This is a genomic window from Streptomyces sp. 71268 (assembly GCF_029392895.1).
Classification (GTDB): Bacteria; Actinomycetota; Actinomycetes; order Streptomycetales; family Streptomycetaceae; genus Streptomyces.
In genome coordinates this window covers 1,046,617-1,103,433 of the sequence record NZ_CP114200.1, presented here as the reverse complement: position 1 = coordinate 1,103,433, position 56,817 = coordinate 1,046,617, and the positions used below count along the sequence as shown (strand labels likewise).

Annotated in this window: 53 protein-coding genes and 7 tRNA genes (2 of these 60 cut by a window edge); 43 read left to right on the top strand and 17 right to left on the bottom strand. The window is 72.7% G+C overall.

Annotated features, from left to right (window positions below; all coding sequences use genetic code 11):
* Together cobA and OYE22_RS04140 are read left to right on the top strand one after the other, a co-directional pair.
* On the top strand, positions 1-331 hold the final stretch of the coding sequence (gene cobA, locus OYE22_RS04145) for a uroporphyrinogen-III C-methyltransferase (RefSeq protein ID WP_277319132.1). Its footprint begins 947 nt before the window's first position; only the last 331 of its 1,278 coding nucleotides appear in the window; its start codon lies beyond the left edge, outside the window; it ends in the stop codon at positions 329-331.
* A gap of 94 nt (positions 332-425) precedes the next feature.
* Positions 426-1,244, top strand: coding sequence for an RNA methyltransferase (locus OYE22_RS04140; protein WP_277319131.1), 819 nt, complete (start codon positions 426-428; stop codon positions 1,242-1,244).
* A 144-nt stretch (positions 1,245-1,388) separates the two neighbouring features.
* Here the strand turns inward: OYE22_RS04140 and OYE22_RS04135 are convergent, their stop codons facing one another.
* Entirely contained in the window at positions 1,389-2,960 is a 1,572-nt protein-coding gene (locus tag OYE22_RS04135) for a serine/threonine protein kinase (protein WP_277319130.1), read from the bottom strand.
* Positions 2,961-3,719: 759 nt separating this feature from the next.
* On the opposite strand from OYE22_RS04135, the gene OYE22_RS04130 reads away from it, so the two are divergent.
* From OYE22_RS04130 to OYE22_RS04120, 3 genes are all read left to right on the top strand, one after another.
* Entirely contained in the window at positions 3,720-3,926 is a 207-nt protein-coding gene (locus OYE22_RS04130; protein WP_277319129.1) for a hypothetical protein, read from the top strand.
* A gap of 427 nt (positions 3,927-4,353) precedes the next feature.
* Positions 4,354-5,412, top strand: a complete 1,059-nt coding sequence (locus OYE22_RS04125) for a phosphotransferase (protein ID WP_277323974.1) — start codon at positions 4,354-4,356, stop codon at positions 5,410-5,412.
* Positions 5,413-5,565: 153 nt separating this feature from the next.
* A complete protein-coding gene (locus OYE22_RS04120) occupies positions 5,566-5,850 on the top strand; it encodes a zf-TFIIB domain-containing protein (RefSeq protein ID WP_277319128.1) in 285 nt (94 codons plus the stop codon).
* Positions 5,851-5,977: 127 nt separating this feature from the next.
* Here the strand turns inward: OYE22_RS04120 and OYE22_RS04115 are convergent.
* From OYE22_RS04115 to OYE22_RS04095, 5 genes are all read right to left on the bottom strand, one after another.
* Positions 5,978-6,049 (bottom strand) — tRNA-Val (locus OYE22_RS04115).
* A 19-nt stretch (positions 6,050-6,068) separates the two neighbouring features.
* Positions 6,069-6,140 (bottom strand) — tRNA-Val (locus tag OYE22_RS04110).
* Between the two features lie 71 nt (positions 6,141-6,211).
* Positions 6,212-6,283, bottom strand: a tRNA-Val gene (locus OYE22_RS04105).
* A gap of 1 nt (position 6,284) precedes the next feature.
* Positions 6,285-6,355 (bottom strand) — tRNA-Cys (locus tag OYE22_RS04100).
* A 28-nt stretch (positions 6,356-6,383) separates the two neighbouring features.
* Positions 6,384-6,456 (bottom strand) — tRNA-Gly (locus OYE22_RS04095).
* A gap of 148 nt (positions 6,457-6,604) precedes the next feature.
* Here OYE22_RS04095 and OYE22_RS04090 point away from each other — a divergent pair.
* From OYE22_RS04090 to OYE22_RS04080, 3 genes are all read left to right on the top strand, one after another.
* Positions 6,605-7,696 carry a chorismate-binding protein gene (locus tag OYE22_RS04090; RefSeq protein WP_277319127.1) on the top strand — a complete coding sequence of 364 codons (1,092 nt, stop codon included), beginning with the start codon at positions 6,605-6,607 and terminating at the stop codon, positions 7,694-7,696.
* A complete protein-coding gene (locus OYE22_RS04085) occupies positions 7,693-8,529 on the top strand; it encodes an aminodeoxychorismate lyase (RefSeq protein ID WP_277319126.1) in 837 nt (278 codons plus the stop codon). Before OYE22_RS04090 ends, OYE22_RS04085 begins: the two co-directional genes overlap by 4 nt.
* Before the next feature lie 163 nt (positions 8,530-8,692).
* Complete coding sequence (locus OYE22_RS04080; protein ID WP_277319125.1) at positions 8,693-9,529, top strand: GNAT family N-acetyltransferase; 837 nt, start codon at positions 8,693-8,695, stop codon at positions 9,527-9,529.
* 66 nt (positions 9,530-9,595) lie between these two features.
* On the opposite strand, the gene OYE22_RS04075 is transcribed toward OYE22_RS04080, so the two are convergent.
* Positions 9,596-10,144, bottom strand: coding sequence for a DsbA family protein (locus tag OYE22_RS04075; RefSeq protein ID WP_277319124.1), 549 nt, complete (start codon positions 10,142-10,144; stop codon positions 9,596-9,598).
* A gap of 167 nt (positions 10,145-10,311) precedes the next feature.
* On the opposite strand from OYE22_RS04075, the gene OYE22_RS04070 reads away from it, so the two are divergent.
* The gene (locus OYE22_RS04070; protein WP_277323973.1) at positions 10,312-10,767 is read left to right on the top strand and encodes a hypothetical protein; all 456 of its coding nucleotides are present in this window, start codon (positions 10,312-10,314) and stop codon (positions 10,765-10,767) included.
* Positions 10,768-10,877: 110 nt separating this feature from the next.
* Positions 10,878-11,039, top strand: coding sequence for a hypothetical protein (locus tag OYE22_RS04065; protein ID WP_277319123.1), 162 nt, complete (start codon positions 10,878-10,880; stop codon positions 11,037-11,039).
* A 68-nt stretch (positions 11,040-11,107) separates the two neighbouring features.
* Here the strand turns inward: OYE22_RS04065 and OYE22_RS04060 are convergent, their stop codons facing one another.
* On the bottom strand, positions 11,108-11,665 hold the full coding sequence (locus tag OYE22_RS04060) for a CGNR zinc finger domain-containing protein (protein ID WP_277323972.1): 558 nt from the start codon (positions 11,663-11,665) through the stop codon (positions 11,108-11,110).
* A gap of 240 nt (positions 11,666-11,905) precedes the next feature.
* The gene (locus OYE22_RS04055) at positions 11,906-12,319 is read right to left on the bottom strand and encodes an SsgA family sporulation/cell division regulator (RefSeq protein ID WP_003959770.1); all 414 of its coding nucleotides are present in this window, start codon (positions 12,317-12,319) and stop codon (positions 11,906-11,908) included.
* A gap of 217 nt (positions 12,320-12,536) precedes the next feature.
* On the opposite strand from OYE22_RS04055, the gene OYE22_RS04050 reads away from it, so the two are divergent.
* From OYE22_RS04050 to OYE22_RS04020, 7 genes are all read left to right on the top strand, one after another.
* Positions 12,537-12,971: a TIGR02611 family protein gene (locus OYE22_RS04050; protein WP_277323971.1), complete on the top strand. Its 435-nt coding sequence runs from the start codon at positions 12,537-12,539 to the stop codon at positions 12,969-12,971.
* A 53-nt stretch (positions 12,972-13,024) separates the two neighbouring features.
* Positions 13,025-13,096, top strand: a tRNA-Val gene (locus tag OYE22_RS04045).
* 366 nt (positions 13,097-13,462) lie between these two features.
* Positions 13,463-13,924 (top strand): SRPBCC family protein, encoded by a 462-nt coding sequence (locus OYE22_RS04040; protein ID WP_277319122.1) that lies wholly within the window; start codon positions 13,463-13,465, stop codon positions 13,922-13,924.
* 86 nt (positions 13,925-14,010) lie between these two features.
* Positions 14,011-14,082 (top strand) — tRNA-Val (locus OYE22_RS04035).
* A 179-nt stretch (positions 14,083-14,261) separates the two neighbouring features.
* Positions 14,262-14,441 carry a hypothetical protein gene (locus OYE22_RS04030; protein ID WP_277319121.1) on the top strand — a complete coding sequence of 60 codons (180 nt, stop codon included), beginning with the start codon at positions 14,262-14,264 and terminating at the stop codon, positions 14,439-14,441.
* A gap of 237 nt (positions 14,442-14,678) precedes the next feature.
* Positions 14,679-16,661: a threonine--tRNA ligase gene (gene thrS / locus OYE22_RS04025; RefSeq protein ID WP_277319120.1), complete on the top strand. Its 1,983-nt coding sequence runs from the start codon at positions 14,679-14,681 to the stop codon at positions 16,659-16,661.
* A 136-nt stretch (positions 16,662-16,797) separates the two neighbouring features.
* Positions 16,798-17,358 carry an HIT domain-containing protein gene (locus tag OYE22_RS04020; RefSeq protein WP_277319119.1) on the top strand — a complete coding sequence of 187 codons (561 nt, stop codon included), beginning with the start codon at positions 16,798-16,800 and terminating at the stop codon, positions 17,356-17,358.
* A 113-nt stretch (positions 17,359-17,471) separates the two neighbouring features.
* Here the strand turns inward: OYE22_RS04020 and OYE22_RS04015 are convergent, their stop codons facing one another.
* Both OYE22_RS04015 and OYE22_RS04010 read right to left on the bottom strand, forming a co-directional pair.
* Entirely contained in the window at positions 17,472-19,127 is a 1,656-nt protein-coding gene (locus OYE22_RS04015; protein WP_277319118.1) for a hypothetical protein, read from the bottom strand.
* Between the two features lie 186 nt (positions 19,128-19,313).
* Complete coding sequence (locus tag OYE22_RS04010; protein ID WP_277319117.1) at positions 19,314-21,512, bottom strand: elongation factor G-like protein EF-G2; 2,199 nt, start codon at positions 21,510-21,512, stop codon at positions 19,314-19,316.
* 434 nt (positions 21,513-21,946) lie between these two features.
* Here OYE22_RS04010 and pgsA point away from each other — a divergent pair, with 434 nt between their 5' ends.
* From pgsA to OYE22_RS03990, 4 genes are all read left to right on the top strand, one after another.
* On the top strand, positions 21,947-22,651 hold the full coding sequence (gene pgsA, locus OYE22_RS04005; RefSeq protein WP_277319116.1) for a phosphatidylinositol phosphate synthase: 705 nt from the start codon (positions 21,947-21,949) through the stop codon (positions 22,649-22,651).
* On the top strand, positions 22,648-23,574 hold the full coding sequence (locus OYE22_RS04000) for a phosphatidylinositol mannoside acyltransferase (protein ID WP_277319115.1): 927 nt from the start codon (positions 22,648-22,650) through the stop codon (positions 23,572-23,574). The genes pgsA and OYE22_RS04000 overlap by 4 nt, the downstream gene beginning before the upstream one ends.
* A complete protein-coding gene (locus OYE22_RS03995) occupies positions 23,571-24,755 on the top strand; it encodes a glycosyltransferase family 4 protein (protein ID WP_277319114.1) in 1,185 nt (394 codons plus the stop codon). Before OYE22_RS04000 ends, OYE22_RS03995 begins: the two co-directional genes overlap by 4 nt.
* Positions 24,756-24,836: 81 nt before the next feature.
* Complete coding sequence (locus tag OYE22_RS03990) at positions 24,837-25,376, top strand: hypothetical protein (protein ID WP_176164976.1); 540 nt, start codon at positions 24,837-24,839, stop codon at positions 25,374-25,376.
* 10 nt (positions 25,377-25,386) lie between these two features.
* Here the strand turns inward: OYE22_RS03990 and OYE22_RS03985 are convergent, their stop codons facing one another.
* Positions 25,387-26,310, bottom strand: coding sequence for a MerR family transcriptional regulator (locus OYE22_RS03985; RefSeq protein ID WP_277319113.1), 924 nt, complete (start codon positions 26,308-26,310; stop codon positions 25,387-25,389).
* A gap of 311 nt (positions 26,311-26,621) precedes the next feature.
* On the opposite strand from OYE22_RS03985, the gene pdxS reads away from it, so the two are divergent.
* The 11 genes from pdxS to OYE22_RS03930 all read left to right on the top strand — a co-directional run bounded on the left by pdxS (position 26,622) and on the right by OYE22_RS03930 (position 38,986).
* Positions 26,622-27,548, top strand: a complete 927-nt coding sequence (gene pdxS, locus OYE22_RS03980; protein WP_277319112.1) for a pyridoxal 5'-phosphate synthase lyase subunit PdxS — start codon at positions 26,622-26,624, stop codon at positions 27,546-27,548.
* A 164-nt stretch (positions 27,549-27,712) separates the two neighbouring features.
* Positions 27,713-28,303, top strand: coding sequence for a pyridoxal 5'-phosphate synthase glutaminase subunit PdxT (pdxT, locus tag OYE22_RS03975; RefSeq protein ID WP_277319111.1), 591 nt, complete (start codon positions 27,713-27,715; stop codon positions 28,301-28,303).
* Between the two features lie 167 nt (positions 28,304-28,470).
* Complete coding sequence (locus OYE22_RS03970; protein ID WP_176164980.1) at positions 28,471-29,223, top strand: YebC/PmpR family DNA-binding transcriptional regulator; 753 nt, start codon at positions 28,471-28,473, stop codon at positions 29,221-29,223.
* A gap of 253 nt (positions 29,224-29,476) precedes the next feature.
* Positions 29,477-30,115, top strand: a complete 639-nt coding sequence (ruvC, locus tag OYE22_RS03965) for a crossover junction endodeoxyribonuclease RuvC (RefSeq protein ID WP_277319110.1) — start codon at positions 29,477-29,479, stop codon at positions 30,113-30,115.
* Positions 30,112-30,735 carry a Holliday junction branch migration protein RuvA gene (gene ruvA, locus OYE22_RS03960; RefSeq protein ID WP_277319109.1) on the top strand — a complete coding sequence of 208 codons (624 nt, stop codon included), beginning with the start codon at positions 30,112-30,114 and terminating at the stop codon, positions 30,733-30,735. The genes ruvC and ruvA overlap by 4 nt, the downstream gene beginning before the upstream one ends.
* A 41-nt stretch (positions 30,736-30,776) precedes the next feature.
* Positions 30,777-31,883, top strand: coding sequence for a Holliday junction branch migration DNA helicase RuvB (ruvB, locus tag OYE22_RS03955; protein ID WP_277319108.1), 1,107 nt, complete (start codon positions 30,777-30,779; stop codon positions 31,881-31,883).
* A 163-nt stretch (positions 31,884-32,046) separates the two neighbouring features.
* Positions 32,047-32,547 (top strand): preprotein translocase subunit YajC, encoded by a 501-nt coding sequence (yajC, locus tag OYE22_RS03950; RefSeq protein WP_277319107.1) that lies wholly within the window; start codon positions 32,047-32,049, stop codon positions 32,545-32,547.
* Between the two features lie 148 nt (positions 32,548-32,695).
* Positions 32,696-34,516 carry a protein translocase subunit SecD gene (gene secD, locus OYE22_RS03945; protein WP_277319106.1) on the top strand — a complete coding sequence of 607 codons (1,821 nt, stop codon included), beginning with the start codon at positions 32,696-32,698 and terminating at the stop codon, positions 34,514-34,516.
* Position 34,517: 1 nt separating this feature from the next.
* Positions 34,518-35,723, top strand: a complete 1,206-nt coding sequence (gene secF / locus OYE22_RS03940) for a protein translocase subunit SecF (RefSeq protein ID WP_277319105.1) — start codon at positions 34,518-34,520, stop codon at positions 35,721-35,723.
* On the top strand, positions 35,720-36,325 hold the full coding sequence (locus OYE22_RS03935; RefSeq protein ID WP_277319104.1) for an adenine phosphoribosyltransferase: 606 nt from the start codon (positions 35,720-35,722) through the stop codon (positions 36,323-36,325). The genes secF and OYE22_RS03935 overlap by 4 nt, the downstream gene beginning before the upstream one ends.
* A 156-nt stretch (positions 36,326-36,481) precedes the next feature.
* Positions 36,482-38,986 (top strand): bifunctional (p)ppGpp synthetase/guanosine-3',5'-bis(diphosphate) 3'-pyrophosphohydrolase, encoded by a 2,505-nt coding sequence (locus tag OYE22_RS03930; RefSeq protein ID WP_277319103.1) that lies wholly within the window; start codon positions 36,482-36,484, stop codon positions 38,984-38,986.
* Between the two features lie 55 nt (positions 38,987-39,041).
* Here the strand turns inward: OYE22_RS03930 and OYE22_RS03925 are convergent, their stop codons facing one another.
* Complete coding sequence (locus OYE22_RS03925; protein ID WP_277319102.1) at positions 39,042-39,503, bottom strand: ester cyclase; 462 nt, start codon at positions 39,501-39,503, stop codon at positions 39,042-39,044.
* An 80-nt stretch (positions 39,504-39,583) separates the two neighbouring features.
* On the opposite strand from OYE22_RS03925, the gene OYE22_RS03920 reads away from it, so the two are divergent.
* Positions 39,584-40,051, top strand: coding sequence for a MarR family transcriptional regulator (locus OYE22_RS03920; protein WP_277319101.1), 468 nt, complete (start codon positions 39,584-39,586; stop codon positions 40,049-40,051).
* Positions 40,052-40,283: 232 nt separating this feature from the next.
* Here the strand turns inward: OYE22_RS03920 and OYE22_RS03915 are convergent, their stop codons facing one another.
* Both OYE22_RS03915 and OYE22_RS03910 read right to left on the bottom strand, forming a co-directional pair.
* Positions 40,284-41,513 carry a DUF349 domain-containing protein gene (locus OYE22_RS03915; protein WP_277319100.1) on the bottom strand — a complete coding sequence of 410 codons (1,230 nt, stop codon included), beginning with the start codon at positions 41,511-41,513 and terminating at the stop codon, positions 40,284-40,286.
* A gap of 298 nt (positions 41,514-41,811) precedes the next feature.
* Positions 41,812-42,633, bottom strand: a complete 822-nt coding sequence (locus OYE22_RS03910) for a peptidylprolyl isomerase (protein ID WP_277319099.1) — start codon at positions 42,631-42,633, stop codon at positions 41,812-41,814.
* Between the two features lie 299 nt (positions 42,634-42,932).
* On the opposite strand from OYE22_RS03910, the gene OYE22_RS03905 reads away from it, so the two are divergent.
* The 4 genes from OYE22_RS03905 (at position 42,933) to OYE22_RS03890 (ending at position 47,142) form a co-directional block, all read left to right on the top strand.
* Positions 42,933-43,643 carry an MBL fold metallo-hydrolase gene (locus tag OYE22_RS03905; RefSeq protein ID WP_277319098.1) on the top strand — a complete coding sequence of 237 codons (711 nt, stop codon included), beginning with the start codon at positions 42,933-42,935 and terminating at the stop codon, positions 43,641-43,643.
* 11 nt (positions 43,644-43,654) lie between these two features.
* A complete protein-coding gene (hisS, locus tag OYE22_RS03900) occupies positions 43,655-44,917 on the top strand; it encodes a histidine--tRNA ligase (protein WP_277323970.1) in 1,263 nt (420 codons plus the stop codon).
* Positions 44,918-44,977: 60 nt separating this feature from the next.
* Positions 44,978-45,631, top strand: a complete 654-nt coding sequence (locus OYE22_RS03895) for a vitamin K epoxide reductase family protein (RefSeq protein ID WP_176164995.1) — start codon at positions 44,978-44,980, stop codon at positions 45,629-45,631.
* 110 nt (positions 45,632-45,741) lie between these two features.
* Positions 45,742-47,142 carry a replication-associated recombination protein A gene (locus OYE22_RS03890; protein WP_277319097.1) on the top strand — a complete coding sequence of 467 codons (1,401 nt, stop codon included), beginning with the start codon at positions 45,742-45,744 and terminating at the stop codon, positions 47,140-47,142.
* Positions 47,143-47,432: 290 nt separating this feature from the next.
* Here OYE22_RS03890 and OYE22_RS03885 read toward each other — a convergent pair whose 3' ends face one another.
* On the bottom strand, positions 47,433-48,395 hold the full coding sequence (locus OYE22_RS03885) for a DUF2470 domain-containing protein (protein ID WP_277319096.1): 963 nt from the start codon (positions 48,393-48,395) through the stop codon (positions 47,433-47,435).
* 55 nt (positions 48,396-48,450) lie between these two features.
* Between OYE22_RS03885 and rpsD the strand changes: the two genes are divergently transcribed.
* On the top strand, positions 48,451-49,062 hold the full coding sequence (gene rpsD / locus OYE22_RS03880) for a 30S ribosomal protein S4 (RefSeq protein WP_176164998.1): 612 nt from the start codon (positions 48,451-48,453) through the stop codon (positions 49,060-49,062).
* Between the two features lie 60 nt (positions 49,063-49,122).
* Here the strand turns inward: rpsD and OYE22_RS03875 are convergent, their stop codons facing one another.
* Positions 49,123-51,402, bottom strand: coding sequence for an AAA family ATPase (locus OYE22_RS03875; RefSeq protein ID WP_277319094.1), 2,280 nt, complete (start codon positions 51,400-51,402; stop codon positions 49,123-49,125).
* A gap of 249 nt (positions 51,403-51,651) precedes the next feature.
* On the opposite strand from OYE22_RS03875, the gene OYE22_RS03870 reads away from it, so the two are divergent.
* From OYE22_RS03870 to mltG, 5 genes are all read left to right on the top strand, one after another.
* Entirely contained in the window at positions 51,652-52,110 is a 459-nt protein-coding gene (locus tag OYE22_RS03870; protein ID WP_277319093.1) for a DUF948 domain-containing protein, read from the top strand.
* 5 nt (positions 52,111-52,115) lie between these two features.
* Positions 52,116-52,514, top strand: a complete 399-nt coding sequence (locus OYE22_RS03865) for a hypothetical protein (RefSeq protein WP_277319091.1) — start codon at positions 52,116-52,118, stop codon at positions 52,512-52,514.
* Positions 52,514-55,183, top strand: coding sequence for an alanine--tRNA ligase (alaS, locus tag OYE22_RS03860; RefSeq protein WP_277319090.1), 2,670 nt, complete (start codon positions 52,514-52,516; stop codon positions 55,181-55,183). Before OYE22_RS03865 ends, alaS begins: the two co-directional genes overlap by 1 nt.
* 300 nt (positions 55,184-55,483) lie before the next feature.
* A complete protein-coding gene (ruvX, locus tag OYE22_RS03855) occupies positions 55,484-55,948 on the top strand; it encodes a Holliday junction resolvase RuvX (RefSeq protein ID WP_277319089.1) in 465 nt (154 codons plus the stop codon).
* 180 nt (positions 55,949-56,128) lie between these two features.
* On the top strand, positions 56,129-56,817 hold the start of the coding sequence (gene mltG / locus OYE22_RS03850) for an endolytic transglycosylase MltG (protein WP_348652179.1). The gene runs 1,294 nt beyond the window's last position; the window shows 689 of its 1,983 coding nt (coding positions 1-689); it begins with the start codon at positions 56,129-56,131; its stop codon lies beyond the right edge, outside the window.

Genomic DNA, 56,817 nt, shown 5'->3' with positions numbered 1-56,817 from the left:
GGCCCACGAGTTCACCGTCGTCAGCGGCCATGTCGCCCCCGATGACCCGCGCTCGCTCGTGGACTGGGCGGCGCTCGCGAAACTGCGCGGCACCCTCGTACTGCTGATGGCCGTCGAGAAGATCGGCGCCATCGCCGCCGCGCTGGTCAGCCACGGCCGCCCCGCCGACACCCCGGTCGCCATCGTCCAGGAGGGCACCACGGCCGCCCAGCGCCGCGTGGACGCCACGCTGGCGACCGTCGGCGAACGGGCGAAGGCCGAGGGCGTGCGCCCGCCCGCCGTCATCGTCGTCGGCGACGTGGTGACCGTCGGGCCCAAGCGGCCGGCATAGCCGGCGCGGCGCGCCCACCGCCGCGCCGCCCGCCCCCGCTCCGCCGCCCGCCCCGCGGGCCCACGCCCAGGACCAGACAAGGCAGTATCAGCACGTGGCCGAACTCATCACCATCGACGACCCCGCCGACCCGCGCCTCGCCGACTACACCGACCTGACCGACGTCGAACTGCGCCGCAGGCGCGAGCCCGCCGAAGGGCTGTTCATCGCCGAGGGCGAGAAGGTGATCAGGCGGGCCCTGGGGGCGGGGTACGCCATGCGCTCGATGCTGCTCTCGGCCAAGTGGATCGACGCCATGCGCGACGTCATCGACGAGGCCCCGGCCCCGGTGTACGCCATCGAACCCGCCCTGGCCGAGCGCGTGACGGGCTACCACGTGCACCGTGGCGCCCTCGCCTCGATGGCCCGCAAGCCGCTGCCCGAGGCCACCGAGGTGCTGGCCGCCGCGCGCCGGGTGGCCATCCTCGAAGCCGTGAACGACCACACCAACATCGGGGCGGCGTTCCGCAGCGCCGCCGCGCTCGGCATGGACGCGGTGCTGCTGTCCCCGGACTGCGCCGACCCGCTGTACCGGCGCTCCGTCAAGGTGTCCATGGGCGCCGTCTTCTCCGTGCCGTACGCCCGACTGACGACCTGGCCGCGCGACCTGACCCAGGTACGCGAGGCGGGCTTCACCCTGCTCGCGCTGACCCCGGACGCGAAGGCCACCTCGATCGACGAGGCCGCCCCGCACCGCCTGGAGCGCGCGGCGCTGCTGCTCGGCGCCGAGGGCAACGGCCTGTCCCGACACGCCCTGGCCGCCGCCGACGCCTGGGTGCGCATCCCGATGGCGCACGGCGTGGACTCCCTGAACGTCGCGGCGGCCGCGGCCGTCGCGTTCTACGCCGTCACCACGGGCCGCCCCACCCCCTAGGTGCCCGCCCAGCGACCGACCCGGCGTCAGTGGCCCGCGACCCGGGCAGGGTCGGGCGGGCCGGCCGGAAAACGTGGATCGGCGGCCGGCCGCGCCCGAAGAGCACGGCGACGCGCCCGCGGGGCGGGGGAGGGGCAGCCGCCGCTAGCCGCGCCCGGACGGCGCGTGCGGCGCTTCGGCGGAACCCCGCGCCCCGTCGGCCTGGCCGGCGTCGTACGGCCGGTGGTCCGCAGCGTTCTGCCCCATGGCGTGGCCGGTCGTGGCGGTCGGCGCCGGGCCGCTGGGGCCCAGCCCACGGGTGGGGCCCTGACAGCCCTGCGCCGCGGCGATGCCGAGTGCCACCAGCAGCGTCACGACGACAAAAACGATAAGTCGCTGCCGCAGCAGCCGACGACTGGTCTGTGCCGGCCGGCGCCCCGTGGCCGTACCGCGCCCCGACGTCCGCCCGTCCACGCGGCGCCCGGGCCCCCGCGCCCCCGTGGTGCGGCTGCCCGAACGCGGCCCGCCGCCCCCGGTCCTCGCGCCTGCCCCGCTCTGGGGCCGCGCCGCCGGGTGTCGGGACGCGTCGGCCGGGCGGGGCACCGAACCGCCCCCGGTGCGCGGCGCGCCGCCGCCACCCGTACGCGCCCCCGGCCGCGCGGCCGCGCCGGAGCGCGGCGCTCCGCCGCCCGTACGGCCGGACACGGACCCGGGGCCGGTACGGGCTCCGGGGCCGCGCGCGACGGGCCCGCGCGGCGCCTCACCGCGCGTCGCGGCGCGACGGGGCGGGGGAGAGCCGCCGGTGCGCCGCTCCGTGCGCTGCCGCGCGTACTCCTCGGCCAGCCGGCCGCTCGGCCGCTCGCCGCGCTGCCGCGCCGCCTCCTGCGGGTCCACGCGACGCGCCGGCGGCAGGCCGTGCGCCTCGCGGGCGGCGATCTCCTTGAGCCGCAGCGACAGTTGCAGCGTGCTCGGCCGGTCCTCGGGGTCCTTCGCCAGGCAGGCGTGCAGCAGCGGCGCGAGCGCGTCGGGCACGCCCGCGAGCTGCGGCTCCTCGTGGACGACGCGGTAGAGCATGACCTCCGAACTCCCTTGCCCGAAGGGGGAGTCGGCGGTCGATGAGTAGGCCAGGGTGGCGCCGAGGGCGAACACGTCCGTCGCCGGCGTCACGGCCGCGCCCCGCACCTGCTCCGGGGCGAGGAAGCCGGGCGAGCCGACGGCCGTGCCCACGTGCGTGAGCGTGCTGGCCCCGGTGGCCCAGGCGATGCCGAAGTCGATGATGCGCGGGCCCTTGGGCGAGAGCAGGATGTTCGACGGCTTCAGGTCCCGGTGCACCACGCCCGCGTCGTGCACCGCGAGCAGCCCCTCGGCGAGCGCGGCCCCGATCGAGGCGACCTGCGAGGCGGGCAACGGCCCGTCGTCGCCCACCTTGTCGTGCAGTGAGGGCCCGGGCACGTACTGGGTCGCGAACCAGGGGCGGTCCGCCTCCAGGTCAGCGGCCACCAGCCGCGCCGTACAGCCGCCCCGAATCCGCCGGGCGGCCGAGACCTCCCGGGCGAAGCGCGACCGGAACTCCTGGTCCTCGGCCAGGTCCGGCCGGATCACCTTCAGCGCGACCCGCTGGCCGCGCCGGTCGGAGCCCAGGTAGACCACGCCCATCCCGCCCGCACCGAGCCGCCGGTGGAGCCGGAACGAGCCGACGACACGCGGGTCCTCGCGCCGGAGCCGCATCATCGCCATGTCCGTCCCCTACCTCCGGTGGGGAGGCCCCACACTGCTGCCCGTCTGACGAGCCACAGCTTACGGATTGACGGGGCGGTGTGCGCAGAGGCCGCGCATGCGTCGGGGGGCGGATTGTCGGCGCGCGTCACTCCACCGGCGCGCCGGGCCAACGCCGCGCGGCACCCGGGCCCCCGCCGCCGGCGCCCGCCCAAGGGGCCGCCGCCGAACGGGGATTGGGCCCGCGAACGGAGGCCGCGCACGGAGCGTGGTCGGTACGGGGGAGGCCGCGCGCGACAGCGCGGCGCCGGCCCGTCGTCGGCACCCCGAGGGCGGCCGCGCGGCGTCCGGGTCGGCCCGCGACGTGAGGGATGTCACCCGGGGGCGCGACGCCACAGCACGCCGCGGGGCGGCCTGGCCCAACCGGGCGGACGTCGCGGTTCCGTATGGCGCCATGCCGGTGCCCCGGCCCACGGGATCTGGTCCGCCGCCCCGTGCGTGAGCCGGCGCGCTCGGCTCCGGGCCCGTGCGCCACCGGGACTCTCGTCCTGCGAGATGAGGGTCCCTCTCAGGGAAGACCCGGGGGCCCAGGCCCAGGTCTCCAACCAGGGGAGTACCGCCTACACCCCCGGGTCATCCTCCGGGAGGCCCGCTAATCGGTACGAGGGCATGACGCCCAGCCCCGGGCCGCGGACCTAATGTTGAGCTCAAGCGGCGGGCGCAGCACTCGTCCCCCGAGGTCAGACGCTCGCCGCCCCAAGCAGACAAGAGGAGGGGACGATGGCGGTCACCGCAGGACGCACGGACTTCCAAGCACAGCAGGGGCGCTTGCCCACCGCGCTTGGCACCCGGCGACCGGGGACGCGCCACCCGCTGGTGGCGGCGGCCATGGTGCTGCCGGTCGCCGCACTCCTCGCGGTCGTGTTCGGCGGCTGGGAAGCCGTCGTCACACAGACGTCGTCCGTGGTCGGAATACTGGAGCGCTAGTCGCTCCGGGCCCGGGAGAGCGGCCCGGGCCGGGGACTTCCGGTCATTAACCCCGTGGGGACGGGGGTGCGGCGGACGGCACGCAGCTCGGACGGCCGACGGCCATGGCGAGGCATCACTCGCCGCGGCCACGGCCCCCGGGCAGAGAAGGGCCCTGGTGCCTCGATGGGGATCGAGGAGCCAGGGCCCTCGTGCGTGCCGGCCCGGCGCCCCCACCCTCGTCAGCCCACCCCGACCGGCGGCCGCGCCCCGCACCGCCACCGTCACCGCGTGCCCGCACCCCGCGTCGTCGGCGGTGACGCGTACGATCCCCCCACCGCCTCGGGGCCGCGCCGCGTCCCCGCACCACCACAGGGGTCTCGTGAACACCGAATCCGCCGCCCCGGGCGCCGCCGTTCGCCCGCCGGACGTGGCGAGCGCGGGCCGCATAGCCGCCCTCGTACGCCACCTGCCCACGCCGGGGCACGGCACGGGAGCCGAGCCACAGGTGCTCGCCGACCGACCGGACGGGACGGTCGTACGGTTCGGGCCGGTCGTCTGCAAGGTGCACGCCGCCGACAGCGACCCGGCCGAGCTGGCGGCCCGGCTGCGCGTCGCGGCCCACCCGCGCCTACGCGACTGCCTCCTCGCACCCCTCCCCATCGCCTCGCCGCCCCTCCCGTCCTCCCGCCCGGCGCCCGGGCCGGCCCCATCCCACCCCAGCGCGGCGGGTCCCGCCCCGGCCAGGCCCCTGCTCGCGCCGGTGAGCGACGGACGCATGGCGAGCCTGTGGCCCTACGGGGTGCCCATCTCCCCCGACGATCGGAAGGCCGCGCCCTGGGAGGCGTTGGGCATCCTGCTCGCCCGGCTGCACCGGGTGCCGGTGGACGCGCTACCCGGGCCCGTACCGCCGATGCGGGGACCGGCGAAGGTGGCCGCAGCGCTGGATCGGCTGCGCGCCGCGCCCGTTCCCGTCGCCACCTCGCCCGCCGCCCGCGCCGTCCACGGGGCCGCCGCGGCGCTGCCCGCCTGGGCGCGCGGCGCGGCCCCCGCGCCCCGGACCGACCACCTGTGCCACGGGGACCTGCACCTGGGCCAACTGGTGGGCTCCCCGCCGACCAGCCCGTTCCCAGAAGGAGCGGCGGCCGACGGGTGGCTGCTCATCGACGTCGACGACCTCGGGCACGGCGATCCGGCCTGGGATCTGGCCCGCCCCGCCGCCTGGTTCGCCACCGGGCTGCTCGACCCCGACGAGTGGACCCGCCTGTTGACCGCCTACCGGACGGCGGGCGGTACGGCGGCGGGGGAGGGCGACGACCCCTGGCCCCGGCTGGACGTGCCCGCCCGGGCGTTGACCGTGCAGAGCGCGGCGTTGGGACTGGCCAAGGCCGCCGCCGCGGGGCGCGCGCTGGAGGCGGCCGAGCAGGCCATGGTCGACGCCTGCGCGCGCATGACGGGCGGCCCCACCGCGCCCGACGCGGGCCTGCCGACCTCCCCACCCGCCTGAGGGGCCGCCATCGCGCGCGCCCGCGCGGGAGTTCCGTACCCGATGCCCCGAACCAGGGGCGGGCGGCGGGGGCGCACGCCGTAGGGTGAACTCATCGCCGCCGGGCGCCTGTTCCGGTGGCGCTGATGCCGATGGCTAGGAGTTGAGCGGACCATGCAGTGTCCCAAGTGTCATGCGCCGATGCACACGTACAACCGCAACGGCGTGCAGATCGAGCAGTGCAGTGGCTGCCGGGGGATCTTTCTGGACTACGGGGAGCTTGAGTCGCTGACGCAGCTTGAGTCGCAGTGGATGCAGCAGGCCCCGCCGCCCCCGCCCGCCCCGGGCCCGGCCCCGCAGGCGTACCCCGCGGCTCCCGCCTGGGGCGCCGCCCACCAGGGGCACCACGGCCACCACGGCCGGCGGCGCGGCTTTGGGCACATGCTGTTCTCGTCCTGACCGCCCGCGCGGGGACCGTGGCCCGGCCCGACACCGGGCCACGGTCCCCGCGCCCGCGTGCCGGGCCCGCGCACGTCAAACGGCCGGTGGCCGGAGCGACGAGGCTCCGGCCACCGGCCGTGAAGTGTGGACGATACTGGGATTGAACCAGTGACCTCTTCCGTGTCAGGGAAGCGCTCTCCCGCTGAGCTAATCGTCCGGGATGGTGCGTTACCGCGTGCGCGATACTGGGATTGAACCAGTGACCTCTTCCGTGTCAGGGAAGCGCTCTCCCGCTGAGCTAATCGCGCGGGATCGTCAGCCCCGAAAGGCCGACGAGTGATCCTCAGGGATCTGGGTCGTGCGGGACCCGAAGGTCCAGTGGACGATACTGGGATTGAACCAGTGACCTCTTCCGTGTCAGGGAAGCGCTCTCCCGCTGAGCTAATCGTCCGAGGTGGAGACGGGATTTGAACCCGTGTAGACGGCTTTGCAGGCCGTTGCCTCGCCTCTCGGCCACTCCACCAGGAGCGAAGGACGAATCCTTCACTTCGAGCGGACGACGAGATTCGAACTCGCGACCCTCACCTTGGCAAGGTGATGCTCTACCAACTGAGCCACGTCCGCAGTTGTCGTTGTCCAGAACGCTTCCGTGTCCCGGCGACGTGTTGAACTCTAGCGGATTCCTGGGCCAGCTCAAATTCCGTTTCCGCAGCGTGCTGCGGTGGTCACCACCCCACAGCGGTCTTCGCGCCCCCGCCATAGACTCGCCACCGTGTACGACCTGCCGCCCCTGGCCCGCTTCGGCGGACGCCTCGCCACCGACCTGCGCGACGTCACCAGCGATCCCGCCGCCCTGGAATCGTCGGGCTTCTGGGCCGTGGTCGCCGACTTCGAGGGCCGGCTGACCTGCGCCCGCTTCGGCGACGTGCGCCCCGCGCCGGTGCCGAGGCCGGTCCCGGGCGCCTGGCGCGGCCCCACCGTGGACGCCTGGACCTCCTCCCTGGACCGGGCCGCGTACACGGCCGGCGTGCGCCGTATCCGGCAGCACATCGCGGCGGGCGAGGTGTACCAGGCCAACCTCTGCCGGGTGCTCTCCGCGCCGCTGCCACTCGCGCCCGGGGGCGCCCCCGCCGACGTGGACGCGCTGACCGCTGTGCTGGCCCGGGGCAACCCCGCCCCGTACGCCGGCACGGTCCGGCTCCCCGCGCACGGCGTCGAGGTGGCCACGGCGTCGCCGGAGCTGTTCGTGCGACGGACCGGCCGCGTGGTCGAGTCCGGTCCGATCAAGGGGACCGGGCGGGTCGCGGACGAGCTGCTGGAGAAGGACTACGCCGAGAACGTGATGATCGTGGACCTGGTCCGCAACGACCTGGGCCGGGTCTGTGCCACCGGCTCGGTGACGGTGCCCGCGCTGTGCGCCGTGGAGCCGCACCCCGGCCTGGTCCACCTGGTCTCCACGGTGCGCGGCGAACTGGCCGACGGCGCGGGGTGGCCCGAGCTGCTGACCGCCACCTTCCCGCCCGGCTCGGTGACCGGCGCCCCCAAGTCCAGCGCACTGGCGATCATCGACGCGCTGGAGACGACGCCGCGCGGCCCGTACTGCGGCGGCGTCGGCTGGGTGGACGCCGACCGGCGCACCGGCGAGGTGGCCGTAGGCATCCGTACCTTCTGGATCGACCGCGCCCCCAGCTACCCCTCGCCCGCGACCGCCGCCGGCGGCCCGGTGCTGTGCTTCGGCACCGGAGCCGGCATCACCTGGGGCTCCGACCCGGAGCGGGAGTGGTGCGAGACCGAACTGAAGGCGTCGCGCCTGCTCGCGGTAGCGTCGGGGGCACAACAGGCGGCAGAGGGGACGACACGGTGACGATCTGGCTCGATGGGGCACTGCGGGACGAGAGCGAGGCCCGCGTTTCGGTCTTCGACCACGGCATAACGGTCGGTGACGGCATATTCGAAACGCTCAAGGCCGTCGACGGCGTCCCCTTCGCGCTCACCCGCCACCTGGACCGGCTCGCCACCTCGGCCCGCGGCCTGGGGCTGGCCGAGCCCGACGCCGACGAGGTGCGCCGGGCCGTCGCCGCCGTACTGGCCGACAACCCCATGCCGCTGGGACGGCTGCGGATCACCTACACCGGCGGGCTCGCGCCGCTCGGCTCCGACCGAGGCCAGTCGGCCCCCACGCTCGTCGTGGCGCTCAGCCCGACCGACCCGAGCCCCGACACCACCGCGGCGATCACCGTCCCCTGGACCCGCAACGAGCGCAGCGCCCTCGCCGGTCTGAAGTCCACCTCGTACGCGGAGAACGTCGTGGCCCTGAGCGCGGCGCGCCAGCAGGGCGCGTCCGAGGCGCTGTTCGCCAACACCGTGGGGCAGCTCTGCGAGGGCACCGGCTCCAACGTCTTCCTCGTCATCGACGGCGAGCTGCACACCCCACCGCTGACCTCCGGTTGCCTGCCGGGCATCACCCGCGCGCTGGTCGTGGAGTGGGTGGGCGCCAAGGAGACGGACCTGCCGCTGTCGGCGCTCGACGACGCCGAGGAGATCTTCCTGACCTCCACCCTGCGCGACGTCCAGGCCGTGCACCGACTCGGCCCCGAGGGCACGGGCCGCACCCTGACGCCGGCGCCCGGCGAGGTGACCCGCGCGGCCATGCGGACCTTCGCCGAACGCGCGGCGGCCGACTCCGACCCCCGCTAGCGCACGCCAACCGGCGCCGACCCCACCGGGACGGTTCGGCGCGGCTGCCACGCACGGTGCGTACGCACGCGGTCGTACGGGTCCGGTCGTACGGCCCGGGCGAGCGCTACCGGGTCCGGGAGAACCGGTGACGGGTGCCCAGTCCGGCGGGTAGAACAACCACGTGACCACCACCTTGCGACCGACCGCCCCGCCGCACGAGTCCGCCGACGGGGTCCGCTCCCGCGCGTACGAGGTGTGCGTCAACGGCCGTCCCGTCGGCACCGCCGAACTGAGCACCGACGCCCGGTTCGGCGGAAGTCTCGGGAAGATACGGCACCTGAGCATCGCCGAAGGCGATCGGCGGCGCGGGCGCGGCACCGTGGCCGCGCTCGCCGCGGAGGAGGTGCTGCGCGGCTGGGGCTGCACCCAGGTGTCGGCCTCCGTGCCGGCCGACGCCCACGGCGCCCTCGCCCTGACCACCGCCCTCGGCTACACCACGCGCGGCCACAACATGGTCAAGGACCTGACCGAGTCGCCCGAGCTGCCGCAGGCGAGCGGTGTCCGACCGATGACCGACGCGGAGTACCCCGAGTGGTTCGCCCGGGAGCGGGCCGGCTACATCCGTAGCTGGGTGGACCGCGGCGTGCCCGAGGAAGCGGCCACGACGAAGGCCGACGCCGACTACGCCACCCTGCTCCCCGACGGACCCGCGACCCCCTCCGTCCTGCTCCGGGTGCTCACCCACGAGGACGTCACCCGTGGGCACATCTGGATCGCGCTCGGCGACCGCTCCGAGAACGGCGAGGGCGCGTACGTCTACGCCGTCGAGGTCGCGCCCGAGCACCGCGGCCAGGGGCACGGCCGCAGCCTGCTGCTGGTCGCCGAGCGCGAGAGCCTGGCCGCCGGCGTCACCCGGCTCGGCCTGCACGTCTTCGCCGACAACACGCCGGCGGTCCGGCTGTACGAGTCGCTGGGATACCGGTACGTCGTCACGCACATGGTCAAGTCGCTGAGCTAGGCCCGGCCCCGCCGCAACCGCCGGGAGGAACGAGCGGGCCCGCAGCGGGCCCGCTCCGGCCGTCCGCTACCGCGCTCCACCCGCGTCAAGCAGCCGGTCCGCGATCTCGATGATCCGCTCCCGCAGCCCCTCCTGGCTCTTCCCGCCGTCCAGCCGCTCGCCGCCGATCTCGTACGTCGGGGTGCCGGTGACCCCGATCGCCTGCCCCTCGGCCTGGTCGGCGTCCACGACCAGCAGGTGCCGGCCGTCGATCAGGGCCGTGTCCAACTCGTCGGCGTCCAGGCCGAGTTCCCGCGCCACCTCCACGAGCACCGGCACCCCGCGCGCGTCCAGGTCGGCCACCCGCTCCAGCACCGCCTCCACGTACGGCCAGCCCTGCCCCTGCGCCGCGGCCTCCTCCGCCGCCTGGGCCGCCGCGTACGCGTGCGGGTGCTTGGCCAACGGGAAGTGCCGCAGCCGGACGTCCAGGGCGTCGCCGTAGCGGGCCCGCAGCTCCCGCAGGTCAGCGAGGGCCGAGCGGCAGTCGGGGCACTGGAGCTCGCACCACACGTCGAGGACGACGGGGGAGCTGGGGGAGTCGGAGCGGGGGGAAGCGGCGGAGTCATTCGGGCTCATGGGAGCAGTCTTCCAGCCTCCGGGGGAGTAGCCACACTCGGACCTGCGGAGGACACGCTCCCCCGAGATGTCCCGGATATCGCATCGTGACCGGACCCGATCGTGGCTGAACGCTCGCCCGACGGTGCACGATGGAAGGGACAGCACCCGACGAGCAGGAGGACCGCATGCTGACCTCGACGCTGTGCGCCGCACTGTCGGCCGCGGGCCTGGGCATCGCCGCCATGACGGCGTACCGCAAGCGGTTCCTCGCGGCGACCCGGATCGCCGCGTACGCGCTCGTGCCGCTGGGGCTGGCCATGACCGGGATAGCCGACTGGATCAGCGACCTGGTGTTCAAGCCCTCCGTGTGGCTCGGCTTCGGGGTGCTCGCCGTCTCCGCGCTGCTGTTCGTGATCTGCCGCGCCGTCGAGCGCCGCTCCGATGAGGGCGGCACCCGCAAGGAGCGCAGGGCAGCGGCGGCGGCCCAGCGCGCGGCGCTGGCACCGGAGGCGTCCGCGCCCTCGCTCGGTGGTGCCCAGGCCCCCGCGCAGCAGCCCCGGCGCAAGGCCAAGGCGAAGACGAGTGGCGGCGGCGACGAGTTCGCCGATATCGAGGCGATCCTGAAGAAGCACGGAATCTAGCGAACTATCCCCCGTGCGGGGGGCGTTCGCCGTTGCCGATGACCCGGCTCCTGGATCATCGGGCAGCGATGTCGCACTCACCCGGGGAACGCACCCCCGCCCCAGGACCCGTGTCAGCACCCGCGCCGGGCACCACTCAGGCACCCGCCCCGGAGCACCAGGAGGCGCGCGGTTGCCTGTACGCGCTGTCCCAGCCGCCGCTGATGCTCTTCCTCAGCGTGATCGCCACCCTGCTCCTGCTGGCCGCGGTCCACGACCTCTACCGCTGGTGAGCCGCCGCCGCAGCAGCCCGCCCCCGCCGCCCGGCCCGGCAACGTGTCGCGCGTGCGCCCGGGCCGCCTCAGACCCCGGCTTCCCGGCGCCGGGCCCGGTAGGCGGCCACGTGCAGGCGGTTGCCGCAGGTCCGGCTGTCGCAGTAGCGGCGCGAACGGTTCCGCGACAGGTCGACGAAGGCCCGCTGGCAGTCCGGGGCCTCACACCGCCGCAGCCGCTCCCGCTCACCCGCCACCAGCAGGAAGGCCAACGCCATGCCACCGTCGGCGGCGAGGTGGTCGGCGATCGAGGCGCCCGGCGCGAAGTAGTGCACGTGCCAGTCGTATCCGTCGTGGTCGGTGAGCTGTGGCGTGGTGCCCGCGGCGGCCACCATGGCGTTGAGCAGGGCCGCCGCGCTCGGCGTGTCGGTGGCCGCGAAGACCTCGACGAACCGCGCCCGCGTCGCGTGCACGGCCACCAGATCGCGCTTGCCGAGCGTGCCCACGTCGCTGATCGCGTGCCGGGTGACGAAGTCGCCCAGCGCCGCCACGTCGGGCAGACCGTCGGGCTCGGCACCCTCGGGCATCGTGTTCACCAGATCGACGACCGCGTCGAGCGCGCACCGGGTGTCGTGGTTGATCAGCACCATCTGCTCCCTGGCCGGCTGGGTCGGCGGCTGCCCTTCGACTTCCGTGACTCTAGCGGCTGGGAGCGACGACGGTGCCGTCACCGCGGTCAGAACCGGGCGACGGCACCGTCGTCTCTCGTGTGCGATTGTCGAGTGCCCGCCGTGTCGCGAACCGTCTCCCCGAGTCGGACGGCCCCACGCGGGCGGGAGCCGGCGCGTCGCGATGCGTGACCGCGAGGCGTCAGCCCGTGCGCGAGATCAGCTCTCGGCCAGGATGTGCGACAGCTCCGTATCCAGGTCGAAGTGCCGGTGCTCGGTGCCTGGCGGCACGGCGGCGTCTGTTCGCTTCAGGAAGGATTCCAGGGCCCGCGCCGGGGCTTCGAGCAGTGCCTCACCCTCCGGAGAGCTCAGGGCGATGCAGACGACGCCCTGACCGTGGCTGCGGGACGGCCAGACACGGACGTCGCCGGTGCCCGTGGGCCGGTGCAGGCCCTCGGCGAGCAGGTCGCGGGCGAACACCCACTCGACCGTCTCTTCGGCTCCGGTGTGGAAGGTGGCGTGCACGGCATAGGGATCGGCCGTGTCATACCGCAGGCCCGCGGGTACAGGCAGTGAGGACTCGCTCGACACAACGAGGCGCAGGTGCAGCTCGCAGCTGACCGTGGTGTTCATAAGCGCCAGGGCCTTTCGCTCAGTGTGCGCTCGGGGATTCGCACGTCGGCGAAATCGACATGCCACCTACGGTGCCGTTGTAAACCCCTCTGCCCGTTTTGCGGGTCTTCGGGTCGCTCGGCTGGCCGACCCCTCGTTCGCTTAAATCCGCCATTCCAGTGAAGCTGTGCGATCCGGTAGGTTGGCAAGTATGAACGCGGAGAGTGACGGGCGGCGGATGGGCACCGTAACGCCCACACCACCCGATACGGGGGACAGCGAAGAGCACGGAAAGGCCGAGCCAGTGCTCGGCTCACGGGCGCCGCACTTCATCAAGAGATCGCGCGCCCTGCACCTGAGCTGGCAGGTCGGCGTCTTCGTGGTGGGCCTCGCGGTGGTCATCGTGGGCATCATCATGCTGCCGCTGCCCGGACCCGGCTGGTTGGTCATCTTCGGCGGCGTAGGGATCTGGGCCACCGAGTTCGTCTGGGCCCAGCTCGTCCTGCGCTGGACCAAGCGCAAGGTCAGCGAAGCCACCCAGCGCGCCCTCGACCCCAAGGTCCGCCGCCGCAACATCATCCTGACCGTCATCGGCCTGGTGATCGTGGCCGCGGCCCTGGCGGTGTACGTCTGGAAGTTCGGCATCGTCATGCCGTGGAAGATCGACGAGTGACCCACCCGTGGTCATAGGCACGGCCTGACATGCGGTAATGTTGGCCGGGCTGAGGGCGATTAGCTCAGTGGGAGAGCGCTTCGTTCACACCGAAGAGGTCACTGGTTCGAACCCAGTATCGCCCACGAAAGCGATAGGCGACTCGTGTCCGCGGAAAGCGCGGACCGGGTCGCCTTCGTCGTTTCTGCTCGGCTTCGCCTCGCTGGGCGGGGGCTCCGCCACCCGCACCCCCGGGGCCCGGCGGGGTGGGGCCGTGGCGTGGGGTGGGGCTGGCTCGGCTTCGCCATCGCGGGGTGGGGCTGGCTCGGCTTCGCCGGAGCGGGGATGGTTCGGCTTCGCGATCGCGGGGTGGGCCTGGCTCGGCTTCGCCGGAGCGGGGATGGCTCGGCTTCGCCGTCGCGGGGTGGTGTCTGGGCTTGGTTGCGCGATCGGCGGTGGGCTCGGTGTGGTTGCGGGGCCTTGAGGGGTGGTGGGCGGGGCAGGCTGGGGGCATGGCTGGTTGGCATCACTATCGATTTCGCAGCTCGTGGGCGCTCGCCGCGTCGCCTGACGTCGTGTACGCGGTGCTGGAGCGGGCCGAGGAGTATCCGGCCTGGTGGCCGCAGGTGCGCGCGGCCGAAGCGGAGGGTGGGTTCAGTGGGTCGCTGCGGGTTCGTTCGTTCCTGCCGTACGACCTTCGCCTCGCCGCGCGGGCCACGCGGCGTGACCCCGTGGCGCGGGTGTTGGAGATCGCGATGACCGGGGACCTGGAGGGCTGGGCGCGGTGGACCGTGCGGGCCGGTGCGCGGGGTGGGGAGAGTCGGGCGCTCTTCGAGCAGGAGGTCGAGTTGTGCAAGCCTCTCCTGCGGCGCCTGGGGTTGCCGTGCCGGCCGTTCCTCGTCCTCAACCACGCGCTGATGATGCGCGGCGGCCAGCGCGGGCTGCGGTCCTTGCTGGCCGTCGGGCCCGGGTAGCGAACGCGGTTTGAACAACGGTCGTCGCGACCTGTATTGTTCAACTCGTTCGCGGGAAAGCCCCCAGGGAAAACCGCCGAATAGCCGGGCGATTAGCTCAGTGGGAGAGCGCTTCGTTCACACCGAAGAGGTCACTGGTTCGAACCCAGTATCGCCCACCCGGAATCGATAAGGCGCCGTACTCCATGAGGAGTGCGGCGTTTTGCGTTGCCCCTCGCGCATTCCTCGATGGTGTAGCTGGATACACCCCGACATGGGGGAGTGCTCCATGGTGGGCCCTGCCACCGCGTACCTACCGTGAACCGCGATGGAGTCGGCGGCGAGGAAGGTGGCGAAGATGAGCGGTGCGACCAAGGCCGTGCTGTGGCTGATGCTCGGGCTGTGCCTGGGGGCCAACGTGATCCTGACCGTGGTGCTCGACGGTGGCGGGACGGAGACGGTGTTGAGCGTGCTGACCGGCGTCTGCGCCCTCGCGGCCGGTGTGGGGCTGGCCGCCGCGCGTCGGGCCGAGCGCTGAGCCGACCCTCCGCGTGCTGGCCGGGCGCGCCGCGTGGGCCGGCTGGCCTCGTACCCGCCTCGTGTGACGGGGAGTTAGCGGACCGTGCGGCGCGCGCAGGGTCCGGGTGGGGCAGGGGTGGGGCCCGGCCGAGGGGCGGGGGTGCGGCGAACCGTTTCGCGGGAGGGGTGCCCCGCTCGGTACGATTCGTGTCGCGCAGTGTTCGCTGTCGCGCGACCCATACGTCAGGAGAGACCGGTGTCAGACGTCCGTGTGATCATCCAACGCGATTCCGAGCGGGAAGAACGCGTGGTCACGACGGGCACGACGGCCGCCGCGCTATTCGAGGGCGAGCGCTCCGTGGTCGCCGCCCGGGTGGCCGGCGAGCTGAAGGACCTGGCGTACGAGGTGGCCGACGGCGATGCCGTCGAGCCCGTCGACATCACCTCCGAGGACGGCCTGAACATCCTGCGGCACTCCACCGCGCACGTGATGGCGCAGGCCGTGCAGGAGCTGTTCCCGGACGCCAAGCTCGGCATCGGCCCGCCCATCCGGGACGGCTTCTACTACGACTTCGACGTCGAGAACCCCTTCCACCCCGACGATCTCAAGCGCATCGAGAAGAAGATGCAGGAGATCCAGAAGCGCGGCCAGCGGTTCTCGCGCCGTGCGGTCACCGACGAGGCGGCCCGCGAGGAGCTGGCGGACGAGCCGTACAAGCTGGAGCTGATCGGGCTCAAGGGCTCCGCGGCCGACGCCGCCGAGGGCGCGTCCGCCGAGGTCGGCGCCGGCGAGCTGACGATCTACGACAACCTCGACGCCAAGACCGGCGAACTGTGCTGGAAGGACCTGTGCCGCGGCCCGCACCTGCCGTCGACGCGGGCCATCCCCGCCTTCAAGCTGATGCGCTCGGCCGCCGCGTACTGGCGGGGCAGCGAGAAGAACCCCCAGCTCCAGCGCATCTACGGCACCGCGTGGCCGACCAAGGACGAGCTCAAGGCGCACCTGGAGTTCCTCGCCGAGGCCGAGAAGCGCGACCACCGCAAGCTCGGCTCCGAGCTGGACCTGTTCTCCATCCCCGAGGAGCTGGGCTCCGGCCTCGCGGTCTTCCACCCCAAGGGTGGCGTGGTGCGCAAGGTCATGGAGGACTACTCGCGCCGGCGGCACGAGGAGGCGGAGTACGAGTTCGTCAACACCCCGCACATCTCGAAGGAGAAGCTCTTCGAGACCTCGGGGCACCTGCCGAACTACGCCGACGGCATGTTCCCGCCGCTGGAGTTCGACGGGCAGAACTACCGGCTCAAGGCCATGAACTGCCCCATGCACAACCTGATCTTCAAGGCGCGCGGGCGCTCCTACCGGGAGCTGCCGTTGCGCATGTTCGAGTTCGGCACGGTCTACCGGTACGAGAAGTCGGGCGTCGTGCACGGCCTCACCCGGGCCCGCGGCTTCACGCAGGACGACTCGCACATCTACTGCACCAAGGAGCAGATGCCGCAGGAGCTGGACGACCTGCTCACCTTCGTGCTGAACCTACTGCGCGACTACGGCCTGAACGAGTTCGAGCTGGAGCTGTCCACCCGCGACCCCGAGTCCGACAAGTTCATCGGCGAGGACGCGGAGTGGGAGGAGGCCACCGAGGCGCTGCGGCTGGCGGCCGAGAAGCAGGGCCTGCCGCTGGTGCCCGACCCGGGCGGGGCGGCGTACTACGGGCCGAAGATCTCCGTACAGGCCAAGGACGCCATCGGGCGCTCCTGGCAGATGAGCACCATCCAGGTGGACTTCCAGCAGCCCAAGCGGTTCAACCTGGAGTACACGGCCGCCGACGGCTCGCGGCAGCAGCCCGTCATGATCCACCGGGCGCTCTTCGGCTCCATCGAGCGGTTCTTCGCGGTGCTCCTCGAGCACTACGCGGGCGCCTTCCCGGCCTGGCTGGCCCCGGTGCAGGCGGTCGGCATCCCCATCGGCGACGGGCACGTGCCCTACCTGGCGGAGTTCGCGGCCGAGGCCAAGGCCAAGGGGCTGCGGATCGAGGTCGACTCCTCGTCGGACCGGATGCAGAAGAAGATCCGCAACGCGCAGAAGGCGAAGATCCCCTTCATGGTCATCGCGGGCGACGAGGACGTGGCCGCCGGCGCGGTCAGCTTCCGCTACCGCGACGGCTCGCAGAAGAACGGCATCCCGCGGGCGGAGGCCATCGCGGAGATCGTGGACGCCGTGGAGCGCCGCGTCCAGGTGTGAGTGACCGGGGCCCCCGCCGTCTCGCCCCCGGGCGAGCGGCGGGGGCCCTGGCGTCGCCGGGCCCGGCGCTGGTCGGGCCGGCCGGGCGGGCGGCGAGCCGCCCGGGGCGCCCCGCACCACCGCCCCACCGGGGAATATGCTGGCGCGCATGACGAGTGAGCCGGAGCAGCAGATCGGAGTCGGCACCCAGGACGCCTTCCAGCGCCTGTGGACGCCGCATCGGATGGCGTACATCCAGGGCGAGAACAAGCCGACCGGTCCGGGCGCTGATGACGGCTGTCCGTTCTGCACGATCCCCGACAAGAGCGACGAGGACGGTTTGATCATCGCCCGGGGCCAGCACGTGTACGCGGTGCTGAACCTGTACCCGTACACCTCCGGGCACCTCATGTCGGTCCCCTTCCGACACGTCGCCGACTACACCGAGCTGCGGGCCGACGAGACGGCCGAACTCGCCGAGTTCACCAAGGCCGCCATGACCGCGCTGCGCACCGCCTCCGGCGCGCACGGCTTCAACATCGGCATGAACCAGGGCAGCGTCGCGGGGGCCGGCATCGCCGCGCACCTGCACCAGCACGTGGTGCCGCGCTGGGGCGGCGACACGAACTTCATGCCCATCGTGGCCACCACCCGCGTCCTGCCCCAACTGCTGGCCGACACCCGGCAGTTGCTCGCGGACGTCTGGCCGCTGTCCTGACCTGGGCCGCTGACCCCGCCGGCTCGCCCCGCCGCCCGACCACACACCAGCGGCCCGCCCCCGGATGACCGGGGGCGGGCCGCTGGTGTGTGGTGTCGGTCGGGCCGTGGCCGCTACGCGTCGTACAGGTCGGCCTTGCGGGGCGTCGCGTCCTGCACCGCGCCGCTGAGGGCGAGCGAACGGTTGCCGAAGCGCTCGGTGTCCACGCCGTTGTCGCGCAGCACCCGCAGCGCCGCGTCGTGCACCACGCGCAGTACCGGGGTCGCGGCGCGCAGCGCGTCGTCCGCCATGAAGCGGTGCCGCCAGGGCTTGTCGGCCCAGGCGTGCCGCAGGCCGAAGGGCTCGGGCAGGGTGAGCTTGCCGCCGAGGTAGTCGAGGAGCGGCGGGTACCAGGTGAAGGGGGCCCGGGCCGCGAGCCGCACCACCTCGCTGGCCTCGACCAGCGGCTGCGGAATGCTCCGGGTCTCCCAGAACTTGATGGTCTTGTTGACCGTCTTGGTCTTCGGTGACGGCTTGGTCGTGAAGAGCGGGTGGACCGGGCCCAGGGCGTGCCCCGTCACCTCGATGCGCAGCGTCTTGTGCAGCACGGTCACGGTGATGAGCATGGTGATCACGAGCTGGCCGTCCCAGAGCACGAACTGCACGCCCAGGTAGTGCCGGTCACCGCTGTCGAACTGCTGGTCGTTGCAGATGCGCTGCAACTCCACGCCCTTGACCTGGAAGCCCTCCTCCTCCGTGCTCCCGCTGCGGGCCACCGACTTGGCGCCCTCACCGACGGCGGAGACCACCCAGTGCCGCACGGAGGGGGTGGGGAAGCCACCGGTGTGCAGCGGGCCGCGCTCCAGCAGCTTGAGCTGGTCGTGGATGGCCTTTATGACGTCCCAGCTACGGAACGGGTTGATCTCCTTGCCCGCCTCGCTGGGCACCAGGTCCTCGGCGAGCTGCCAGGTGCCCCAGCGGGTGCCCATGCCCAGTATTCCCTTGGGCCCGGCGTAGAAGACGATGTTGCTGTGCTGCTCGGCGGTGAGCTTCTCCAGGTTCTTGCGCAACTGCTCGGCCGCCGTCTCGCCGGGGTTGCGGGGCACGGCCTCGGGCACCTTGGCGCCCAGGCCGCCGCCGGTCAGCAGCGCGGTCCAGCGCTCGCGCAGGTCCTTGGCGGTGCGCTCGCTGATCTGCTTCGCGATGAACCAACCCACCACCGGCGCGACCAGCATGACGCGGGCGTAGATCCACCAGAAGTCGTCCACCGGCGCCTTGATCATCCCGAACACGACGAGCCCGGCGACGATCAGCGCCAGCAGGACGCCGAGGGCGCCGGCACGCTTGTTCTTCGAGCCCGCCAGCGTGCGCCGGACCTGGAAGGCGGCGAGCCAGAGCAGCACGCCGGGCAGGAACAGCAACCCGAAGACGACCATGACGACGGTCAGCCGCGCGTCCCGGGTCTTGCGGATGCGGTTGGCCGCCAGGCAGTGCTCGACCACGGTCTGTGGCTCTATGCCGAAGGACTGGATGATCTGGTTGCGGGCGCCGCCGAGCATGCGGACCTGGACGGCGCGCGAGAACGCCTCTCCGAGGTTGGGCTCGAAGAGGGAGAACCGCGGCGGCTTGACCTCGGAGACCGTCCACTCGGAGTTGGCGTCGAGCAGCTTGCTGACCTCGCTGTCGCGGTAGGCGGCCGAGGCGAGCGCCTGTGTCGCGGCCGTCTGCCCCGCCGCCCCGGAGAGCGGCACCTGTGCCCCGGGACTGAAGTCGAATCCATCCGCCGTCACTACCGCCCCCAATGCCACAGGCCTGCGTTGCTGCGGCTTGTTCCCGACTGGCATTCTCGACACGTGTCCCGCGCCGCAGCGGCTCGCCGCTGAGCCGCCCTCCAGCGTATCCGTGGCGGGTGCCGCCTGTCCTCACCGCCTCGAAAGCCGTCCACGGCAGGGCCGTTGAGGGCGACGGCGTGCGTACTATGCCTGGCTTTTCGCCGGTTCGCGCATGCGCTCGGCGAGCTGAGGGGGCATCGGCTCGTGGCGCACGTACGAGCGGTCGAAGCGGCCCGTGCCGTGCGAGAGCGAGCGGAGGTCCACGGCGTAGCGGCTGATCTCCCACTCCGGCACCTCGGCCCGTACCAGCGTGAGGCCGGAGCCGGTCTGCTCGGTGCCCACCACGCGGCCACGGCGCCCGGACAGATCGCTCATCACGGCCCCGACGTACTCGTCCGCGATGCTCACGCGCAGCTCACACACCGGTTCCAGCAGGTCGATGCGGCAGTCGGCGGCGGCCTCGCGTAGCGCCAGCGCGCCGGCGGTCTGGAACGCGGCGTCGGAGGAGTCCACCGAGTGCGCCTTGCCGTCCACCAGCGTGACGCGGACGTCCACCAGCGGGTAGCCGGCCGCGACGCCGCGCGCCGCCTGTGCGCGCACGCCCTTCTCCACGGACGGCACGAACTGCCGGGGGACGGCCCCGCCGACGACCTTGTCCACGAACTCGACGCCGGAGCCGGCCGGCAGCGGCTCCACCTCGATCTCGCAGATGGCGTACTGGCCGTGGCCGCCGGACTGCTTGACGTGCCGGCCCCGGCCGCTGGCCGCGGCGCCGAACGTCTCGCGCAGCGACACCTTGTGCGGCACCGCGTCCACACGCACCCCGTACCGGGCGCGCAGCCGCTCCAACACGACGTCCACGTGCGCCTCGCCCAGGCACCACAGCACCACCTGGTGGGTGTCCGGGTTGTGTTCGAGGCGCATCGTCGGGTCCTCGGCGACCAGTCGCGCGAGGCCCTGGGAGAGCTTGTCCTCGTCGGCCTTGCTGTGTGCCTCGATGGCGATCGGCAGCAGCGGCTCCGGCATCACCCACGGTTCCATCAGGAGCGGGTCGTCCTTGGCGGAGAGGGTGTCGCCGGTCTCGGCCCGGCTCAGCTTGCCCACGCACGCCAGGTCGCCCGCGACGGCCTGCGGCACGGTGTGCTGCTGCTTGCCGAAGGGCGCGGACAGCGCGCCGACGCGCTCGTCCACGTCGTGGTCCTCGTGGCCCCGGTCTTCGAGGCCGTGCCCGGAGACGTGCACCGTCTCGTCGGGGCGCAGCGTGCCGGAGAAGATCCGTACCAGCGAGACGCGGCCGACGTACGGGTCGGACGAGGTCTTCACGACCTCGGCGGCCAGCGGGCCCGCCGGATCACAGGTGAGGGCGGGACGCGGCGCGCCCTGGGGTGTGGTCACGGCCGGGGGCACGCGCTCCAGCGGCGTGGGGAAGCCGCCGGTGATCAGCTCCAGGAGTTCGGTGGTGCCAAGCCCCTGGCGGGAGCCGTCCGCGGCCGGGGCGGCGGCCAGCACCGGGTGGAAGGAGCCGCGCGCCACCGCCCGCTCCAGGTCCTCGATGAGCGTCTTGACGTCGATGTCCTCGCCGCCGAGGTAGCGGTCCATGAGGGTCTCGTCCTCGCTCTCGGCGATGATGCCCTCGATGAGCCGGTTGCGGGCCGCGGCCACCAGGGGGGCCTCTTCCGCGTCCGGGGGACGCTGGGTGCGTTCGCCCGATCCGTAGTCGTGGACCTGTTCCGAGAGCAGCCCGATCAGCCCGGTGACCGGGCGGTGCCCGTCGGGGCCCGCGGCGCCGTGCAGGGGCAGGTACAGCGGCAGCACCGCGTCGGGGTCGTCGCCGCCGAAGGCTTCGCGGCAGGTCTCGGTCATCTCGTCGAAGTCGGCGCGAGCTGCCTCCAAATGGGTGATGACGATGGCCCGGGGCATGCCGACGGCGGCGCACTCCTGCCACACCATGCGCGTCGCGCCGTCCACGCCGTCCGCGGCGGACACCACGAAAAGGGCCGCGTCCGCGGCTCGCAGACCGGCCCTCAGCTCCCCGACGAAGTCGGCGTAGCCTGGTGTGTCCAGTAGGTTGATCTTGATGCCGCCCCATTCGACGGGGACCAGCGAGAGCTGTACGGACCGGTGCTGGCGGTGCTCGATCGCGTCGTAGTCGGACAGGCAGCCCCCGTCCTCGACCCGGCCGGCCCGGTTCACCGCCCCGGTGGCCAGCGCCAGCGCCTCCACCAGCGTGGTCTTGCCCGCCCCGCTGTGGCCGACCAGCACCACGTTCCGGATCGCGCTGGGGCGGTCGGCCGTCGGCGCCCTGCCGGCGGCCCCTGGATGCGTGCTCGTCTTGTCGCCCATGTGTCTCGACCTCCCGGTTGACACCCGCGTCCTTCGAGCTTTCCACCGTGGTCATGGCGCGTCCATACGTCGCACATGGCCCCGTAACCCCGCACGCCGGGCCCGCCCCACGCCCATCCACCACCCCGTCGCCGCCCCGCTGCCCACTACCCCGTCGCCGCCCGCCCCGGGGCGAGCGGGCGACCCGGTGGGCGAGAGCGGACGACGGGCGGAGGACTGGCCGGACGACTGGCGGTCGACGGGTGGGCGAGGGCGGCTGCTCGGGGCGGCCGGTGCGGGTCGGTGGCCCGCCGCGGTGCCCGCCCGCCGCTGGTCGCGGCGCCCCAGGTCGCCAGGCGATGGCGCGCGTGCACGGCGCACCACGGCGCGTGGCTACGATGGGCCAGCCGGTGGCCTGCTGACCACGCGGCCCGTTTCGACCCTTCGGGAAGGCCATGCTGAACAAGTACGCGCGTGCGTTCTTCACGCGTGTTCTCACGCCGTTCGCCGCCCTGCTCATCCGGCTCGGGGTCAGCCCCGACGCCGTGACCCTCATCGGAACCGGTGGGGTCATGGCCGGCGCGCTGGTCTTCTACCCCCAGGGCGAGTTCTTCTGGGGCACGGTGGTCATCACCCTGTTCGTCTTCTCCGACCTGGTCGACGGCAACATGGCGCGCCAGCTCGGCCGCTCAAGCCGCTGGGGCGCCTTCCTCGACTCGACGCTCGACCGGGTCGCCGACGGCGCGATCTTCGGCGGGCTCGCCCTGTGGTACGCCGGTGGCGGCGACAGCGTCACGCTGTGCGCGGTGACCATCTTCTGCCTGGCCAGCGGCCAGGTCGTGTCGTACACCAAGGCCCGCGGCGAGTCCATCGGGCTGCCGGTGAACGTCAACGGCCTCGTCGAGCGCGCCGAGCGGCTGGTCGTCTCGCTGGTCGCGTGCGGCTTCTCGGGGCTGCACAAGTTCGGCGTCCCGCACATCGACATCCTGCTGCCGATCGCGCTGTGGGCGGTCGGCGTGGGCAGCCTGGTCACGCTGGTCCAGCGCGTGGTCACGGTGCGGCGCGAGGCACTTGAGGCGGACGCCGAGAACGGCGAGGGCGCCTCGGAGTCCACCGCCGCGGCCGGCGCCTCGGCCCGCAGGGGGAGCGAGCGGGCGTGAGGGAACGCCTGACCGACGGGCTCTACGGACTGGGCTGGAGCACCCTCAAGGCGCTGCCCGACCCGGTCGTCACCCGCCTCGGCCGGCAGGCCGCCGACGCCGTGTGGCGCCGCCGCGGCGCCGGGGTGCGCCAGTTGGAGGCGAACCTGGCGCGGGTGGTGCCGGACCCGACCGCGCGCCGCCTGGCCGCGCTCTCCCGACTCGGCATGCGCTCGTACACGCGCTACTGGCTGGAGTCCTTCCGGCTGCCGACCTGGAGCGAGGACCGCATCCGCGACAGCTTCGCGCCGACCGGCCTGCACCACCTGGAGAAGGGCCTGGCCAGCGGGCGCGGAGTGGTCCTGGCTCTGCCGCACCTGGCCAACTACGACCTGGCCGGGGCGTGGGTCACCACCAAGCTCGGGGTGCCGTTCACCACCGTCATGGAGCGGCTCAAGCCCGAGACGCTCTACGACCGGTTCGTCGCCTACCGCGAGGGCCTGGGCATGGAGGTGTTGCCGCACACCGGCGGCAGCGCGTTCGGCGCGCTCGCGCGGCGGCTGCGCGCCGGCGGCCTGGTGTGCCTGGTCGCCGACCGCGACCTGTCGGCGTCCGGCGTCGAGGTGACCTTCTTCGGCGAGACCACGAAGATGCCCGGCGGGCCCGCCTCGCTGGCCGTGCGCACCGGGGCGCTGCTGCTGCCGGTGACGCTCTGGTACGACCGGTCGCCGATCATGCGGGGTCGGGTGCACCCGGCGATCGAGGACCCGGGCACCGGCACCCGCGCCGAGCGGACCGCCGTGATGACCCAGCGCCTCGCCGACGTCTTCGCCGAGGGCATCGCGGATCACCCCTACGACTGGCACATGCTGCAACGGCTGTGGCTCAGCGATCTCGACCCCCGCCCAGCGACCCCCGGCAGCCCCGGAACGGAGCCGAGTTGAGAATCGGGATCGTCTGCCCGTACTCGTGGGACGTCCCCGGTGGCGTGCAATTTCACATCCGTGACCTGGCGGAACACCTCATCCGCAGCGGGCACCAGGTGTCGGTGCTCGCCCCCGCCGACGAGGACACACCCCTGCCGTCCTACGCCGTCTCCGCCGGTCGGGCCGTACCCGTTCCGTACAACGGCTCGGTCGCCCGGCTGAACTTCGGGTTCCTGTCCGCCGCCCGGGTGCGCCGCTGGCTGAACGAGGGCGACTTCGACGTGATCCACATCCACGAGCCCACCTCGCCCTCGCTCGGCCTGCTGGCGTGCTGGGCGGCACAGGGGCCGATCGTGGCCACCTTCCACACCTCCAACCCGCGCTCGCGGGCGATGATCGCCGCGTACCCGATCCTGCAGGCCGCGCTGGAGAAGATCAGCGCGCGGATCGCGGTCAGCGAGTACGCCAGGCGCACCCTCGTCGAGCACCTGGGCGGCGACGCCGTGGTCATCCCCAACGGCGTGGACGTCGACTTCTTCGCCCGGGCCCAGCCCAGGCCGGAGTGGTCGGGAGCGTCGACCGGCGGCGCCGACGGGGAGACCATCGGGTTCATCGGTCGCATCGACGAGCCGCGCAAGGGGCTGCCGGTGCTGATGCGCGCGCTCCCCGAGATCCTGGCCGAGCGCCCACGGACCCGACTGCTGGTCGCCGGCCGCGGCGACGAGGAGGAGGCCGTCGCCGACCTGCCCGAGGCCGTACGGGACCGGGTGGAGTTCCTCGGCATGGTCAGCGACGAGGACAAGGCCCGGCTGCTGCGCAGCGTGGACCTGTACGTGGCGCCCAACACCGGCGGCGAGAGCTTCGGGATCATCCTGGTCGAGGCGATGTCGGCGGGCGCGCCGGTGCTGGCCAGCGACCTGGACGCGTTCGCCCAGGTGCTCGACCAGGGCGAGGCGGGCGAACTGTTCCGCAACGAGGACGCGAGCGCGCTGGCCGAGGCCGCGGTGCGGCTGCTGGCCGACCCGGGGCGGCGGGCCGCGTTGCGCGACCGTGGCTCCCGGCACGTGCGGCGCTTCGACTGGGTCACGGTCGGCGCGGACATCCTGGCCGTGTACGAGACGGTCACCGCGGGCGCGGCCTCGGTGGCCACCGACGAGCGATCGACGCCACGCTTCCGGTTCGGACTCAGCCGCGAGTAGCCGTGAACCCGGCGGACGCGGGGCCGGGGCGGACCGTGGGTGGGCTCGGGTGGTGCCCGGGAGCCGGTACCGTGACCCCGCGTGACCACTTTGATCTGGATCGCGGTCGTTCTCCTCGCCATCGCCGGATATCTGCTGTGGACGGCCGGCCGCCTGGACCGGCTGCACACCCGGCTGGACGCGACCCGCGCGGCGCTGGACGCGCAGTTGCTACGACGCGCCTCGGTGGCCCAGGAGTTGGCCACCTCGAGCCTGCTCGACCCGGCCGCCTCGATCGTGCTCTACCAGGCCGCACAGGCCGCGCGGCAGGCCGAGGAGGAGCATCGGGAGGTGGCCGAGAGCGAGCTGAGCCAGGCGCTGCGCGCGGTCTTCGCCGAGTCCGCCCAGGTGGAGGCGGTGCAGCAGGCGCCGGGCGGCGACGCGGCGATGGGGGAGTTGGTGGAGGCGGTCCGCCGGGTGCCGATGGCCAGGCGGTTCCACAACGACGCGGTGCGCGCGGCGCGGGCCCTGCGCCGGCACCGCAAGGTGCGCTGGTTCCGGCTCGCGGGCCACGCGCCGTTCCCGCTGGCCTTCGAGATGGACGACGAACTGCCGGCCGCGCTGGCCGACCGGGTGGCGTGAGGCGCGCCGCCTACCCCCGGTCGCCCGGTGCCCGCCCGCCGACCGCCGCCGGACCCGCGCCGGCCGGGCCGTCGACCGGAGCCCCGGCGGCCCCCGGCGCCGGGACGAACGGGCAGGCCACGTCCACCACCGGCTCGTCGGGGGACGCGGCCGTCGCCCAGTTCGGGTGGTAGACCTCCCGCGAGGGGCCGCCACGGGCGTACCCCCGCGCGCCTGGCCAGGCGCCGACCGCGTCGTGGGCGGCGGCCATCGCCGCGTACCCGGTCTCCCGCCGGGCCAGGGTGGTGTACGCCTCGCGGTGGGCGGGCTCGACGCGTACCGCGATCCGTGGGCCCGGCTCGACCGCGTTCCGGGTCGGGACGCACACCTCGACCAGCCCGTCAAAGTCCTCGCCGACCAGGCCGTGGTACGCGGCGAAGACCGGCCCCGACAGACAGGCGTCGGCCTGCCGGAGGTGGTGGAAGAGCACCTCGGTGGCCTCGGCGAGGAAGCCGGGCAACTCGGCGGCGCCCACGTGCCGCCGGACGCAGACGACCCTCTGCTCGGGCACGGCACGCTCGGCGATCGCGTACGCGGCGGGGCCGTCGCCGGTCAGCACGTGGCGCGCGTGGTCGACGGCCGCCCGGCGGGCGGCGTGCTCGGCCCGCCGCTCACGCCAGTAGGCGTCGAGCAGTCGCGACGAGCGCGCGGCGTCGGCGTCCAGCACCTCGGCGACGCGGGCCAGCGGCATGCCCGCCGCGCGCAGCAGCGCGATGCGGCGGGCCCGCTCCACCTGGTCGGGGCCGTAGCGGCGGAACCCGGTGCGCGGGTCGACGTGCGCGGGTGACAGCAGCCCCCGGTCCCCGTACAGCCGCAGCGCCTTGGGGCTCAGCCGCGTGCGGCCCGCCAGCTCTCCGATGGTGATCAGTTCCCCGGCGATCAGTTCCTCGTTCACGCGGCCACTGTGCCCCCTGCCCCAGGGGCAGGGGCAATGCCCGGGGCGGGAAACCCGGGGCCGGGCACGGGGCCGCTTTCGGTGGGTGTTGGTCCGGCGGCCGGCGTCCGGCGCGGTCCGCGGGGGGTGCCCCGACCAGTCAACGAGCCACCTGCCCCGGATTGGCCCTTGCCGCCGAGGGCTACCAACGGGTTTTGTCAGAGGTGTAGCACTATCGGCCCGAACCTGGACCGGAAGGCCATTCCGACCCTCGTTTCGAACGGGCCTACGATAGGACCATTCGCGCTATTCGTATCGAGTGAGGTCACACCGTGTCGAGCACGTCCCCCAGCACGCCTGAAACCGCTTCCCAGCACCCCGAGACCGGCACCGCCCGCGTCAAGCGCGGCATGGCCGAGCAGCTCAAGGGCGGCGTGATCATGGACGTCGTCACGCCGGAGGAGGCGAAGATCGCCGAGGACGCGGGCGCCGTCGCGGTGATGGCCCTGGAGCGCGTCCCGGCCGACATCCGCAAGGACGGCGGCGTGGCCCGGATGTCCGACCCGGACATGATCGACGGCATCATCAACGCCGTCTCCATCCCCGTGATGGCCAAGTCCCGCATCGGCCACTTCGTCGAGGCCCAGGTGCTCCAGTCGCTCGGCGTGGACTACATCGACGAGTCCGAGGTCCTCACCCCCGCCGACGAGGTCAACCACAGCGACAAGTGGGCCTTCACCACCCCCTTCGTCTGCGGCGCCACCAACCTCGGCGAGGCCCTGCGCCGCATCGCCGAGGGCGCGGCCATGATCCGCTCCAAGGGCGAGGCCGGCACCGGCAACGTCGTCGAGGCCGTGCGCCACCTGCGCCAGATCAAGGGCGAGATCGGCCGGCTGCGCTCGCTCGACCACAACGAGCTGTTCGCCGCGGCCAAGGAGCTGCGCGCCCCGTACGAGCTGGTCAAGGAGGTCGCCGAGCTGGGCAAGCTGCCGGTCGTGCTGTTCTCCGCCGGTGGCGTGGCCACCCCCGCCGACGCCGCGCTCATGCGCCAGCTCGGCGCCGAGGGTGTCTTCGTCGGCTCGGGCATCTTCAAGTCCGGCGACCCGGCCAAGCGCGCCGCCGCCATCGTGAAGGCCACCACCTTCTACGACGACCCCAAGGTCATCGCGGACGCCTCCCGCGACCTGGGCGAGGCCATGGTCGGCATCAACTGCGACACCCTCCCCGAGTCGGAGCGCTACGCCAACCGCGGTTGGTGAACCGGCCCCGGCCGATGTGAGCGGCGGGCGGCCCCGCGCCAGCGCGGGGCCCCACCCGGCGACCCGCCAGCAGACGGGCCGCCACCGCGCCGCCAACCCCACCGAGGTCGCGGCCCCGCGCCCCGACCGCCGTCCCACCGCTTACTCCTGCGAGGTCCCACCCCGTGTCCCGCACCCCCACCGTCGGCGTCCTCGCCCTCCAGGGCGACGTCCGCGAACACCTCGTCGCGCTGGCCTCGGCCGACGCCGTGGCCCGCCCCGTACGCCGCCCCGAAGAGCTCGACGAGGTGGACGCCCTGGTCATCCCCGGCGGCGAGTCCACCACGATGTCCAAGCTCGCCGGCGTCTTCGGCCTGCTGGAACCGCTGCGCGAGCGGGTACGGGCGGGGCTGCCGATGTACGGCACGTGCGCGGGCATGATCATGCTGGCCGACAAGGTCCTCGACGGCCGGGACGACCAGGAGACCCTCGGCGGCATCGACATGATCGTGCGCCGCAACGCCTTCGGCCGGCAGAACGACTCCTTCGAGGCGGCCGTCGAGATCAAGGGCGTCGAGGGCGGCCCCGTGGACGGCGTGTTCATCCGCGCGCCCTGGGTCGAGTCCGTCGGCGCCTCGGTCGACGTGCTGGCCGTGCACGACGGCCACACCGTCGCCGTCCGCCAGGGCAACGTGCTCGCCACCTCCTTCCACCCGGAGCTGACCGGCGACCACCGGATACACGCCCTGTTCGTGGACATGGTGCGCGAGCGCTGAGCCCGGCCACCCCACCCGGCACCGCGCCCCCCACGCCGGTACGACGGCCCGAGCCCGCTCGAACCCCCGCGAAGACCCGCCCGGAGTCCGGGCACGGCCGGGCCCGGTGATCCCGGTAGGATCGCAGGCGTTGGTAAGGAATTTGGTTACGCGAAGGAGACAGGCGGATGTCCGGCCACTCTAAATGGGCTACGACGAAGCACAAGAAGGCCGTGATCGATGCCAAGCGCGGCAAGCTCTTCGCGAAGCTGATCAAGAACATCGAGGTCGCCGCGCGGACCGGCGGAGCCGACCCGGACGGCAACCCGACCCTCTTCGACGCCATCCAGAAGGCCAAGAAGAGCTCCGTGCCGAACAAGAACATCGACAGCGCGGTCAAGCGCGGCGCGGGTCTTGAGGCGGGCGGCGCCGACTACGAGACGATCATGTACGAGGGCTACGGCCCGAACGGTGTCGCGGTGCTCATCGAGTGCCTGACGGACAACCGCAACCGCGCGGCCTCGGACGTGCGCGTGGCCATGACCCGTAACGGCGGCTCGATGGCCGACCCGGGCTCGGTCTCGTACCTGTTCAACCGCAAGGGCGTAGTGATCGTCCCTAAGGGCGAGTTGGCCGAGGACGACGTGCTCGGCGCCGTGCTCGACGCGGGCGCCGAGGAGGTCAACGACCTCGGCGAGACGTTCGAGGTGATCAGCGAGGCCACCGACCTGGTGGCCGTGCGCACCGCGCTCCAGCAGGAGGGCATCGACTACGACTCGGCCGATGCCAACTTCGTGCCCACCATGCAGGTCCAGTTGGACGAGGAGGGCGCGCGCAAGATCTTCAAGCTCATCGACGCGCTGGAGGACAGCGACGACGTGCAGAACGTCTTCGCCAACTTCGACGTGTCGGACGAGGTCATGGAGAAGGTCGACGCCTAGCCTGCGCATCGGGCCGTACGACTGAGCCAGGGCGGCCGAACCCGCGCCGCGGCCCAGCCGTACCGTCCGGGGCGCGAGGCACGGCCGCCACCGGGCCGACGGGACGCCCCCGTCGGCCCGTCGCGTTGTCACAACCAGCGGCTTTCCGTCGCGTTGTCAGAGCCAGCGGCTACTGTGCCTGTTCGGGGGAGTGCCCCCACGGATGTGCGACGCGCACGTCAGACGCATACGTCAGTGAGGGGGAGGGCGCGCGATGCGGGTGCTCGGCGTGGACCCGGGGCTGACCCGGTGTGGCATCGGCGTCGTCGACGGCGTCGCGGGCCGCCCGCTGCACATGGTGGACGTCGGCGTCATCCGCACCGCGGCCGACGCCGACATCGGGGAGCGACTGGTGCTCATCGAGCGCGGCATCGAGCGGTGGTTGGAGACGCACCGGCCGGAACTGGTCGCGGTGGAGCGCGTGTTCAGCCAGCACAACGTGCAGACCGTGATGGGCACGGCCCAGGCCAGCGCTGTCGCCATGCTGTGCGCCGCCCGGCGCGGACTGCCGGTCGCGCTGCACACCCCCAGCGAGGTCAAGGCCGCCGTGACCGGTTCCGGCCGCGCCGACAAGGCGCAGGTCGGCGCCATGGTCACCCGCCTGCTGCGGCTGGACGCGCCCCCGAAACCGGCCGACGCGGCCGACGCCCTCGCGCTGGCCATCTGCCACATCTGGCGGGCCCCCGCCACCAACCGCCTCCAGCAGGCCGTGGCCGCGCACCGACAGGCCCAGGCGCCGGCCGCGCCGCCCGTCACACCCCCGCGCTCCGCCCCGGCGGCCGCCCGGCGCGGCGCCGCCCGCCGCGCGGCCCCCGCCCCCGCCCCCGCTCGCACCCGGAAGGGCCCCGCATGATCGCGTTCGTCCAAGGACAGGTGGCCGCCCTCGCCCCCGACCTCGCCGTCATCGAGGTCGGCGGCGTCGGCATGGCCGTGCAGTGCACCCCGGCCACGCTGGCCACGCTGCGCGTGGGCAAGCCCGCCCGGCTGGCCACCTCCCTCGTCGTCCGCGAGGACTCGCTGACGCTGTACGGCTTCGCCGACGACGACGAGCGCCAGGTCTTCGAACTCCTCCAGACCGCCAGCGGAGTCGGGCCGCGGCTGGCGCAGGCCATGCTCGCCGTGCACGCCCCCGACGCGCTGCGCCGGGCGGTCGCCGGCGGTGACGAGAAGGCGCTGACCGCCGTCCCGGGCATCGGCAAGAAGGGCGCCCAGCGGCTGCTGCTCGAACTCAAGGACCGGCTCGGCGACCCCACCGGCGGCGCCGGCGGCGTGGGAGTGGGCAGCGCGGTCACCGCCAGTTGGCGCGACCAGTTGCACGGCGCGCTCATCGGCCTCGGCTACGCCACCCGCGAGGCCGACGAGGCCGTGGCCGCCGTCGCGCCGCAGGCCGACCAGGCCGTGGCCAGCGGCGCCGAGCCCCAGGTGGCCACGCTGTTGCGGGCCGCCTTGCAGACCCTGGGCCGAGGTCGCTGAGGGCCCCCGGCCCGGCACCGCGCACACGGAGAAAGGACGTCATGAACGGGGACGACACCCACGGCGAGCACGCGACGGAGCTGACCGGGCCGGCTGGCCCGATCGGCCTGGGCGCCGATCGGCTGCTGGGCGCCGAGGCGGACGGCGAAGAGCAGGCCATCGAGGCCGCGCTGCGACCGAAGGACCTGGGCGAGTTCGTCGGCCAGGAGCGCGTCCGCGAACAGCTCGACCTGGTGCTGCGCGCCGCCCGGCAGCGCGGTGCCACGGCCGATCACGTCCTGCTCTCCGGTGCGCCCGGCCTGGGCAAGACCACTCTTTCGATGATTATCGCGGCCGAGATGGGCGCCCCCATCCGAATCACCTCGGGCCCCGCCATCCAGCACGCCGGAGACCTCGCGGCGATCCTCTCCTCCCTCACCGAGGGCGAGGTGCTCTTCCTCGACGAGATCCACCGCATGTCGCGCCCCGCGGAGGAGATGCTCTACATGGCGATGGAGGACTTCCGCGTCGACGTGATCGTCGGCAAGGGACCCGGCGCCACCGCCATTCCACTGGAGCTTCCGCCGTTCACCCTGGTCGGGGCCACCACAAGGGCCGGCCTGCTGCCGCCGCCGCTGCGCGACCGGTTCGGCTTCACCGGGCACATGGAGTTCTACGGCGCCCCCGAGCTGGAGCGCGTCATCCACCGCTCCGCCCGGCTGCTCGACGTCGAGATCGACGCCGAGGGCGCCATCGAGATCGCCGGCCGGTCCCGGGGCACGCCGCGCATCGCCAACCGCCTGCTGCGCCGGGTGCGCGACTACGCGCAGGTCAAGGCCGACGGCGTGATCACCAAGGAGATCGCGTCCCGGGCCCTCGCGGTCTACGACGTGGACGGGCGCGGCCTGGACCGGCTCGACCGCGCCGTACTGACGGCGCTGCTCAAGCTCTTCGGCGGCGGTCCGGTGGGCCTGTCCACGCTGGCGGTCGCGGTGGGGGAGGAGCGCGAGACGGTCGAGGAGGTGGCCGAGCCCTTCCTCGTACGGGAAGGGCTGCTGGCCCGCACGCCGCGCGGCCGGGTCGGCACCCCGGCGGCCTGGGCCCACCTCGGCCTCACCCCGCCGCCGGGGGCGGGGGGCGGGACGCAGCCGGGGCTGTTCGACGGGTGACGGCGCGGTCAGTGGTCCGGTCAGGAACCCCGGTGCCATGCTGGGCGTTGTTCCTTAGGCGCGGGCTCGCTTAGACTCCGCCGACGCCGTCCGTTCAGTGCGGCGCACCCACCCCCGTATACCAGGCCGTGCATTCGCGGTCGTGCGAAGGAAATTCCGTCCCGTGAATATCGTGACTCTCCTGCCGTTCATCGTGCTCATCGGGGCCATGTTCCTGATGACCCGATCGGCCAAGAACAAGCAGCGCCAGGCGGCGCAGATGCGTGACCAGATCCAGCCGGGCACCGGCATCCGGACCATCGGCGGCATGTACGCCACGGTCAAGGAGGTTCACGACGACACGCTCCTGCTTGAGGTCGCGCCGGGCGTGCACGCCATTTACGCGAAGAACTCGGTGGGTGCCGTTCTGGACGACGCCGAGTACAACCGCATCGTGCACGGCATCGAGTCCGAGCACGACGATGACGCCCCCGTGGTTCCCGACGACGCTTCCTCCCTGACCGAGGCCGAGGGCGACGACGACCGCCGAGTTGACATGACCAAGGGTGACGCCGCGGACGAGACCGACGCCGCGGGTGCCGTCGACGCCGACGCGTCCCGACCCGAGGACGCTGACGCCAAGCCGGAGGACCGCAAGGGGTCCGGCAACGACGACGCGAAGTAGTCGCGCTTCGGACGCCGCGTGACACCACCGCTCGGTGCGCAGCGGCTACGAGACGGTCTAGGCTCCGGCGGGGGCACGTCCCCACAACACTTCGTGGCCGCCCGGCGCACACCCGTCGCCGGGCGGTTGGACAGGGAGAAACGAAAAGGTGGCAGCACCGAAGAAGGGCCGTAGGTCCCCCGGGGCCCAAGGCAGGCCCGGTCGTGCCCTCGTCGGGATCTTGGTCGCCATGGTGGCGCTGGTCGGGGGGATGTTCCTCTCCGGCAACACCACCCCGCGGCTGGGCATCGACCTCGCGGGCGGCACCAGCTTCACGCTGGAGGCCAAGAACGAGCCCGGCAAGCCCAACGCGATCAACAGCGACAACATGGACACCGCCGTCAACATCATGGAGCGGCGGGTCAACGGGCTTGGTGTGTCCGAGGCCGAGGTCCAGACCCAGGGCAGCAAGCACATCATCGTCAACATCCCCAAGGGCACGGACGCCGACCAGGCCCGGGAGCAGGTCGGCACCACGGCCAAGCTCGGCTTCCGCCCGGTGCTGTCCATCGGCGACCCCAAGCCCACCAAGGACCCCGGCGGCGTGCCCAAGCCGAACGAGACCCCGGACAAGGGCGACGACGGCAAGAAGCCGGCCCAGGGGGACAAGGGCGACAAGGACGGCGACAAGGGCGACGGAGACTCCGACAAGGGCGACAAGGACGCGGACAAGAGCGACGCCACGGCGCCGACGTCCACGCCCACCACCCAGGGTCGGGCCGTCCCCAGCGCGCTGCGGAAGGCGCCCACCCCCACCCCCACGCCCACCGGCGACGCCCCGCAGAAGCCGACGAAGGAACAGGCCGACCAGGCCAAGCAGGCCGAGGAGCTGCAGAAGCAGTTCGCGGCGCTGGACTGCACCAACCCCAAGGCCCGCTCCGCCGCCAGCCAGAAGGCCGCGAGCCGGCCGACGGAGCAGCCGATCGTCGCCTGTGACCGCAAGGGCCAGGCCAAGTTCATCCTGGGCCCCGTCGAGCTTGAGGGCGACCGCGTCGAGGACGCCTCCGCGGTCTTCAGCGCCCAGGGCGGCTCCGGCTGGATCGTCCAGCTCGACTTCGACGGCAAGGGCGGCAAGCAGTTCGGCAAGATCACCGGCGAGCTGGCCAAGCAGCAGTCCCCGCAGAACCAGTTCGGCATCGTCCTGGACGGCGAGGTCGCCTCGAATGCCGAGGTCACCTTCGCGATCAGGGGCGGCAAGGCCGAGATCTCCGGTGGCTTCAAGCAGGACGAGGCCGAGGACCTGGCCAACATCCTGTCCTACGGTTCGCTGCCGCTGACCTTCGACATCGTCGACGAGACCACCGTCTCCTCCGCGCTCGGCGAGGAGCAGTTGCGGGCCGGTCTGATCGCGGGCGCCATCGGCCTCGCGCTGGTCATCCTGTACATGGTCATCTACTACCGGGGCCTGGCCCTGGTGGCCATCGCCAGCCTCGCGGTCTCCGCCACGCTCACCTACTCGCTCATGGTGCTGCTCGGCGAGGCGATCCAGTTCGCCCTGAACCTGCCGGCCGTCTGTGGCGCCATCGTGGCCATCGGCATCACCGCGGACTCGTTCATCGTGTACTTCGAGCGCGTACGGGACGAGATCCGCGAGGGCCGCACGCTGCGGCCCGCCGTGCAGCGCGGCTGGCCCCGCGCCCGGCGCACCATCCTCGTCTCCGACTTCGTGTCGTTCCTGGCCGCCGCGGTGCTCTTCATCGTCACGGTGGGCAAGGTGCAGGGCTTCGCGTTCACGCTGGGCCTGACGACGCTGCTGGACGTCGTGGTGGTCTTCTTCTTCACCAAGCCGCTGATGACGCTCCTCGCCACCCGCAAGTTCTTCGCGACCGGGCACCCCTGGTCGGGCCTCGACCCGAAGCGGCTCGGTGCCAAACCGCCGCTGCGCTCCCGCCGCCGCCCCGCCGCCCCCGCCGACACGAAGGAGGCGTGAGATGTCTCGACTCGGCAGTCTCGGCGCCAGGCTCTACCGCGGTGAGGTCGGCTACGACTTCGTCGCCAAGCGGATGATCTGGTACGGCCTCTCCATCCTGATCACCATCACGGCCATCGTGGGTCTGTCGGTGCGCGGCCTGCACATGGGCATCGAGTTCTCCGGCGGCGCGGTCTTCACCACGCCCAAGACCAGCATCTCGGCCGACGACGCCCGGGAGAAGGCGGAGGAGTCCGCCGACGGCCACACGGCGATCGCCCAGAAGCTCGGCAGCGGCGGCCTGCGCATCCAGATCAGCGATCTGGACACCGAGGCCGCGCAGCCGGTCCAGAAGGCGCTCGCCAAGGAACTCGGCGTCGAGAGCTCGAAAATCAACACCCAGCTCGTCGGCCCCAGTTGGGGTGAGGAGATCGCCAAGAAGGCCTGGCAGGGCCTGGCGATCTTCATGCTCCTGGTGGTGATCTACCTCGCCATCGCCTTCGAGTGGCGGATGGCGTTGGCCGCCCTCATCGCGCTGGTGCACGACCTCACGATCACGGTCGGCGTGTACGCGCTGGTCGGCTTCGAGGTCACCCCGGGCACCGTGATCGGTCTGTTGACCATCCTCGGTTACTCGCTGTACGACACCGTCGTCGTCTTCGACGGTCTACGCGAGAGCACGAAGGACCTCACCAAGCAGACCCGCTACACCTACAGCGAGATCGCCAACCGCAGCCTCAACGGCACCCTGGTGCGCTCCATCAACACCACCGTGGTGGCGCTGCTGCCGGTCGCGGCGCTGCTGTTCATCGGTGGCGGCTTCCTGGGCGCCGGCATGCTCAATGACATCTCGCTGGCACTCTTCGTCGGCCTCGCGGCCGGCGCGTACTCCTCGATCTTCATCGCCACTCCGCTGGTCGCCGACCTGAAGGAGCGGGACCCGCAGATGAAGGCCCTGGCCACCCGGGTGCGCGCCAAGCGCGCCGCGGCGGCCGCCCGGGCCGAGTCGTCCGGCAAGGCCGCGCCGGCCGACGACGCCGACGACGACGCGGACCCCGAGGACGTGGAGCCACGGGACGCGGCGGACGAGGAGGCCGAGCGCGAGGAGGCGGCCGCGGCCGGGGTGGTGGGCCAGCGTGGCACCCAGCCCACCCGTCCCCAGTCGTCCACCCGCAACCAGCCGGGCCGCAACCGTGGTCGGGGCCGTCCGTCGGGCAAGCGCCGATGAGCGGGGCTGAGGTCACCGACCTGAGCGCCGGCGGGCCGCGACCGGCGGCCGTCGGGCTCGGCGCCGACGAGCTGCGGACGCTGCTGCTCAGCCGCATCCACGACGTCCCGGACTATCCGCAACCGGGAGTGGTGTTCAAGGACATCACCCCGCTGCTGGCCGACCCGGTCGCCTTCGGCGCGCTGACCGACGCCCTCGCGGCCCTGTGCCGCACCTACCGGGCGGACAAGGTCGTCGGCCTGGAGGCCCGTGGCTTCATCCTGGCCGCGCCGGTCGCGGTCCGCGCCGGCGTGGGGTTCGTGCCGGTGCGCAAGGCGGGCAAGCTGCCGGGGGCGACCCTGCGGCAGGCGTACGACCTGGAGTACGGGACGGCCGAGATCGAGCTGCACGCCGACGCCCTGCGCCCCGGTGATCGAGTTCTGGTCATCGACGACGTTCTGGCCACCGGCGGCACCGCCGAGGCGTCCCTGCACCTCATCCGGCGGGCCGGGGCCGAGGTCGCGGGCGTCGCGGTCTTGCTGGAACTCGGATTCCTCGACGGCAGGCAGCGGCTTCAGGCCAGCCTGGACGGCGCCCCGCTGGAGGCGCTGACCACCGTCTGAACTGCGTGAATCTCCGTGAGGCGGGTACCTGGCAAGCCCCGGGTACCCGCCTTCGGCGTGCCGGAGTGGGTGCCGTGGCGGGACAATGGGTGTGGCGGGATCGATACCATGGCCGTCCGACTCCCGTTTCGGACCGGTCCCGCTTGAGGAGTGCTCTTGCCAGACGAGGCCAAGCCGCTGACCGCCGCACACCCCGCCGAGCCGAACGCCGCGGGTGGCGGGGCGGCTGAGAACGCGCCCAGGAAGGGCGGCGGCGCGTCCAGCCCCGGGCCGAAGCCAGGGCCCAAGCCTCCGGCGGCGCTGCCCACCGGGGGCCCCAACACGAGCGTGCCGGCCCGCCCCCAGCCGCCGGGGCCCACGCCCCGGCAGGGCTCGTCGAACCGGGTGCGCGCCCGCCTGGCCCGGCTCGGGGTGCAGCGCTCCAGCCCGTACAACCCGGTCCTGGAGCCCCTGCTGCGGATCGTGCGGGGCAACGACCCCAAGGCCGACACCTCCACGCTGCGCCAGATCGAGCGCGCGTACCAGGTCGCCGAGCGGTGGCACCGGGGTCAGAAGCGCAAGAGCGGCGACCCGTACATCACGCATCCGCTGGCGGTCACCACCATCCTCGCCGAGCTGGGCATGGACCCGGCGACGCTGATGGCCGGCCTGCTGCACGACACGGTCGAGGACACCGAGTACGGCCTGGACACCCTGCGCCGCGACTTCGGTGACCAGGTCGCGCTCCTGGTGGACGGCGTCACCAAGCTCGACAAGGTCAAGTTCGGCGAGGCGGCGCAGGCCGAGACCGTGCGCAAGATGGTCGTGGCCATGGCCAAGGACCCGCGGGTGCTGGTCATCAAGCTGGCCGACCGGCTGCACAACATGCGCACCATGCGCTACCTCAAGCGGGAGAAGCAGGAGAAGAAGGCCCGCGAGACGCTGGAGATCTACGCCCCGCTGGCGCACCGGCTGGGCATGAACACGATCAAGTGGGAGCTGGAGGACCTCGCGTTCGCGATCCTCTACCCCAAGATGTACGACGAGATCGTGCGCCTGGTGGCCGAGCGCGCCCCCAAGCGGGACGAGTACCTGGCCGTCGTCACCGACCAGGTCCAGGGCGACCTGCGAGCGGCTCGGATCAAGGCGACCGTCACCGGGCGGCCCAAGCACTACTACTCGGTGTACCAGAAGATGATCGTCCGCGGCCGGGACTTCGCGGAGATCTACGACCTGGTGGGCATCCGGGTCCTGGTGGACACCGTCCGCGACTGCTACGCGGCGCTCGGCACCATCCACGCGCGGTGGAACCCGGTGCCCGGGCGGTTCAAGGACTACATCGCGATGCCCAAGTTCAACATGTACCAGTCGCTGCACACGACGGTCATCGGGCCCAGCGGGAAGCCGGTCGAGCTCCAGATCCGCACGTTCGACATGCACCGCCGCGCCGAGTACGGCATCGCCGCGCACTGGAAGTACAAGCAGGAGGCCGTCGCCGGCGCCTCGAAGGTGCGCACCGACGTGCCCAAGAGCAAGGGCGACCGGCAGGACACCGTCAACGACATGGCGTGGCTGCGGCAGCTCCTGGACTGGCAGAAGGAGACCGAGGACCCGGGTGAGTTCCTGGAGTCGCTGCGCTTCGACCTCTCCCGCAACGAGGTCTTCGTCTTCACGCCGAAGGGCGACGTCATAGCGCTGCCGGCGGGCGCGACGCCGGTGGACTTCGCGTACGCCGTGCACACCGAGGTCGGCCACCGCACCATAGGCGCCCGCGTCAACGGCCGTCTGGTGCCGCTGGAGTCGACGCTGGACAACGGCGACCTGGTGGAGGTCTTCACCTCCAAGGCCCCGGGCGCCGGCCCCTCGCGCGACTGGCTCGGCTTCGTCAAGTCGCCCCGGGCCCGTAACAAGATCCGTGGCTGGTTCTCCAAGGAGCGCCGGGACGAGGCCATCGAGCAGGGCAAGGACGCCATCGCCCGCGCGATGCGCAAGCAGAACCTGCCGATCCAGCGCATCCTGACCGGCGACTCGCTGGTCACCCTCGCGCACGAGATGCGCTACTCGGACATCTCCTCGCTGTACGCCGCGATCGGCGAGGGCCACGTCACCGCCCAGAACATCGTGCAGAAGCTGGTGCAGGCGCTCGGCGGCGAGGACGCGGCGTCCGAGGACATAGCGGAATCCACGCCGCTGCGCACCCGCACCAAGCGCCGCTCCAGCGCCGACCCGGGCGTGGTCGTCAAGGGCGTCGAGGACGTGTGGGTCAAGCTGGCCCGCTGCTGTACGCCGGTGCCGGGCGATCCCATCATCGGCTTCGTGACCCGTGGCAGCGGCGTGTCCGTGCACCGGGCCGACTGCGTCAACGTGGACTCGCTGTCCCAGCAGCCGGAGCGGATGCTCGACGTGGAGTGGGCGCCCACCCAGTCGTCGGTCTTCCTGGTGGCCATCCAGGTCGAGGCCCTGGACCGGTCGCGGCTGCTGTCGGACGTGACCCGGGTCCTGTCCGACCAGCACGTCAACATCCTCTCCGCCGCCGTGCAGACCTCCCGCGACCGGGTGGCCACCTCGCGCTTCACCTTCGAGATGGGCGACCCCAAGCACCTGGGCCACGTGCTCAAGGCGGTCCGGGGCGTCGAGGGCGTCTACGACGTGTACCGGGTGACGTCGGCCCGCAGGCCCTGAGGCCCCGTACGACCAGCGCCCTCGGGCGGCGGCGTGCGGGTGCCTGCCTGCCGGGTCACGGGCGGGCCGGGCCGTTCGGGCCGGAAACGGCGCCGAGCTGGGTCAGGCCGTCCAGGATGTCGGTGCAGGTCCAGTACTCGCACAACCTGCCGTCGGCCGCGCGGAGCAGGTCGTGGCCGCTGAAGGCGATCTTCGTGCCGACGGGGGCGGTGGCGTGCGGGATGCCGCCGGTGTACGTGGCGCGCAGCGTCCAGCGGGCGGCGATCAGGTCGCCCTCGACGATCGGTCCGAGATCGACGCTGATGTCCACGTCGCCGAAGGCGGCCATGGTCTGCTCGATCTCGGGCAGCAGCCGCTCCGGACCGGTGGTCGCCTCGGAGTCGCTGCCGTCGGGGCGCGCCTGGTGGACGACGAAGCCGGGGTCGAGGATGTCGGCGGCATGGCTGAAGTCGCCGCGCCACAACCGGCTCCAACGGTCGTAGAGGGCGCGGAGTTGCTCGGGGGAGTGCGTGGACACGGGTTCTCCTGGGGCGTGGTAGAAAGTTCTGCATCGCACATAATCTGCGTGACGCAGATATAAGTCCGACGGAGGTCTGTGTGTCAACCGGAACCCGCGCGGAGGCGCTCGCGGCGGTCACCGCGGCCGCCCGGCGGCACCACGCCGCCTACACCCTGTTCAACCAGGCCATGGCCGAGCGGCTCGGCCTGCACCCGACGGATCTCCAGTGCGTGAGCCTGCTCGGCCTGGAGCCCCGGCCGCGTACCATCGGCGAGATCGCGAAGCTGACCGGGCTGACCTCCGGCTCGGCCACCCGCCTGGTGGACCGGCTGGAGAGGGCCGGCCTCGTCACGCGGCAGCCCGACCCGGACGACCGACGCAAGATGCTGGTCTCGCTCACCGCACGCCGCGCCCCGGACGTCGACGCGGCCTGGGCGGAGCCCGGCAGGGCCTTCGACCGCGCCCTGGACGACTTCACCGACCCGGAACTCGCGGTGATCGAGCGGTACCTACGCCGCATCACCGAGGTCGGGAGCGAACAGACTGAACGCATCCAACGGGGCTGACTCCGGGGCCTGTTGGCGAACCGCCCTCGGGTCAGGAGAACCCGCGGCCTGCTGGCGCGCGCCCGGAACGCGTGCGCCCCGGTGCGGGCCAACCACCCCGGCCCGTCCGGGCCGTGGCACGCGCGATAGCCCGCCGCCAGCGCCCCCATGCGACGAGGGCCCCGGCACGCCATCGCGTACCGGAGCCCTCGTCGTGACCGCCTTCAGGTGCCCGCGCGGGCGGGCGGCGGCGTCAGCCGCCGAACTCCTGGAGCCCCTTCAGGGCCTGGTCGAGGAGTGCCTGGCGGCCCTCAAGCTCCTTGGCGAGCTTGTCCGCCTTGGCGTTGTTGCCCGCCGCCCTGGCCTTGTCCACCTGCTCCTGGAGCTTGTCCACGGCGGCCTGGAGCTGGCCGGTCAGACCCGCGGCCCGGGCCCGGGCCTCCGGGTTGGTGCGCCGCCACTCCGACTCCTCGCTCTCCTGGATGGCCCGCTCGACCGCGTGCATCCGGCCCTCGATCTTCGGCCGGGCGTCGCGCGGCACGTGGCCGATGGCCTCCCAGCGCTCGTTGATCGACCGGAACGCCGCCCGCGCCGCCTTCAGGTCCGTGACCGGCAGCAGCTTCTCCGCCTCGATGACGAGCTCTTCCTTGCGCGTCAGGTTCTCCCGCTGCTCGGCGTCGCGCTCAGCGAACACCTCGCCACGGGCCTGGAAGAAGACGTCCTGCGCGCCCCGGAAGCGGTTCCACAGGTCGTCCTCGGCCTCGCGCTGCGCGCGCCCGGCCGCCTTCCACTCCGCCATCAGCTCGCGGTACCGGGCCGCCGTGGGGCCCCAGTCCGTGGACTTCGACAGCGCCTCCGCCTCCGCGACCAGCTTCTCCTTGGCCTTGCGGGCCTCCTCGCGCTGGGCGTCCAGCGAGGCAAAGTGGGCCTTGCGGCGCTTGGAGAACGCCGAGCGGGCGTGCGAGAAGCGGTGCCACAGCTCGTCGTCCGTCTTGCGGTCCAGGCGCGGCAGCCCCTTCCAGGTGTCCACCAGGGCCCGTAGCCGCTCGCCCGCCGCCCGCCACTGCTCGCTGGCGGCCAGCTCCTCGGCCTCGGCGACCAGCGCCTCCTTGGACCTGCGCGCCTCGTCGGACTGCTTGGCCTTGGCGGCCTTGCGCTCCTCGCGGCGCGCCTCGACCGTCTGGACCAGCTTGTCGAGCCGCTGCCGCAGCGCGTCCAGGTCGCCTACGGCGTGGTGTTCGTCCACCTGCTGGCGCAGGTGCTCGATGGCGGCGCTCGCGTCCTTCGCCGACAGGTCGGTGGTCTTCACCCGACGTTCGAGGAGGCCGATCTCGACAACCAGGCCCTCGTACTTGCGCTCGAAGTAGGACAGGGCTTCCTCGGGGGAGCCCGCCTGCCAGGAACCGACGACCCGCTCGCCATCGGCCGTACGCACGTACACGGTCCCCGTCTCGTCGACGCGGCCCCATGGGTCGCTGCTCACAGCGCCTCCTCCACATGATGCCGGCGCGGGCGCGCGGCCCGCGGGCATCGTCCACGGTTTACTCCCGGCCTGGCAGCGCCGGGCCGGACCGACGAGCTGCTGGGGTACCGATTCGGCAGGGCGGCAGCCGTCGGAGCAGGCACCCTACACAACGCAAACATAGGCGACCGGTGGCCCGGCTGTCCGTATCCAGCGCGACCGAAATTTCGCAGTACGCGCGTCAGTGCGCTCTCGCGCGGGAGCGCGCGGGCACGCGGACGGGGCGCCGCGCGGGCGGCGCCGGCGCTCGTCGGCGACGTCAAGACCGCTTGACGGTCGCCTTGTTGATCACCACGGTGGCGATCGGCGCGGTGTTCCCCGTCTGCGGGTCGGGGGCCGTCGCGCCAGCCTTGGTGATCTTCTTCAACACGTCCTCGCCGCCCTTGAGCGTGCCGAACGGCGTGTAGTACGGAGGCAGCTCGCTGTCCTGGTACACGATGAAGAACTGGCTGCCGCCGCTGTCCTCGTTCTTGCTCTCGCCCTTGGGCGGCTGCGGGTTGTAGCGGTTGGCCATGGCGATCGTGCCCGCCGGGTAGACGTTCCCCTTGAGCTTCGGGTCCTTCAGGTTCTCGTCCGGGATGGTGTACCCGGGCGTGCCGGTGCCGTCGCCCTTGGGGTCGCCGCACTGCAGCACGTAGATGCCCTGGTCGGTCAGCCGGTGGCACTTGGTGTGGTCGAAGTACCCCTTGCCGGCCAGGAAGTTGAAGGAGTTCACCGTGTGCGGGGCGTTCTTCGCGTCCAGCCCGATGGTGATGTCGCCGCAGGTGGTCGCCAGCTCCATCGTGTACTCGGCCGACCTGTCGATCGTGAGCTTCGGCTCCTTCTTCCAGGTCTGCCCCGACGGAGCGCCCGGGGCCGGCTTGGCGCACGGGTCGGCGACGGTGTCCTTCTTGTCCTTGTCGTCCGAGTCGAAGAGGCCCACCGCCGCCACCACCAGGCCGGCGACCAGCGCCAGCACGATGCCGCCCGCGATCGCGGCGTTGCGCTTCTGGGTCTTGGACCGAGCGGCCGCCCTGCGCTGCTGCTGACGCTCCAGCTTCTCGCGGGCGAGCTGCCGTCGCCGCTGCTCCTGACTGACCACCAGGTCTACTCCTCAACTGTCACGCCGCGCCATCGCCGCGCGGCGTCTGCCGTGTTCGCTTCCCCCGGCGCGGCTGTCCGGCGCTGGCCGGTGCCGTGCTCGCGGGTCCTTGACGGTCCTCCGTCCGCCCCGCCCGCCGGTGGCGCTGGCCGCCCGCTGGCGGCCGTCCGCCGGCGCATGGCCGTACCGTATAGCGGTTCGCTGTGGCCCGTGCGCCGCAGGTAGGCTCTTCGCACGCCGACTTTCCGCCCCGGCGTCACGGCCACCGCGCCGACCGCCGGACCACCTGAAGGACGATCGTGCTCATTGCTGGGTTCCCTGCCGGGGCCTGGGGGACCAACTGCTACCTGGTCGCCCCCGCCGCCGGCGAGGAGTGCGTGATCATCGACCCGGGCCACCAGGCCGCCGAGGGCGTCGCGGAGACCATCGCCAAGCATCGGCTCAAGCCCGTGGCCGTCATCCTCACCCACGGCCACATCGACCACGTGGCCTCGGTGGTCCCGGTGTGCGGGGCGCACGACGTACCGGCCTGGATCCACCCGGCCGACCGCTACATGATGAGCGACCCGGAGAAGGCGCTCGGCCGTTCCATCGGGATGCCGCTGATGGGGGAGCTGACCGTCGGCGAGCCCGACGACGTCAAGGAGCTCTCCGACGGCGCGGCCCTGAACCTGGCCGGTCTGGAGCTGTCCGTCGCGCACGCGCCCGGCCATACCAAGGGGTCGGTGACCTTCCGGCTGCCCGAGAGCGCCGACATCCCGTCGGTCTTCTTCTCGGGCGACCTGCTCTTCGCCGGCTCCATCGGACGCACCGACCTGCCCGGCGGTGACCACGCCGAGATCCTTGAGTCGCTGGCCCGCGTGTGCCTGCCGCTCGACGACTCGACCGTGGTGCTGTCCGGTCACGGTCCCCAGACCAGCATCGGCCAGGAGCGCGCCACCAACCCGTACCTGCGGCAGGTGGCCGCCGGCCTCGGAGGCGGCCCGGCCGCCCCGCGACGAGGAATGTGACGACCAACCCCGTGAACGCCTTCACCGCCCCCAAGGGCACGTACGACCTGACCCCGCCGGACTCCGCGACCTTCCTCGCGGTCCGCGAGGCGCTCGCCGCCCCGCTGCGCCGCTCCGGGTACGGCTACATCGAGACCCCCGGCTTCGAGCACGTCGAACTCTTCTCGCGCGGCGTCGGTGAGTCCACCGACATCGTGACCAAGGAGATGTACACCCTCACCACCAAGGGCGGCACCGAACTCGCGCTGCGCCCCGAGGGCACCGCGTCCGTGCTGCGCGCCGCCCTGGAGCGCAACCTGCACAAGGCCGGCAACCTGCCGGTCAAGCTCTGGTACTCGGGCTCGTACTACCGCTACGAGCGCCCGCAGGCGGGCCGCTACCGGCACTTCTCGCAGGTCGGTGCCGAGGCGATCGGCGCCGAGGACCCGGCCCTGGACGCCGAGTTGATCATCCTGGCCGTGGACGCCTACCGCTCGCTGGGGCTGCGGGACTTCCGCCTCCTGCTGAACTCGCTGGGCGACAAGGAGTGCCGGCCGGCCTACCGCGAGGCGCTGCAGGGCTTCCTGCGCGGACTCGACCTCGACGAGGACACCCGGCGGCGGATCGAGATCAACCCGCTGCGGGTGCTCGACGACAAGCGCGAGGCCGTGCGCAAGCAACTCGTCGGCGCGCCCGCGCTGCGCGACCACCTGTGCGAGGCGTGCAAGGTCTACCACGAGCGCGTACGTCAGTTGCTGACGGCCGCGGGCGTCGTCTTCGAGGACGACGAGAAGCTGGTGCGCGGGCTCGACTACTACACGCGTACCACGTTCGAGTTCATTCACGACGGGCTCGGATCGCAGTCCGCGGTGGGCGGCGGCGGGCGTTACGACGGCCTGTCCGAGATGATCGGCGGCCCGGCCCTGCCGTCGGTCGGCTGGGCGCTCGGCGTGGACCGCACGGTGCTCGCGCTGCGCGCCGAGGGCGTGGAACTGGAGCTGCCGGCAGCCACCGAGGTGTACGCGGTGCCACTCGGCGAGGCGGCCAGGGACGTGCTCTTCGACCTGGTCACAGCCCTGCGCCGGGCCGGTGTCGCCGCCGACTTCGCCTTCGGCGGCAAGGGCCTGAAGAACGCCATGAAGTCCGCGAACCGCTCCGGTGCCAGGTTCGCCCTGGTGGCGGGCGAACGCGACCTCGCCGAGGGCGTCGTTCAGTTGAAGGACCTGGCCAGCGGGGACCAGACACCTGTCTCCCTGGACGCCGTCGTGGAGGAACTGCGCGCACGGCGCGGTTGATTCACAGGAGCCTGGTGCACAATGACCGGGCTATGACCGACTGACGAGACGAATGGCGCTATGACGACTTCGGCACTTCACCGTTCTGACACGGACGGGGACGCGGAGAAGACCACCCCCGGCGGCGCCGTCGGCGGCGGCCGGGTCTTCGCCTGGTTGCTCATCCTCTCCGGCGCCGCGGGCCTGCTGGCCGCCTGGATCATCACCCTCGACAAGAACCACATCCTGGAGGCGAAGGCCGAGGGGAAGACCTACACCCCCGGCTGCAGCATCAACCCGATCGTCTCCTGCGGCAGCATCATGGAGAGCGACCAGGCCGAGGCGTTCGGCTTCCCGAACCCCATGCTCGGCCTGGTCGCCTACGGCATCGTCATCGCCGTGGGCGTGGGCGTGCTGGTTGGCGCGCGCTTCCCGCGCTGGTACTGGCTGACCCTGAACGCCGGCTGCCTGTTCGGCGTCGGCTTCTGCACCTGGCTGCAGTACCAGTCGCTGTACGAGATCGGCGCGCTGTGCCTGTGGTGCTGCCTGGCCTGGGCCGCCACCATCCTGATGTTCTCCTACGTGACGTGGTTCAACGTCAAGCACCGGTTCCTGCCGGCGCCCGAGGGGCTGCGCCGCGGGTTCCTGGAGTTCCACTGGGTGCTGCCGGTGCTGTGGATGGGCGTCATCGCGATGCTGATCCTCACCAAGTGGAAGAGCCAGCTCTGGGCCTGACCGAGGAGGCCGGGCCGAGCCGGGCCCACCCGGGGCGCGAACATCGGGTGGGCCCGGCTTCTCGTTGGTCGCCCCGGCCCGTTGTCAGTGCGGTGGCATAGGCTTCCCACGTGGAGCCAGACCTGTTCACCGCCGCCGCCGAGGAGCGCCAGGAGAAGGACCCGGCCGCCAGCCCGCTGGCCGTCCGGATGCGTCCGCGCACGCTCGATGAAGTCGTGGGGCAGCAGCACGTGCTGCGCCCCGGTTCGCCGCTGCGTCGGCTGGTGGGGGAGGGGAGCGGCGGTCCGGCCGGGTCCTCGTCGGTCATCCTGTGGGGCCCGCCGGGCACCGGGAAGACGACGCTGGCCTACGTCGTCAGCCAGGCCACCCAGAAGCGCTTCGTGGAGCTGTCGGCGATCACCGCCGGCGTCAAGGAGGTGCGGGCCGTCATCGACGGCGCGCGCCGCAGCTCGGGCGGGTACGGCCGGGAGACGGTGCTCTTCCTGGACGAGATCCACCGCTTCAGCAAGGCCCAGCAGGACTCCCTGCTGCCCGCCGTGGAGAACCGCTGGGTCACCCTCATCGCGGCCACGACGGAGAACCCGTACTTCTCGGTCATCTCCCCGCTGCTCTCCCGCTCGCTGCTGCTCACGCTGGAGCCGCTGACCGACGACGACCTGCGGTCCCTGCTGCGGCGTGCGCTGACCGCCGAGCGCGGGCTCGGCGGCGTGGTGGAGCTGCCCGAGGACGCGGAGGCGCACCTGCTGCGGATCGCCGGCGGCGACGCCCGGCGGGCGCTGACGGCGCTTGAGGCGGGCGCGGGTTCGGCGATAGCCAAGGGCGAGCCGGAGATCACGCTGGCCACGCTGGAGGAGGCGGTCGACCGGGCGGCGGTGAAGTACGACCGGGCCGGCGACCAGCACTACGACGTGGCGAGCGCGCTCATCAAGTCCATCCGCGGCTCGGACGTGGACGCGGCGCTGCACTACCTGGCCCGCATGATCGAGGCGGGTGAGGACCCGCGGTTCATCGCCAGGCGGCTGATGATCTCGGCGAGCGAGGACATCGGCATGGCCGACCCGACGGCGCTCCAGACGGCGGTGGCCGCGGCGCAGGCGGTGGCCCTGATCGGCTACCCCGAGGCCCGGATAGCGCTCGGGCAGGCCACGGTGGCGCTCGCGCTCGCGCCCAAGTCGAACGCCGCGTACCTGGCCATCGACGCGGCCCTGGCCGACGTACGCGCCGGCCTGGCCGGCCCCGTCCCGCCGCACCTGCGCGACGGCCACTACAAGGGCGCCCAGAAGCTCGGCCACGCGCAGGGCTACCTCTACCCGCACGACCTGCCGGGCGGCATCGCCGCGCAGCAGTACGCGCCGGACGCGGTGCACGGCAAGCGGTACTACGAGCCGACGCGGTACGGGGCGGAGGCGCGCTACGCCGACGTCGTGGAGCGGGTCAGGGCCCGGCTGCGCGGCGACCCGCCGCCCCCGGCCGCGCGCGCCGAGCAGTCCGAGGCCAAGGCCGCCGAGTAGCCCGGCCCGCGCGGGCGCCACGCTGCCCCGGCGGGCGCGATCGGCGCCCCGGGGCCGCGCGACGCGGCTGACCGGCCAGCCGGCACGGCCGGTTCGCCACGCCGTCGTGGCATGCCCAACTCCCGCCTGGTGAGCGGAAGTTGGGCCAGGTGTCGCCGCCGGTCGGGTGTGCCCGGGCCGCCGAGGCGGTCGGCGGGGAAGGGGGGTGAGCGGACGCGGGAGAGGGCGGACGCAGCGGACGCGGAAGGACGCGGGCGTGTGGATCGCCGGACGGGTGTTGAGGTGGCCGGCTACTCGGCCGCGGCCTCGAAGAGGGTGTGCATGGCGCGCCGCAGCTCCGTCACGTCACGCACCGGCTCCGGGAAGTCGAAGCGGGCGTCGAAGGAGCGGCTGGTGGAGTCGGTGAAGCGGACCCGTAGGCCGAAGCGGCCGAGCGCGACGGGCACCGCCCGCACGGCGCGTCCGGCCGACACGCGCGCCTCCCCCTGCTGCGGTGCGCCAGGTTCACGCGCGGCTCCGCAGTTGGCGCGCTCCCCGATGAGCGCGCAGAGCATCTGGACCTGCTCGCTGTGCGCGGAGTGCAGGTGCTGGAGGAGGTCGGCCTCGTGAGCCACCAGCGGGTCGGGGGCCGCGGCGGCGAAGGCGTCCGGCTCGACGCCCTCGGCGCCCCACAGGTCGTCCACGCACGCCTCGCCGACCTCGAGTCGCAGCAGCACCCAGGCGGGACGCCCGCCGGGTCGGTGCGCGGTGGGCGGGTGTGGCGCGTCGTCCATGCCGAGGATCTCGCCCACCGGGTGGCGTTCGGCGAGCAGCATGGCGCAGGCGGCCCGCTCCTCGGCGCGTACCGGGGTGAGCCAGCCGGCGACCCAGGCGCGCCCGCGCACGCGATACGGCACCGAAACGGGTGCGACGTCCGTGATCTCCATCACGCACGCGAGGTCGTCATCCTGGGCGTACGCTGCGGCTCTGGCCGCCGGAGAGCCGCCGGGGACCAGCAGTAGCACGTCTCCGTCGGGCATGACGGTGCGGGCCGTCGGGATGCCCGCGGTGAAGTCCTCGGGCTCCTCGATTCCAGGAATCGCGAGAGAAGCCGTAGCCTTGGACTCTACGAGGGTTCGTACGCGCTCGGCAGCAGTAGGTTGCCGGGCGTCTTCCGCGGGGCGCGGCTGACCCACCTCAGTGCCTTCAGGCCCGGAGTCGTCTGACTCCGTGCCCTGGGCGGTGCTTGATGTGGGGCTCCCAGGTCGAAACATGCGTTCTCCTCGGCTAAGGTAAGCCTAACCTAACTTACACGGAGGTTCGTTCCACGTGAACCAGTCGCGCCCCAAGGTCAAGAAGTCCCGTGCGCTCGGAATCGCACTGACTCCCAAGGCCGTCAAGTACTTCGAGGCTCGCCCCTACCCGCCGGGTGAGCACGGCCGTGGCCGCAAGCAGAACAGCGACTACAAGGTCCGACTCCTTGAGAAGCAGCGTCTGCGCGCTCAGTACGACATCAGCGAGCGCCAGATGGCCCGTGCCTACGACCGCGCTCGGAAGGTCGACGGCAAGACGGGCGAGGCCCTGATCATCGAGCTTGAGCGCCGCCTGGACGCGCTCGTCCTTCGGTCGGGCATCGCCCGGACCATCTACCAGTCGCGCCAGATGGTCGTGCACGGTCACATCGAGGTCAACGGCCGCAAGGTCGACAAGCCGTCCTTCCGCGTCCGCCCGGGCGACGTCGTGATGGTCCGCGAGCGCAGCCGCGAGAAGCACCCCTTCCAGGTCGCTCGCGAGGGTGGCTACGACACCGACGGTGAGACGCCGCGCTACCTCGAGGTCAACCTCAAGGCGCTCGCGTTCCGCCTCGACCGGGACCCGAACCGCAAGGAGATCCCGGTGATCTGCGACGAGCAGCTCGTCGTCGAGTACTACGCCCGCTAAGCACGGCTCAGCAGGTAGGCCCCGCCCGCGAGGGCGGGGCCTTTCGCGTGTGGGCCGGACCTAGCCGGCGGGCTCCTCGTCCGCCTCGGCCGGCGGCGGGCCGGCCGGCTGCTTGCGGCGCAGCGCGGCGGCCGCGCCCGCGGCCCACTCCTCGGCCGCCCGGCCCTCGCTGGCCCGGTCCTCCTCGGGCCAGGGCCGCCCGGCCACCCCGCCCGCCTGCCCGACCAGGCTGGCCGGACGCCCACGGCCCCGCTCCAGGACCTGGGCCACCGCCGAGTCCAGGCCCGCGCGCCGCCCGTCGCGCCGCGCCGCCTCGTACCCCGCGTCGCCGAGCAGGCCCCTGGCCCGCGCGGCGCAGCGCTCGTGCCGCTGGCGCAGCAGCGGGGAGCGCAGCGGCTCGCCGGCCAGGTCGTGCCAGCCGGTGAGGGCGGCGCCCTGCAACTCGGCCGCCCACTCCGGCGCGTCGAGCACCACCAGCGGCGCCAGCCGCTCAAGCGCCAGCGTCATGCCCAGCAGATCGCCGAACTCCCGCTTGATCTCCAGACAGGCCACCAGGAGTTCACGGGCCTGCTCGTCCTCGCCCCGCTCGGCACGGGCGCAGGCCAGCGCGTACAGGGCGTACGAGCGTACCCACCGCTCCCCGCTGTCACTGGCCACCTGTCGGGCGTCCTCGGCCAGCGCCAGGGCCGCCTCGGCGTCGCCGAGCAGCGCCAACGCCAGCGCGAGCTGCACCTGCGCGAGGAGCACCAGGGCGTTCAGCTCGCCCCGGGCGCGATAGCGCTCAAGGCACTCGCGCAACAGGGCCACCGCGCCCGGCAGGTCGTCGTTGGCGAGCGCGGTCGCGCCCAGCATCTGGGTGGCCAGCGCCGCCGCGCCCTCGTCGCCGCACCGGTCGGCCAGCTCGCGGCACTCGTGCAGCGCGGTCAGCGCGGCCACCGCGTCCCCGCGCGCCGCCGCCGTCAGGCCCACGGCCCACAGCGCCTTCGCGCGCGGCTCCGGCTGGTCGCCCCCGAGTTCCAGCGCGCGCTCCAGCCAGCGCTGGCCCTCGGCGAGCCGTCCGCAGCCGACCCAGTAGAACCACAGGGTGCCGGTCAGGTACTGGCCGATGTGCGCGTCCTCGGGGCTCTCCAGGCTGTGTTCGAGCGCGAGCCGCAGGTTCGGCAGCTCCGCCTCCACGCGCTGGGCCACCTCGACCTGGCGCAGGCTGAACCAGTCCAGCTCGCACCAGGTGGCAAGCCCCAGGTACCAGTCGCGGTGCCGCTTGCGCAGCCGCTCGGTCTCGCCCAGCTCCGCCAGCCACCGGGCGCCGTACGCGCGCACTGGGCGCGGCAGCCGGTAGCGGGCCTGGCCGGCGCCCTCGGGCGGGTCGTCCCGGACCACGACGGACTGCGCGACCAGGCCCGACAGGACCGGCAGCACCTCGTCGGCGGGCAGGTCCGGGCCGGAGCACACGTACTCGACGGCGTCCAGGTCGAAGCCGCCGTCGAAGACCGACAGCCGCGACCACAGCAGCCGCTCGCCGGCCGTGCACAGCTCGTGGCTCCAGCCGATCGCGGTGGACAGCGAGCGGTGCCGGTCGGGGACGCTGTGGCCGTCGCTGGTCAGCAGCCTGAGCGGGTCGTCGAGCCGGAGCAGGACCTGTTCCAGGGACAGGGTGCGTAACTGCGCCGCCGCCAGCTCGATGGCCAGCGGCATGCCGTCCAGGCGGCGACACACCTCGCTCACCGTCTCGCGGTCGGCCGCCGCGGTGAAGGCGGGCAGCAGCGCCGAGGCGCGGTCGGCGAACAGTTCGACGGCGTCGGGCCACACCGGCAGCGGGCCCAGCGGCAGCAGCCGCTCGCCGGTGATCCCGAGCGGGCGCCGGCTGGCGACGAGCACCCGCAGGCCCGGCACCCGCCGCAACAGCTCGGCCACCAGCGCGGCGCACGGCTCGCTCAGGTGCTCACAGCCGTCGAGCACCAACAGCGTCTCGCCCTGCGCGAGGCGCCGCACCAACACCTCGCGCGGGGGTCGCCCGCTGGGCGCGGTCAGCCCGAGGGCGCGGAGCACGGCCTCGTCGAGGTTGGCGTCGGCGGGGAGTTCGGCCAGGCTGACCAGCCACATGCCGTCGCAGAAGCGATTCCGCATCCGTCTGGCCGCCCGTAGCGCCAGCCGGGACTTGCCGATCCCGGCGGCGCCCGTGATCGTCACCAGGCGGGTTCGGGAGAGGAGTCGCCTGGTCTCCGCCAGTTCCGCGGACCGCCCGACGAACCGGCTGACTTCGGCGGGGAGGGCGCCCGCTCTGCTGGGTTGGGCGGAGGGGCTGGGCTTCGCTGATCCGGGGCGCGGAACATGTCGCATGAAACACGGAGCGTACTCAACGGTATGCGGGCCGTACAATCCCCGCTCCTGCCACTCGGCCAGGGCGCGCGCCCCCGCCGGAAGCGGCCCGTGGCGAGCGACAATGCGGTACGGCCGAGGAGCCGCGGCGCGATAGGCTCGGTGTCTGCCGCCCGCGCCCGCGATGCCTGACCGCCCGCAAGTGGCGGCGGGCCGCGCTGAACGAGTGCAGCCCATGACGAGTCAACGATCAGCAGGGAGCGGTGCGACGTGTCCGGTGGAGAAGTGGCCGGGATCCTCGTGGCCGTCTTCTGGGCGATCCTGGTGTCGTTCCTCGCCCTCGCGCTGGTGAGGCTCGCGCAGGCGCTCAAGGCGACCACCAAGCTGGTGGCCGACGTGACCGACCAGGCGGTGCCGCTGCTGAGCGAGGCGTCGGCCACGGTGCGCTCGGCCAACACGCAGCTCGCGCGCGTCGACTCGATCGCGGCCGACGTCCAGGAGGTCACCTCCAACGCGTCCGCGCTCTCCTCCACCGTCTCGTCGGCCTTCGGCGGCCCGCTGGTGAAGGTGGCCGCGTTCGGGTACGGGGTACGCCGGGCCATCGGCCGCAAGGGCGAGGCGCCCGAGCGCTCGACCGTCGTCGTCGGCAAGACCGTGCCGTCCGCACGGCGCGGTGGCCGCCGCAGCCGGAGCACCAGCCGGAACAATGACCGGAGCAAGAAGGACTGATCGCGATGTTCCGCCGCGCATTCTGGTTCACCACCGGCGCCGCAGCCGGCGTGTGGGCCACCACCAAGGTCAACCGCAAGTTGCGCCAGTTGACTCCCGAGAGTCTGGCCGCGCAGGCCGCGGACAAGGCGGTGGAGACCGGACACCGACTGAAGCAGTTCGCCCTGGACGTACGGGTTGGAATGTCGGACCGGGAAGCGGCGTTGAACGACGCGCTGGGACTCAACGGGGGACCCGACGTCCGGGAACTGCCCGTGCGGCACGCGCAGGTGCTGGAGTCGAAGACCTACCGCCCCGCGGGCCTGACCGCCCAAGGCGATCCGGACACCCGCCGGGGCGACGACTGGAACGACCGGGAAAACGACCGGAAGACCGACCGGAACGATCGGAAAGAGGACTACTGATGGAGTCGGCCGAAATCCGCCGCCGCTGGCTACGCTTCTTCGAGGAGCGGGGGCACACCGTCGTGCCGTCGGCGTCGCTGATCGCGGACGACCCGACGCTGTTGCTGGTCCCCGCGGGCATGGTGCCCTTCAAGCCGTACTTCCTGGGCGAGGTCAAGCCGCCCTTCGACCGGGCCACCAGTGTGCAGAAGTGCGTGCGCACGCCCGACATCGAAGAGGTCGGCAAGACCACGCGGCACGGCACGTTCTTCCAGATGTGCGGCAACTTCTCCTTCGGCGACTACTTCAAGGAAGGCGCCATCAAGCTCGCCTGGGAGCTGCTGACCAGCTCGCAGGCGGACGGGGGCTACGGCCTGGACCCGGAGAAGCTGTGGATCACGGTCTACGAGCAGGACGACGAGGCCGAGCGCATCTGGCGTGAGGTCATCGGCGTGCCGGCCGAGCGCATCCAGCGCCTGGGCATGGGCCCCAACTACTGGTCCATGGGCGTGCCCGGACCGTGCGGCCCCTGCTCCGAGATCAACTACGACCGCGGCCCGGAGTTCGGCCCCGAGGGCGGCCCGGCCGTCAACGACGAGCGGTACGTGGAGATCTGGAACCTGGTCTTCATGCAGTACGAGCGCGGACCGGGCTCCGGCAAGGAGGACTTCCCGATCCTCGGCGAGCTGCCCAGCAAGAACATCGACACCGGCCTCGGCCTCGAACGCCTCGCGATGATCCTGCAGGGCGTGCACAACATGTACGAGACGGACACCCTCCGGGTCGTCATGGACCAGGCCACCGAGCTGACCGGGGTCGCCTACGGCGCCGGCCCGGACACCGACGTTGCCCTGCGCGTGGTCGGCGACCACATCCGCACCTCGGTGATGCTCATCGGTGACGGCGTCACCCCGGGCAACGAGGGCCGCGGGTACGTGCTGCGCCGCATCATGCGCCGCGCCATCCGCAACATGCGCCTGCTGGGCGCCACCGGTCCGGTGGTCGGGCAGCTCGTGGACGTCGTGCTCAAGACGATGGGCCAGCAGTACCCGGAGCTGCTTGAGGACCGCAAGCGCATCGAGACGGTCGCCCTGGCCGAGGAGAGCGCGTTCCTCAAGACGCTGAAGTCCGGCACCAACATCCTGGACACGGCCGTCAGCGAGACCAAGGCCGCCGGCTCCACCACGCTCGCCGGCGACAAGGCGTTCCTGCTGCACGACACGTGGGGCTTCCCCATCGACCTGACCCTGGAGATGGCCGCCGAGCAGGGGCTGACCGTCGACCAGGAGGGCTTCCGCCGCCTGATGAAGGAGCAGCGGGAGCGGGCCAAGGCGGACGCCAAGGCCAAGAAGCAGGGCCATGCCGACCTCTCCGCCTACCGCGCGGTCGCCGACACCTCCGGCACCACGGTCTTCACCGGGTACGGGGAGACGGCGGGGGAGTCCTCCGTCGTCGGGCTGCTCGTTGACGGTGTCTCGTCGCCCGCCGCGCACGAGGGCGACGAGGTCGAGGTCGTCCTCGACCGCACCCCGTTCTACGCCGAGGGCGGCGGTCAGCTCGCCGACACGGGCCGGATCAAGCTGGACACCGGCGCCGTGGTCGAGGTGCGGGACGTACAGCAGCCGGTGCCCGGCGTGAGCGTGCACAAGGGCGTGGTGCAGGTCGGCGAGGTCGTCGTCGGCGCCGGGGCGTACGCCCAGATCGACGTCGCCCGCCGGCGGGCCATCGCCCGCGCGCACAGCGCCACCCACCTCACCCACCAGGCGCTGCGCGACGCGCTCGGCCCGACGGCCGCGCAGGCCGGTTCGGAGAACTCGCCCGGCCGCTTCCGGTTCGACTTCGGCTCGCCGACCGCGGTTCCCGGCACGGTGCTCACGGACGTCGAGCAGAAGATCAACGACGTGCTCTCCCGCGAGCTCGACGTCACCGCCGAGGTGATGAGCATGGACGAGGCGAAGAAGCAGGGCGCCATCGCCGAGTTCGGCGAGAAGTATGGCGACCGGGTGCGCGTGGTGACCATCGGCGACTTCTCCAAGGAGCTGTGTGGTGGCACGCACGTGCACAACACGGCCCAGCTCGGCCTGGTGAAGCTGCTCGGCGAGTCCTCGATCGGTTCCGGGGTGCGCCGCGTGGAGGCCCTGGTGGGCGTGGACGCGTACAACTTCCTCGCTCGCGAGCACACGGTGGTCTCGCAGCTCACGGACCTGGTCAAGGGCCGCCCCGAGGAGCTGCCCGAGAAGATCTCCGGAATGCTGGCCAAGCTCAAGGAGGCCGAGAAGGAGATCGAGCGGTTCCGCGCGGAGAAGGTGCTGCAGGCCGCCGCCGGCCTCGCCGAGGGCGCCCAGGACGTGCGGGGCGTCGCGCTGGTGACCGGCCGGGTGCCCGACGGCACCGGCGCCGATGACCTGCGCAAGCTGGTGCTCGACGTGCGCGGGCGTATCCAGGGCGGTCGCCCGGCCGTCGTCGCGCTGTTCGCCGTCGCCGGCGAGCGCCCGCTCACGGTGATCGCCACCAACGAGGCGGCCCGCGAGCGTGGCCTCAAGGCCGGTGAGCTGGTGCGCACCGCCGCCAAGACGCTCGGTGGAGGCGGCGGCGGCAAGCCGGACGTCGCGCAGGGCGGCGGCCAGAACCCGGCCGCCATCGACGACGCGATCGCCGCCGTGCAGCGCCTCGTCGCCGAACAGGCGTGAGGAGCGGGCGTGAGGACCGGCCGAGCAGGCGGTTCGAGCGGCTGAGTGGGCGCGGTGGATGGCCGCTTCGCGCGTGACGCGCGAGCGTGCCGCCGCGTGGTCGCAGTAGTGGTCGGCCGGCCGGGTGAACGTCACCCGGCCGGCCGACGACCGCCCGGGCGGGTGCGATGCGCACTCGACCGGGCGGGGGCACGGACGGGGTGACGGGAGTACGTCACCCCGGTGGTGGAACAACGGCTCCGGCGTGAGCGGTAGGTCGAGCGGGAGCGGGGACGAGGCGGCGTGAGCGAGGAACGGCCCATGCGACGCGGGCGACGGATCGCCGTCGATGTCGGAGACGCCCGGATCGGGGTGGCCTCGTGCGACCCCGACGGGGTCCTCGCGACACCGGTGGAGACGGTGCCGGGCCGGGACGTCCCGGCCGCCCGGCGCAGGCTGGTGGCGATCGTGGAGGAGTACGAGCCGATCGAGGTCATCGTCGGCCTGCCACGGTCGTTGCGCGGCACGGAGGGCCCGGCCGCGATCAAGGTGCGCGGCTTCGCCGACGAGCTGGCCCGGGCCGTGGCGCCGGTGCCGGTGCGGCTGGTGGACGAGCGCATGAGCACGGTCACCGCGACCCAGGGGCTGCGCGCCGCGGGGGTCAGGAGCAAGAAGGGGCGGTCGGTCGTCGACCAGGCCGCCGCCGTCATCATCCTCCAGAACGCGCTGGAGACGGAGCGCGCCTCGGGCCGCCCGCCGGGAGAGGCCGTCGAAGTGGTCATCTGATCGCGATACGGTAACGTTCCGCGCGGCATGGCAGCCGTTCGAATCCCGGGCGTCGTGATAGCCCGGCGGAGCGAACCCCGCGCCCCACGCGCGTATCGGCTGCCGCAGCGCGGCACTAGGGGATTGATGACTGAGTATGGCCGGAGCTCCGGCTCTCAACCGTGGGACCCCGAGGACCCCTTGTACGGGGACCCGGGGTGGCACGGGCAGCAGGCCGCGGGCGGTCAGAGCCCCTACGGTGACCAGGCCCAGCAGTATGCGCAGCAGCAGGAACCTTTCGCGCAGCAGCAGTACGGCTGGGACGGCGCGCAGGGCTCGGCCGCGCCGTACGGCGGCGGCCCGGGCGATCCGTACGCGCACGGCCAGCAACACGGTCAGCAGCAGAGCCAGCAGCACGGCCAACAGCCGCCCCAGCAGCAGGGCCAGTCCGCCGACCCCTACGGGACGGGCCAGCACGCCCAGCCCGGTGACCCCTACGGGACGGGTCAGCACGCCCAGCCCGGTGACCCGTACGGCACGGGCCAGCACGCCCAGCCGGGCGACCCGTACGCGACGGGTCAGCATGCCCAGCCCGGTGAGCCCTACGCGCGGGACCAGCACGGCCAGCCGGTCGACGGCTATCCCTCCGCTCAGCACGGCCAGCCGTTCGGCGGCGAGCAGGCCGACTACTACGGGACGCCGGACGGCTACCCGGCGCCCGAGCAACAGGCGGCCCCGCACGGCCAGCAGGCCCAGCAGCAGCCGGCGTACCAGCGGCAGGCGGGGCAGGAGCCGCGGCAGCAGACGCGGGGAGGGGCGCCGGCGGGCCCCCCGGCGGGGGAGCCGGTAGACGACTGGCGGGCGGAGAACGAGCCCGCTCCGGACGGTCC

What these genes read in the sequence shown, in the direction of transcription:
- OYE22_RS04040 (WP_277319122.1), top strand. Translation starts at nt 13,463, where the DNA reads ATGGCTGGTTGGCATCACTATCGATTTCGCAGCTCGTGGGCGCTCGCC.
- OYE22_RS04075 (WP_277319124.1), bottom strand. Translation starts at nt 10,144, where the DNA reads ATGAGCCCGAATGACTCCGCCGCTTCCCCCCGCTCCGACTCCCCCAGC.
- OYE22_RS04120 (WP_277319128.1), top strand. Translation starts at nt 5,566, where the DNA reads ATGCAGTGTCCCAAGTGTCATGCGCCGATGCACACGTACAACCGCAAC.
- OYE22_RS03885 (WP_277319096.1), bottom strand. Translation starts at nt 48,395, where the DNA reads ATGTTTCGACCTGGGAGCCCCACATCAAGCACCGCCCAGGGCACGGAG.
- OYE22_RS03935 (WP_277319104.1), top strand. Translation starts at nt 35,720, where the DNA reads ATGAGCGGGGCTGAGGTCACCGACCTGAGCGCCGGCGGGCCGCGACCG.
- ruvX (WP_277319089.1), top strand. Translation starts at nt 55,484, where the DNA reads ATGCGACGCGGGCGACGGATCGCCGTCGATGTCGGAGACGCCCGGATC.
- alaS (WP_277319090.1), top strand. Translation starts at nt 52,514, where the DNA reads ATGGAGTCGGCCGAAATCCGCCGCCGCTGGCTACGCTTCTTCGAGGAG.
- ruvA (WP_277319109.1), top strand. Translation starts at nt 30,112, where the DNA reads ATGATCGCGTTCGTCCAAGGACAGGTGGCCGCCCTCGCCCCCGACCTC.
- OYE22_RS03865 (WP_277319091.1), top strand. Translation starts at nt 52,116, where the DNA reads ATGTTCCGCCGCGCATTCTGGTTCACCACCGGCGCCGCAGCCGGCGTG.
- ruvC (WP_277319110.1), top strand. Translation starts at nt 29,477, where the DNA reads ATGCGGGTGCTCGGCGTGGACCCGGGGCTGACCCGGTGTGGCATCGGC.
- OYE22_RS04135 (WP_277319130.1), bottom strand. Translation starts at nt 2,960, where the DNA reads ATGGCGATGATGCGGCTCCGGCGCGAGGACCCGCGTGTCGTCGGCTCG.
- ruvB (WP_277319108.1), top strand. Translation starts at nt 30,777, where the DNA reads ATGAACGGGGACGACACCCACGGCGAGCACGCGACGGAGCTGACCGGG.
- OYE22_RS04130 (WP_277319129.1), top strand. Translation starts at nt 3,720, where the DNA reads ATGGCGGTCACCGCAGGACGCACGGACTTCCAAGCACAGCAGGGGCGC.
- secF (WP_277319105.1), top strand. Translation starts at nt 34,518, where the DNA reads ATGTCTCGACTCGGCAGTCTCGGCGCCAGGCTCTACCGCGGTGAGGTC.
- OYE22_RS03970 (WP_176164980.1), top strand. Translation starts at nt 28,471, where the DNA reads ATGTCCGGCCACTCTAAATGGGCTACGACGAAGCACAAGAAGGCCGTG.
- OYE22_RS04020 (WP_277319119.1), top strand. Translation starts at nt 16,798, where the DNA reads ATGCTGGCGCGCATGACGAGTGAGCCGGAGCAGCAGATCGGAGTCGGC.
- OYE22_RS04050 (WP_277323971.1), top strand. Translation starts at nt 12,537, where the DNA reads ATGGGCACCGTAACGCCCACACCACCCGATACGGGGGACAGCGAAGAG.
- OYE22_RS04055 (WP_003959770.1), bottom strand. Translation starts at nt 12,319, where the DNA reads ATGAACACCACGGTCAGCTGCGAGCTGCACCTGCGCCTCGTTGTGTCG.
- OYE22_RS04070 (WP_277323973.1), top strand. Translation starts at nt 10,312, where the DNA reads ATGCTGACCTCGACGCTGTGCGCCGCACTGTCGGCCGCGGGCCTGGGC.
- OYE22_RS03895 (WP_176164995.1), top strand. Translation starts at nt 44,978, where the DNA reads ATGACGACTTCGGCACTTCACCGTTCTGACACGGACGGGGACGCGGAG.
- pgsA (WP_277319116.1), top strand. Translation starts at nt 21,947, where the DNA reads ATGCTGAACAAGTACGCGCGTGCGTTCTTCACGCGTGTTCTCACGCCG.
- OYE22_RS04010 (WP_277319117.1), bottom strand. Translation starts at nt 21,512, where the DNA reads ATGGGCGACAAGACGAGCACGCATCCAGGGGCCGCCGGCAGGGCGCCG.
- OYE22_RS04030 (WP_277319121.1), top strand. Translation starts at nt 14,262, where the DNA reads ATGAGCGGTGCGACCAAGGCCGTGCTGTGGCTGATGCTCGGGCTGTGC.
- OYE22_RS03875 (WP_277319094.1), bottom strand. Translation starts at nt 51,402, where the DNA reads ATGCGACATGTTCCGCGCCCCGGATCAGCGAAGCCCAGCCCCTCCGCC.